Genomic DNA, 55,416 nt, shown 5'->3' with positions numbered 1-55,416 from the left:
CCGCTGTGGCGACTGCAACGTTGGCAGGTCGATGATGAAGGTCTCAAAATCCTCGTGGTCGTGCTCGCCTTCCAGGTCGTGATGCGACGGCCGGCTGACGAGATCCGATTCGGCGGCGGCACCGAGCCCCAGCAGCACGTGCGCGGGCACGCGGCCGTTCTGAACCTCGACCAGCTTGACGACGCGCGGCAGCGTCCTGGCAATCTCGGCCGCCACGCTCCTGCGCTCCGCCTCCGACATGAGGTCGGCCTTGTTGAGCACGACGAGGTCGGCACACAGCAGCTGGTCCTCGAACACCTCCTCCAGCGGATTGTCGTGGTCGAGTGACTCGTCCTCCGCGCGCTGACGGGCGACTGCCTCCGGATCGTCGGCGAATCGCCCGGCCGCGACGGCTGCCCCGTCGACCACAGCAACCACGCCGTCGACCGTCACGCGCGAGGCGATCTCAGGCCAGTTGAAGGCACGCACCAGCGGCTTGGGCAGCGCGAGGCCCGACGTTTCGATCACGATGTGCTCCGGTGGCTGCGGCCGCTCGAGCAGGCCCTTCAGTGCAGGCACGAAGTCATCGGCCACGGTGCAGCACAGGCAGCCGTTCGACAACTCGACGATGGCGTCCTCGGGGCAGCTCTCGATGCTGCATCCCTTCAGGATCTCGCCATCGATGCCGACATCGCCGAACTCGTTGACGATGACGCCGAGGCGGCGGCCGTCGGCATTCTCCAGGATGTGGCGCACCAACGTGGTCTTTCCCGCGCCGAGAAAGCCGGTGACGATGGTGCAGGGAACCTTGGCCAATGTGCTCATGAAGGGAAGCCCTTGAATGCGGGAGGCGGAACCCGGGCGATGACGCCCTTGCGGAACGAGGCGGGCCGTTCGCGCCACGGCAGGATGCCGTTGCCGGACGCGGCGAAGGCGAGCGCCGCCGATACGATCTCTCCGGCGTGGGTCTCGGGATCGAGATCACCAATCAGGTAGGTCCACTTGCCGGCGGCCGAAAGCGCCACGGTGCAAGGCCGCTTGCAGACCGCAAGGCATTCGACCGCCGTCACCGCCACTCCGCCGGGCGCCTGCGCCGCCAGCCCCGCCTCAAGGGCCTCGACGAGTCGTGGTCCCGGCCGATCGGCGGCGGCGTCACCCTCTTCAGTCGGGCGCCGGCACGAGACGCAAACGAAGATCGTGATCCCTTGGTCGTCCATTGACGTGAAAACTCCAGTTGGGATCAGCGCGCGCGCTTGGGCGCGAACCTTGGCCAGAGCAGGCCGACGGCGATAGCAGTACAGGACCAGAGCAGAGCCTGCACACCGAGCGAAAGGGCGGCGAACTGCGCCGCCAGTTCCGCCGGCACCCTGCTTTCGAACTCATGGGGATGTGGTGCCCCTATGACGTGGGGCGCGATCAGCAGGACGATTGCCGCCAGCCGCAGCGCAACGTGCCGGGCGCGCAGCATCAGCCAGAGCGCGGCGCCCGTCGCCACGACGGTGCTAGTCCACCAGATCTGCCGGCCGACCAGATCAGCAGCGGCGCTGCCCGGCAGCTCGGGCGCAAGTCCGGCCGCTGGTGCCAGGCCGGCCGCGACGAAACCCGCCATGCCCCAGGCCAGGGCGCGGCGCTCGTCGATCGGATCGCCGGCGAACAGCATGCCGGCAATCAGCAGGAAGGCGACTCCAATGGCGGCGGCGACGGTCATGATCCCGGTGAAGACGAGGCGCGACGTCTCGCCGTGATCGTGGACGTGCCCGTGAACGTGCTCGCCGAGGCGCGGCGGCGCCCCGGCGGCAACCGGCTGGCCGGCACCGACGGCTTCGTACGTCTCGGCAAGGAGGATCCGGGGCGTGGTCGCGACCTGCTGCACGGCGGCAACCACCAACCCAGCCGCGAGGCCGGCCAGTAGGCCGACCGACAGCAGCCGCGTCAGCATGGATACGGCCTCAGTGACAGGGAAAGCTCAGACTGTGCCTGACGTCGTGGGCAGCGTCGTGGATCAACTCGGGGTGAGCGAATCCAGTCACGAAGACAAGCACGAGGCCCAGCGCCAGGGCGACAGTGGCGACCTTCAGCGTCTCGCTTCGGTCCGCGGTCTTCAGGACGGGTACGGTCGTGGTAACCATGCGATTCTCCCTGCTGCCCCTCCGGCAGCTCGACTCCTCGGCACGACGGCAGGTCTCCTGGCTCGCGGGTTGACGCCCCGACCGCCTTCCCGGCTTGCACCAGTGGCCTCGTGGTCGGGACTGACCGCTTACAGTTGCGGGGGCAGCCGCGGATTTGCACCGCATTCCCTTTTGGGCCCTTGCGGGGCACCGTCGCCTGTTTGATAGGCGGCGGGCGGCTTGCTGACAAGGGCCTTGCCGACCATTGTCCCGACATGACCGCAAACGACACCGACGCCACCCGCCATAAGGCCAAGATGGAGAAGCGCAAGGCGGCACAAGACGCCGAGGTTGCCGGCAAAACCATCGAAAAAGGCCTGCTGATCGTCCACACCGGCAAGGGCAAGGGCAAGTCGACGGCCGCCTTCGGGTTGATGCTGCGGGCTCTGGGACGCGGTTTCCGCTGCGGCGTCGTGCAATTCGGCAAGGGCGCCTGGCAGTCGGGCGAGCGTACCGCCGTCGAGCGCTTCGGCGACCAGGTCGAATGGCACACGCTGGGCGAGGGCTTCACCTGGGAGACCCAGGATCGCGCCCGCGACGTCGCCGCGGCAGAGCGTGCCTGGGCGGCAACCCACAAGCTGATGGCCGACCCTTCGATCCGGATGATCGTGCTCGACGAGCTCAACATCTCACTGCGCTACGAGCATCTCGACATCGCGTCGGTGGTCGCCGCCCTGCAGGCGCGGCGCCGCGACCTCCATGTCGTCGTCACCGGCCGCAATGCCCGGCAGGAAATGCTCGATGCCGCCGACCTCGTGACCGAGATGGTGCCCGTGAAGCATCACTTCGCCGCCGGCGTAAGGGCGCAGGACGGAATCGAGTTCTGATGGTGGCGCGCGCCATCATGATCCAGGGCACCGGCTCGGACGTCGGCAAGTCGCTGATCGTGGCGGGCCTCGCCCGCGTCTTCACGCGCACCGGCCTGCGCGTTCGGCCATTCAAGCCGCAGAACATGTCGAACAACGCCGCAGTCACCGCCGACGGCGGCGAGATCGGCCGCGCCCAGGCGCTGCAGGCGCGCGCAGCGCACGCGCCGACGAGCGTGCATATGAACCCGGTATTGCTGAAGCCCCAGAGCGAGATCGGCACCCAAGTCGTAGTACAGGGCCGCGTCGTCGGCACCGCAACGGCGCGCGACTACCAGGCGATGAAGCCCGGCCTGATGGCCGCCGTACTCGAGAGCTTCGCGCACCTCGCGAGCGAAAGCGACCTCGTGCTGGTCGAAGGCGCGGGATCGGCCTCGGAAGTGAATCTGCGGGCCGCCGACATCGCCAACATGGGCTTCGCCCGCGCCGCCCGAGTGCCGGTCGTCCTGCTCGGCGACATCGATCGCGGAGGCGTCATCGCCAGCCTCGTCGGCACCAAGGCCGTGATCGACCCCGAGGACGCCGCGCTGATCGCGGGCTTCATCGTCAATCGCTTCCGCGGTGATCCCGCCCTTTTCCAGGACGGCATGCGGACAGTCGCCGACCGCACCGGCTGGCGCGCGCTCGGCCTGGTGCCGTTCTTCGAGGCCGCCCGCAAACTGCCGGCGGAAGACGCGCTCGGTCTGCCAACCGAACGGCGCGACGGCAAGATCAGGATCGCCGTGCTGGCCTATCCGCGCATCGCCAATTTCGACGATTTCGATCCACTGCGACTGGAACCCGGCGTCGATCTCGTCTTCGTGCGTCCGGGCGAAGCCATCCCGGGCGACGCCGCGCTGGTGATCCTGCCCGGCTCGAAGGCGACCATCGCCGACCTCGGCACCCTGCGCGCTTCGGGCTGGGACATCGACCTCGCGGCGCACGCCAGGCGGGGCGGGCATGTGCTGGGCATCTGCGGCGGCTACCAGATGCTCGGCCGCACCGTCGCCGATCCCGGGGGAATCGAGGGCCCGCCCGCGTCGGTGGCCGGGCTGGGCCTGCTCGACGTCGATACCATCCTCGAGGGCGCCAAGGTCCTGACGGACGTGGCGGGCGTGACAATGGACGGGAAAGTGCCGTTCAAGGGCTACGAGATGCATGTCGGTCGCACTTCGGGAGTCATGCGGCCGATGCTGCGGCTGGCCGGCGGCGCGAGCGACGGCGCGGTCAGCGAGGATGGACGCGTTTCGGGTTGCTACATCCACGGGCTGCTGGCCGACGACCGACAGCGCCGGCATTGGCTGCAGCGGCTGGGCGCGGGCGCCTCGTCCTTCTGCTACGAGAACGATGTCGAAACGACGCTCGACGCGTTGGCCGATCATCTCGAACGGCACGTCGACTGCGATGCGTTGCTCGCGTTGGCGTGCGTCCCCGAGTTCAGCCCGCCACGATGAGCGCGGCCAGAATCGCCAGCGCTCCGATCTGCAGGCCGCACGCGGTGCGATAGAGCGTCAGGCCGCGGCGAATGTCGGCGACCGTCACCGCGGCGCGGCCATCGCCCATCCACCGGTCGTCGACCTCGACTCCGCCATAGACGCGCGGCCCGGCGAGCCTGATTCCCAGCGCGCCCGCCATCGCCGATTCGGGCCATCCGGCATTGGGCGAGCGATGGTGGCGGGCGTCGCGCGTCACGATCCGAAGGGCGTGGGCGGCCGAGCAATCCCGGTGCAGTGTTGCAGCGAAGATCAGCCACAGCACCGACAGCCGCGAAGCCGGCAGGTTGACCAGGTCGTCGAAGCGAGCCGCTGCCCAGCCGAAGGCCCGATGGCGTTCGGACTTGTGGCCGATCATGCTGTCGGCGGTGTTGACGGCCTTGTAGGCGAGTACCCCCGGGAGCCCTGCCACCGCCATCCAGAAGAGCGGTGCCACGACTCCGTCGGAGAAGTTCTCCGCGAGGCTTTCGATGGCCGCCCGTCCCACGGCGGCTTCGTCGAGCGCTGTCGTGTCGCGACCGACGATCCGCCCAACCGCCTGCCGGCCGGCAGCAAGACCGTCGCTCTCGAGTGCTTCAGCTACGGTTGCGACATGGGCGTACAGGCTGCGTTGCGCGATCAACGTGCCGGCCGCCGCGGCACACAGTACGAACGCCACCGGCGCCGGCAGGAACCAGAACAGGGCGGCCGCGATCGCGCCCCCCGCGACGGTAGCCACGGCGAGAAGCAGCACCAGCAACCATACACCACGCCATCGCCTCGCCGCGAAGGACAGGGCAGGCGAATTCCAAGCATTGTCGCACCATGCTATGAGCCGCCCGATCCAGGTCACGGGATGGCCGATGGCGCGAAAGACGGCGTCCGGGTATCCGGCACCCGCTTCGATCAGCGCAGCCAGAAGGGCGAGCCCGGCGAACATGGTCTGGTGCCTAACACGGAGGGTGGCGTGAAGGAACCGGTCGCGCATGGCGGCGATCTGCGCGACGTGCAGCGCCGCTTTCCGACGGCCCCGCGACCGTGGATCGATCTTTCGACCGGCATCAATCCGATTTCCTATCCGCTGCCGGAACTTGGGCTGGAGAGCTGGACACGACTGCCGTCGCACGACGACGAGGCCGCGCTGCGAGTGGCGGCCGCGCGACGCTACGGCGCGCCGGATCCAGAAGCGATCGTCGCCGCGCCCGGCACGCAAGCCTTGATCCAGCTTCTGCCGCGACTCGTTCCGAGGAGCCGGGTCGCGGTGCTCGGGCCGACCTACGAAGAGCATGAAACCTCTTGGCGACGGCAAGGCCATGACGTGTGCGTCGTGCGCGAGCTTGCAGAGGCGACAGACGCCGATGTCGTCGTGGCCGTCAATCCGAACAATCCGACGGGCCGCCTGCTCGCCACCGACGAGTTGCGCGCCGTGCGCGGCATGTTGGTGCTCGACGAGGCGTTCATCGATCTCCACCCGCAGACAGCCAGCCTCGCCGGCGAACCGCCGGAAAACACGGTGATTCTCCGTTCCTTCGGCAAGACCTACGGACTGGCGGGCGTACGCCTTGGATTTGCGATCGGCGGGCGGGCCATCGTCGAACGGCTGCGGGATGAACTCGGCCCCTGGGCAGTGTCAGGCTCCGCCATCGAGGTCGGCCGCATCGCGCTTGGCGACGATCGCTGGTTGGGAACAACGGCATCGCGATTGACGGAGATCGGGCGGCGACTCGATGGGCTGCTGGTGAATGCGGGCTTCGAACTGCTGGGCGGCACGGCCCTGTTCCGGTTGGCCGCCCACGCACGGGCGGCCCGCGCCGCCGATATCCTGGCAAGCCACGGCGTGCACGTCAGATCGTTCGAGAACGAGCCGGCGTGGCTGCGCTTCGGCATGCCGCTGGAAGGATCGCAGTTGGACCGTCTTGCCGGTGCGCTCGGTCAGTTCAGCATGGCCGGACCTTCCGCCAATGTCGCCGGCCGAGCCTTCTCGGCGTCCAGCCAGACACGATGACAAACCGTGCCCGACGCCGAGTGCGTCGCAGCGGGATCGACGGTGAAACCGATCGCCCGCAGCAGTTCGACTGCCCGCTCCTTCCGCACGTCGACGAAGTTCTCAAGTTGCGCGTACTCGCCGAGCATCTCGGCAAAAACCATGCTCGACAAGTTACGGAAGTCGGTGGGCGCCTCCTCGAATTGCTCGCAGGCCAGCAACCACACGCAGCCCACGTCCGAGTCGTCCGATTTCGGCGTCACTCCCCATAGGGCGCAGGGCATGCCGCCGGGATCGCGGGCCGCCCACACTTGTGTGCTGGCAGCGCAGGTGTTCAGCAGCCGATCAGCATGCTCCTCCTCGCCCTTTCCCCATTCGCTCGACTCGGGCTCTATCGCGAGGGCCATGAACGCCACGTCGACCGAATTCGCGGGCTGGATGCAATAGCGCATGGCATCCTCCGTGTAAGGACCTGCGAGTCAACTTCGCCAAGGCATATTCGTTGCGCAGACAAATTCTGGCCGCGGCGGGAACCCTCGGCGCCCCGACACAGTCGCCGTGGCGAGCGACCGCCCCGACGGCATTTCCGGCAGTCATCCCTTGTCGGGCCGCGGAGCGCGTCTGGGCTTGGTTTTCCCCTTTATGTCGTAGCCAGCCAGCGGCTTGGCATCCGCCGGCGGATGGCCGGGAGGTTCCGGAATCCTGCTCTGTGCGGACCCGCTATAGGACTGCCCGTATTCGTGCCGACCCTCGCGCGCCGACTCGTCGCCGTACAGGCCGTGCTTCACCTTCGTGCGCGTCCGCCTCGGCGGCGTCCGGTTGGAGCCGCCTTTTTTTGCTCTCGTCGCCATCGACCGAGAAACGGAACGGCCCTTACTCGGGTTGCGTTGACCGCCCAAAGGGAGCACGCCATGACAAAGCGGCAAGGTCAGGCACGCCGGACAGCGGCGAAGCATCGCAAGCTCCAGCAGGAGACAGCGCGCCGGGATCGGCAGAACCCGCCACGCACGGCGGACGGCGCCATGCAAGCCGGAACCCGCGACTATCCCGAGCCGCCGTTCCCGGAACAGCATCTTGCCAAGCCGGGTGAAGAACGACGGCTCGATCCGGCTCCGATGTACGATGCGCCCTACTGGCAGGGTTCGGGAAAGCTCGAGGGTAAGGTGGCGCTGATCACCGGCGGCGATTCGGGCATCGGCCGATCCGTCGCCGTGTTCTTCGCGCGCGAGGGTGCCGACATCGCCCTCGTGCATCTCGACGAACCGGCGGACGCCGAGATCACGCGCCAAGCGGTCGCGGCCGAAGGAAGGCGCTGTCTCGTGCTGCCCGGCGACGTCACCGACGGTGCCTTCTGCCGGCATGCCGTCGAGGCGACGGTGCGGGAGTTCGGAGGATTGAACATCCTGGTGAACAACGCTGCTTTCCAGCTCCATGCCGCGAATCTCGAGGATCTCAGCGAGGAACATTTCGACCGCACGCTGAAGACCAATCTGTATGGCTATTTCCACATGACCAAAGCCGCAGTCCCGCATCTGCGGGAGGGTGACGCCATCATCAACAACGGTTCCGTGACCGGACTGCAGGGCAGCAAGGCGTTGCTCGACTATTCGATGACCAAGGGCGGCATTCATGCCTTCACACGATCCCTGGCGGCCCATCTGGTGCCGCGCGGCATCCGGGTCAACGCCGTGGCACCGGGGCCTGTCTGGACGCCGCTCAATCCGGCAGACAAGGATGCGGAGCGGGTGTCCGAATTCGGATCGGATACGCCGATGAAGCGGCCTGCCCAGCCGGAGGAGATTGCGCCGGCCTTCGTCTTCCTCGCCTCGCCGCAATGCTCGAGCTACATCACGGGAGAGATCCTGCCGGTGATCGGCGGTTACTAGGCCTGATCGAGCGGGCATCCGGTGCAGGTGCTATCGGCGCCGCTTCGGATCCATCGACCCGACTAGGTGTCGAGGGGTACCGCGGGTAGAATGGGCGCATGAGCGATGCCGAGCGTTGTCGTCATGAGCGGTGACGGCACGAGACTTCTCGCGCTGGCTGGCGGCGTGGGTGGCGCGAAGCTCGCCCTGGGGTTGGCCAGCATCCTGCCAGCCGAACGGCTCACGGTCGTCGTCAACACCGCCGACGATTTCGAGCATTTGGGCCTCGCGATCTGCCCCGATCTCGACACCGTGATGTATACCCTCGGCGGCGTGGCCAATCCCGACACGGGGTGGGGTCGGCGTGACGAGAGTTGGGCGGTCATGGAGGCAATTGGCGCGCTCGGCGGCGAGACTTGGTTCAGGTTGGGAGACAAGGATCTAGCCGTGCACATCGAGCGCAGCCGGCGGCTGCGGGCGGGGGAACCGCTTTCCATGGTCACACATGATCTCGCTCGACGGCTCGGCGTACGACCAACCTTGCTGCCGATGTCAGACGATCCGGTGCGCACTATGGTCGAGACCAATCGCGGTGAGCTTGCCTTTCAGGATTGGTTCGTGCGGCTGCGCTGCGAGCCCGTCGTCAAGTCCGTTCGTTTCGCCGGCGTCGGGACGGCCGCTCCACATCCGATCCTGAGCGACCTCGCAAATCTGCACGGCGTGGTGATTTGTCCTTCCAATCCCTTTGTCAGTGTGGGGCCGATCCTCGCCCTGCCGGGCGTCCGGGACGCCCTCGCCGGGGCTGGCGTTCCGCGTGTCGCGGTGACTCCCATCGTCGGCGGCCAGGCGGTCAAGGGCCCGGCCGCCAAGATGCTGGCCGAACTCGGCCACGACGTGTCGGCAGTGGGCGTGGCGCGCTATTATACTGGGCTGATCGACGGATTCGTGCTGGATGCGATGGATTCGAATCTTGCGCCGTCTATCGAAACCCTGGGACTGAAAGTACGCGTGACCGATACCATGATGCGAGACGATGCCGACAAACGGCGGCTGGCAGCGGCGACCCTCGATTTCGTGGACGAGCTTGCCGCGTCCGGGCAAAACTGACGCCGGAATGCTCGCAGCCGTCGTTCCGATGAAATCCGCAGATCTCGCGAAGAGTCGCCTCGCCGGTGTGCTCGACGCGGCGGGACGGCGCGCGCTCGCCCGCCAGATGCTCGACCATGTGCTGACGACCTTGCAGGAGGCCGGGATCGACAAGGTACGCGTGGCCAGTGGCGACACCGGCGCCGGCGACCTGAACCGCGACGTTTCCGCCGCCGCGCGACTTGTTCGGGACGAGGGAGCGACCCAACTCCTGTTGTTGATGGCCGATCTCCCCTATGTCGACCGTGCCGACATCGCGGCCCTGATCGAGGCGGGCAGCGACAGCGCCGTCGTCATCGCCGAGGCCAAGGACGGCGGCACCAACGCCCTGTTGTTGCGGCCGCCGACCGTGCTCGACTTCGCCTTCGCGACGCATGCGCCGAGCGCGGCGCGTCACGCCGAACGAGCCCGCGCCATCGGCATCGAGCCGATCGTCGTCCGCCGCCCCGGCCTCGCCCGGGACATCGACACGCCGGCCGATCTGACCGCCCTCGTTTCCGATCACCCCGCGTACCGAGTTTTTCGCCATGTCGCATGACATCGATCGCCTGCTGTCGCTCGATCTCGAGACGCTGATGCGCGAGGCGGCGGGGATCCGCGATACCGCCTTCGGCGATCGCATCACCTTCTCCAAGAAGGTGTTCATCCCCCTGACCCACCTCTGTCGCGACAATTGCGGCTATTGCACCTTCGTGCATCCTCCCAGGCGTGGGGAGGCCGCTTACCTTTCACCAGAACAAGCGCTGGAAATCGCCCGCGCCGGCCGCGATGCCGGCTGCGCCGAAGCGCTATTCACGCTCGGCGACAAGCCCGAGCTGAAGTGGAAGCCGGCGGCCGAAGAATTGTCGGCGATGGGCCATGCGACGACCCTCGACTACCTGGCGGCGATGTCCAAGCTGGTGTTCGACGAGACCGGCCTGCTGCCGCATCTCAATCCCGGCCTGATGACCGCGGCCGATCTCCCGAGGTTGCGCACCGTGTCGGTGTCGATGGGCATCATGCTCGAGACGGCGGCGGAGCGGCTTGGCGAGCGCGGCGGCCCACATTTCGGCGCGCCCGACAAGGTTCCGGCGCTCAGGCTCGCCACGATCGAGGCGGCCGGCAAAGCGAAGGTACCGTTCACGTCGGGCATCCTGATCGGCATCGGCGAGACACGGGCCGAGCGCATCGAGGCGCTGCTGGCGCTCAGGGAGCTGCATCGCTCCCATGGCCACCTGCAGGAAGTCATCATCCAGAATTTCCGCGCCAAGCCCGACACGCGCATGGCCAACGCACCCGAACCGTCGTTCGAGGAGCTGCTATGGACGGTCGCGGTGGCGCGACTGATCTTCGGCGACACGCTGTCGGTGCAGGCGCCGCCCAACCTGCAGGAGCCGGGCTATGGCCGACTGATCGAGGCCGGCATCGACGACTGGGGCGGCGTCTCGCCGGTCACTCCGGATCACGTGAACCCCGAGCGGCCGTGGCCGCAGATCGAAGCTCTGGCCGCCGAGAGCGCCAAGCATGGCAAGGCGCTGACCGAGCGCCTTGCCGTCTATCCGCGCTACGTGCACGAGGCCAGGAATTGGATCGACGCCGCCTTGCGGCCGCGCGTGATCGCCATGAGCGAGGCGAGCGGCCTGCGTCGCGACAACGATTGGCGTCCCGGTCTGGTAATGGCATTGCCCAAGGACGACGTGGCGATACTGACGCGACCATCCGTCCAGCCAAGCGCCAGTCTGACACCGATCCTCGATCGCGCGGCGCGCGGCGATGACCTCTGTGAAGATGACATTGAGCGGTTGTTCGCGGCGCGGGATGGTGACTTTGCCGCAGTGGCGCGCGTTGCCGACGAGCTGCGCCGCGACGTGGTGGGCGACGCGATCTCCTATGCCGTCGTGCGCAACATCAACTACACCAATATCTGCTACTTCCGCTGCGGCTTCTGTGCCTTCTCCAAGGGCAAGCTTGCCGCCAACCTGCGCGGCACGCCCTACGACCTCGGCATCGACGAGATCGCGCGGCGCGCGGCCGAGGCATGGGATCGCGGCGCCACCGAAGTCTGCATGCAGGGCGGCATCCATCCCGACTACACCGGGCAACACTATCTCGATGTCTGCCGCGCCGTGCGCGCGCGCGTGCCGGGCATGCATGTCCATGCCTTCTCGCCGCTCGAAGTCTGGCACGGCGCCACGACGCTCAACCGCTCGATCCCGGATTTCCTGGCGATGCTGCGCGATGCCGGCCTGGGCAGCCTGCCCGGTACCGCCGCGGAGATCCTCGACGACGAGGTGCGCGACGTGCTTTGCCCCGACAAGGTCTCGACCGACCAGTGGCTCGACATCATGCGCGCCGCCCACGGCGTCGGGCTGCGCTCGACGGCGACCATCATGTTCGGCCATGTCGACCGGCCGATTCATTGGGCGCGCCATCTGCTGCGTTTGCGAGAGCTGCAGAAGGAGACCGGTGGCTTCACCGAGCTGGTGCCGCTGCCCTTCGTCGCCGCGGAGGCGCCGATCGCGCTCAAGGGCCAGGCGCGGCTGGGCCCGACCTTCCGCGAAGCCGTGCTGATGCACTCGATCGGCCGGCTGGCGCTGCATCCGCACATCCCCAACATCCAGACCTCGTGGGTGAAGATGGGCGTCGACGGCGCGCGCCAGTGCCTGCAGGCGGGTGCCAACGATCTCGGCGGCACCCTGATGAACGAGTCGATCACCCGCGCCGCCGGCGCCGAGCATGGCGAGGAGCTGCCGCCCGACGCGATGGACAGGTTGATCGCGAGCCTCGGCCGCACTCCGCGCATCCGCACGACGACCTACGGCGATGCCGGCGCCGAACGCGCCGCCGCGGCCCATGCCGCCGAGCCACTGGCACCGATCAAGCTCGAGGTCGCGACGCGCTGGACCGGCCCGATGACCGAGAACGACAAGCGCCGCAACCTGCCGCGACCGCGCTCTACCATCCGGGTCGGGGCGGCCTGAACAACGGCGGCGGGCTACGGAACGGTCCTTGCTACGGCCGGGATCATCTCAACGGCAACATCCAATGGACGGCGGCACGAGGGACATGGAAAAAGGACGTCTGGCGGTCGATATCGGCGGAACCTTCACCGATCTTTGCCTGGAATGGAACGGCAAGCGCGAGAGCGTGAAGGTGCTCACCACGCCGCGCGCGCCCGAGGAGGGCGTGCTGACGGGCATCGGCGATATCCTGAAGCTGTCGAAAGCGAAGCCGGCCGATATCGGCCTGATCATTCACGGCACCACGCTCGCCACCAACGCCATCATCGAGCGCAAGGGGGCGAAGACCGCGCTGATCGTCACCGAAGGCTTCCGCGATTCGATCGAGATGGCCTTCGAGCACCGCTTCGAGCAGTACGACATCTTCATGGTCAAGCCCTCGCCGCTGGTGCCGCGCAACCTGCGCTTCGGCATCCCCGAGCGGCTCGACGGCCGCGGCAACGTGCTGATCCCGCTCGACGAGGCTGCGGTGCGCGTGCTGGCGCCCAAGCTGAAGGCCGAAGGTATCGAGGCCATCGCCATCGGCTACATGCATGCCTATCTCGACGGCAGGCACGAACGGCGCACGCGCGACATCCTGCAGGGGCTGCTGCCCGGCGTGTCGATCACACTCTCCAGCGAAGTCTCGCCCGAGATCCGCGAGTACGAACGCTGGTCGACCGCCGTCGCCAACGCCTACGTGCAGCCGGTGATGGACCGCTATCTCGGTCGCCTCGACGCGGCGCTCAACAAGCAAGGCTTCGACTGCCCGCTGTTCCTCATCACCTCGGGCGGCGGCCTTGCGGCGCTGGAAACGGCGCGGCGATTTCCGATTCGACTCGTCGAGTCGGGACCGGCGGGCGGCGCCATCCTGGCCGCATCGCTCGCCAGGCAATGCGGCATCGACAAGGTGCTGAGCTTCGACATGGGTGGCACCACGGCCAAGATCTGCCTGATCGACGACGGTGAGCCTCAGCATTCGCGCACCTTCGAGGTGGCGCGCCAGTACCGTTTCCTGAAAGGTAGTGGCTTGCCGCTGCGCATCCCGGTGATCGAGATGGTCGAGATCGGCGCGGGCGGCGGCTCGATCGCCCATGTCGATTCGCTCAGCCGCATCAATGTCGGCCCCGAGAGCGCCGGCGCCGAACCCGGTCCCGCGAGCTACGGACGCGGCGGCACCGAGCCGACGGTCACCGACGCCGACGTCGTGCTCGGCCGCATCGATCCCGGCTACTTCGCCGGCGGCTCGATCAAACTCTCCCCCGACAAGGCCGGCGACGCCGTCGACAAGGCGGTCGGCGTGCCGCTCGGTCTGAAGCGCCTCGATGCGGCGTTTGGCGTCAGCGAAATCGTCGAGGAGAACATGGCCAACGCCGCGCGCGTCCATGCCGTCGAGCGCGGCAAGGAGCTGCAGGACCGCACCATGATCGCCTTCGGCGGCGCCGCGCCCATCCATGCCGCGCGGCTCGCCGAGAAGCTCGGCATCCGCCGCATCATGGTGCCCTCGGGCGCCGGCGTCGGCTCGGCCGTCGGCTTCCTGATGGCGCCGGTCGCCTACGAGGTCGTGCGCAGCCGCTACGTGCAGCTCGACGATAAGTTCGATCCCGGCTTCGTCAACAAGCTGTTCGCCGAGATGCGCGCCGAGGCCGAAGCCGTGGTCAAGGCGGGCGCGCCGGAGGCCAAGCTGGTCGAGAAGCGCACCGCCGACATGCGCTATCGCGGCCAGGGCCATGAGATCACGGTCGACCTGCCGGCAGGTGCACTCGACGCGGCGTCGCGCGACCGGCTCGTGAAACTGTTCGAGGACAGTTACGCTGCCACTTTCGGCCGCACCATCCCGGGCCTCGATGTCGAGGTCATGAACTGGACCTTGCGGCTCGCCGCCGAGCAGGCCGCCCTGCCGCTCGCGCCGCCGCAACCCAAGGACGTCCCGGCCAAGCCCAGGGGCAAGCGGCCGATCTACGACCCCGCCGAGCAGGACATGCGCGACTTCACCATCTACCATCGGAGCGACCTCTCGGCCGGCAGCTTCATGCCGGGCCCCGCGGTAATTGCCGAGGACGAGACCACGACCTTCGTGCCGGCGAGCTTCGCCGCCCGCATCACGCCGATCGGCGCCATTCTTCTCGAAAAGGTGGGACAATGAGTTTCAACGATCCCCTCTCGCCGATTCGCCTGCAATTGATGTGGGACCGCCTGATCGCGGTCGTCGAGGAGCAGGCACTCGCGCTCATCCGGACCGGCTTCTCGACCTCGACACGGGAAGCGGGCGATCTCTCCGCGGGCGTGTTCGACCTCCGCGGCGCCATGCTCGCCCAGGCCGTCACCGGCACGCCAGGCCACATCAACTCGATGGCGCGCGCGGTCTATCATTTCCTCGACAAGTTTCCGGCCCACACGATGAAGGAAGGCGACGTCTTCCTGACCAACGACCCGTGGAAGGGCACCGGCCATCTGCACGACTTCACCTTCGTCACGCCGACCTTCCGGCGCGGCAAGATGGTGGCGCTGTTCGCGTCGACCTGCCACGTCGTCGATATCGGCGGCCGCGGCATGGGTGCCGACGCGCGCAATGTGTTCGAGGAGGGTCTCTACATCCCGCTGATGAAGTTCGCCCACGCCGGCAAGGTCGACGCGACCCTGACCGAGATCGTTGCCGCCAACGTGCGCGAACCGGTGCAGGTCGTGGGCGACCTTTACTCCCTCGCAACCTGCAACGAGATCGGTTGTCGTCGCCTGATCGAGATGATGGACGAGTTCGCCATCGACGACCTCGACCGGCTGGGCTCGCACATCCTGGAGAAATCAAAGCAGGCCTCGCTCGAAGCGATCCGAAAGATCAAACCGGGTGAATACAAATTCTCGATGCGCGTCGACGGCTACGACAAGCCGATCGATCTCGTCGCCACCATGAAGATCGGCGAGAGCGGCATCGACGTCGACTTCACCGGCACCTCGGGCGTGTCGGCCTACGGCATCAACGTGCCGATCTGCTACACCGAGGCCTACTCGTCGTTCGGCGTGAAGTGCATCGTCGCGCCCAAGGTGCCCAACAACGAGGGCTCACTGGAAGTGATCCGCGTCACCGCGCCGCCGGGCTGCATCCTCCATGCCGAGAAGCCGGCGCCGGTCGCCGCCCGCCATGTTACCGGCCAGATGCTGCCCGACGTGATGTTCGGTTGCCTGCATCAGGCGCTCGGCGGCGGCGTGCCCGCCGAAGGCACGTCATGCCTGTGGAACCTGACCGTACTCGGCGGTCCCGGCAGCACCGACGGCGATCCGGCCGAGACGGTCGGCGCCATTCCCTTCAACGTCATGAGCTTCCACGCCGGCGGCACCGGCGCGCGGCCCGGACAGGACGGGCTGTCGGCCACCGCCTTCCCGTCAGGCGTGCGCAACGTGCCGGCCGAGATCAACGAGGCGATCTCGCCGATCGTCATCTGGAAGAAGGAGTACCGCCAGGACTCGGGTGGCGCCGGTGAGTTCCGCGGCGGGTTGGGCCAGGTGATGGAGGTGAGCACGCTCGACAGCGCGCCTTTCGCGCTGAGTGCCTACTACGACCGCATCGACCATCCGCCGCGCGGCCGCGAGGGCGGTCATGCGGGTACCGCCGGCGCAGTGACGCTCGCCTCCGGCAGGAAGCTGCGCGGCAAGGGACAGCAGACCGTACCCAGGAACGACCGCGTCATCATCGCCATGCCGGGTGGCGGCGGCCTCGGCAACCCGCGCAAACGCGCCGTCGCGGCGGTGGCCGACGACGTGAAGCAGGGTTTCATCTCGGCCGAAGCGGCACGCCGCGACTACGGCGTCGCCGTCAACGACGACGGCACGGTGGACCCGACCGAGACGGCGAAGCTGCGCCAGATGGCGGCGGAATAGCCGCTCAGGCTGCCTTCGCCGCCCGCACCACACCTTTGGCGATCGCCTCCAGCTCCCCGACCGCCTGCCCGAGCGGCATGCCGGGCGGACGCGGGGTGAAGATCAGGTGGTCGAGGTTCAGCCGGGGCTGCCATTCGGCGATCTTCCCGGCGATGTCTTGCGGCGTGCCGAGGAACCAGCGCTCCTGCATGAACTCTTCGGACATGAAGTAGGGGTTGTCGCTCGTCAGCGGCTTGCGTTCGCCGCTCGCGCGGTCGAAATACGTGAGCCCGACGCGCTCGGGCTTGTACTGCACTCGGTAGACCTGGTCGATGAAGCGCTGGCGGCGGCGGATCGCGTCGGCCGGCGAATCGCCGACGAATATCTCGCGCATGGCGGCGTGCGGCAGGCGGCCGGCGCCCTGGCGCTCGGCTTCCTCGTCGAAGGTCCGTATCTGGCGGGCCATCGGCTCGAGCTCGAGGAGCGGCGCCACCAGGAAGCCGGCACGGCGGCGCACGGCGCGGGCGCGGGCCTTGGGATGCGCGGCGCCGATCCAGAGCGGCAGGCGGCCGGGCGTGACCGGCGGCGGCCGGAGCGTGCCACCCTTCACCCTGTAGATCGTGCCGTCGTAATCGAACGGCTGGTCGCGCCAGGCGAGCTCGAGGATGTCGAGCGCCTCCTCGAAGGCGCGCGTGCGCGTCTTGTAGTTCCAGCCGAACATGTCGAACTCGGCAGGGCGATAGCCCTGCCCCAGGCCGATCTCGATGCGCCCGCCCGAGAGGTTGTCGACCACCGACAGGTCCTCGGCCAAGCGCAATGGATGGCCGTAGAGCGGCGCCAGCGCCACCGCTTGGCCGATGCGGCAGTTGGGCGCCACGGCGGCGATCGCCGCGCAGGCGACGACCGGCGAGGGGCAGTAGCTGTCGGCTTCGCCGTGATGCTCGCTGACCCAGATCGAATCGAAACCCAGCCTCCCCGCTTCGGCCGCGAGCTCCAGGCCTTCGCGATAGGCCTGGTCCGGCGGCTCGTCGAGCCGCTGGAAGCTGAGCGAGATGCCGAGCTTCACTTGAACGCGGCGCGAATGCGCGCCCAGTCGGCAATCGCCGCCTCGTGGCCGGGCACGAGCTGAACCGTGAACTGGCTGTAGCCCGCATCACGCAGAGCGGCGATGCGCTGCTTGATCTCACCCTCGGTCGCCGTGAACGACGTCTCGGCGATCATCTTGGCGGTGACGAACCTCTTCTCCTCGGGCTTCACGAACATCAGATGGCCGCGATGGTTTTCCAAGTAGCGCGAGTCCGCCGGCTGGCCACGCATCAGCTCGATGTAGCCGTCGATCTCGCGCGTGCTCAGCATGGCGACGCCGGGCTTCAATCCGGACAGCGCCTCGTCGGCGGCGCGATGCAGCATCACCGCCGCGCGAGGACCGGCTTGCGCCATGGCGCGCTCGGAGTCGGCCGGCTCGCCCTCCTGCAGCACGCAGCCCAGCGCAAAGGCCGTCGTGTAGAGGTCGCCCTTGGCATGGCCTGCCTTCTGCCATTCCTCCTGCATGGCGCCGAGTTCCTTCACGCCATTCTCGACCTTGCCGACGAAGTCGATCCAGCCCGCCTTGAGCTTGGCCGTCAGCGCCTGCGTGCGCGGGCCGAAGGCGGAGAAATGCAGCGCGATCGGGTCACCCGTGTTGAACAGCGGTAGTTCCGGATTGAGGAAGCGGATCTTCTTTTTCTGGCCCTCCATCTCGAATTCGACGGTCTCGCGCCGCAGCAATCCATAGACCTGCTGCACGTAGGTCTCCATGTCCTTGACCTTGATGGCGCCGAAGCCCATGGCGCGGCGCGCCGTGAAGCCGGTGCCGACGCCGAAATCGATCCGGCCGGGCGCCAGCTGGTTGAGCGTGGCCAGCGCGTTGGCCGTCACCGGTGCGATCCGGTTCGACGGCACGAGGACACCGGTGCCGAGCCGGATGCGGGTCGTGTTGACGGCCGCCGCGCCCATGGCGACGAAGCAGTCGGCGCTCAGCATCTGGGTGTCGTAGAACCAGGCGTGCGTGAAGCCGAGTTCCTCGGCGCGCTTCACGACCCTCCACGAATCCGCTGCCGTCGGCAGGGCGATGCCGAAGTCCATTGTTTCCTCCTTCGCTTCATTGCGTTTGCCGCCGGTGTCATCCGGTCAGGTGTCGGCCAGCACTTCCAGCATGCGGCTGCGCGCGGCAAAATCGCCGTCGTCGTGGACGGGTTGCAGGCAGACATGCGTGGCGCCCGCCTCGAAGTGCGCGCGCAGTCCCCTCCGGATCGTCGCGGCGTCGCCCCACAGGCACATGGCGTCGATGAAGCCGTCGCTGCCGCCGTCGGCAAGATCGGCCTCGGTGAAGCCGATACGCAGCCAGTTGTTGCGGTAGTTGGGCAGCACCATGTAGCGCGCGAGTTCCTTGCGGCCGAGCGCGCGTGCCTTCCGCGCATCGGTCTCGAGCGTGACCTTCTGCTCGACGGCGAGAATCTTGTCCTTGCCGAGGATTCTCGCCGCCTGCGCCGTGTGGCCGGGTGTGACGTTGTAGGGCACCGCGCCCATCGCCTTCCGGCCCGACAGTTCGAGCATCTTGGGTCCGAGCGCCGCCACGACCACCGGTGAATCGGCGGGCACGTCCGCGTAGACGCCGTCGAGATAGGCGCTCATGGCGCCGAGCGGCTTGTCGTACTTGTGGCCGCGTACCCCCTCGACCATCGGGACGTGACTGACCCCCAGCCCGAGGATGTAGCGTCCGCCGTACATGTCGTTGAGCGAGATCATCGCCCGCTTGGCGGTGTAGGCATCGCGTGCGTAGATGTTGGCGATCGAACTGCCGACGACCAGCTTCTCGGTCTTCGACAACAGATAGGCGCCGAGCGACATTGCCTCGTAGCCGCGCGACTCGGGATGCCAGAAGGCGGAGTACCCGTTCCTCTCGACCGCGCGCATCAAGTCGGCAAGCTGCGCACCGTTCAGCTTGTCGGTCGAATACCAGACTCCCAAGCGTCCGAGCTTCATGGCTGTTCCCTCCGTTGGATGTGTGTAGCATAGGCCCATGCAGATCGGAGTCATCGGCCTCGGCCGCATGGGAGCCAACATCGTCCGCCGCCTCGCGCGGGCCGGCCATTCCTGCGTCATCTACGATGCCAACCCCGAGCCGGGCGCGGCGCTTGCGAAGGAAGGCGCGGCGGCCGCTTCATCGGTGAAATCGCTCGTCGAAACGCTCGGCATGCCGCGCACCGTCTGGGTCATGCTGCCCGCGGGCAAGACCACCGAGGACACGATCGGTCAGCTGGGCGCGATGATGAGCGCGGGCGACGTCATCATCGACGGCGGCAACACCAACTTCAAGGACGACGTGCGCCGCGCCCGCGAACTCGAGCCCAAGGGCATTCACTATCTCGACATCGGCACGTCGGGCGGCGTGTGGGGCCTGCAGCGCGGTTACTGCCTGATGATCGGTGGCGATGGCGAGCAGGTAAAGCGGCTCGATCCGATCTTCAGGGCGCTGGCACCGGGGCCGGGCGGCATCGAGCGAACCGCGGGACGGGACAAATCGGATGCCAAACTGGATTCGAGGGCCGAGCAGGGCTACATCCACGCCGGCCCGGTCGGCGCCGGCCATTTCGTGAAGATGATCCACAACGGCATCGAGTACGGCATGATGCAGGCCTTCGCCGAAGGTTTCGACATCATGCGCAATCGCGCTTCGGCCAAGCTCCCCGCCGACGAGCGCTACGACCTCAATCTGGCCGACATCGCCGAAGTCTGGCGCCGCGGCAGCGTGGTGACCTCGTGGCTGCTCGATTTGACGGCCGACGCCTTGGCCAAGGACGCGCATCTCGAGAGCTTCTCCGGCCATGTCGAGGACTCGGGCGAGGGCCGCTGGACCATCGAGGCGGCGATCGAGGAAGCGGTGCCGGCCGACGTGCTGGCGGCCTCGTTATTCGTGCGTTTCCGCTCGCGCCAGAATCACACTTTCGCGGAAAAGGTTCTGTCGGCGATGCGATTGGGCTTCGGCGGTCACGTCGAGGCTCCGAAGAAGTAGGGAGGCATATCAGATGAAGGTCGGCGTCAACTATTTCCCCACGGACTACGGCATCGACGTCGCCGAGCTCGCGCGGGCGCTCGAGGATCGCGGCTTCGATTCGCTGTTCGTGCCGGAGCACACGCATATCCCTGTCAGCCGCAAGACGCCGTGGCCGGGGGGCGGCGAGCTGCCCAAGCGCTACTCCCACAGCCACGATCCGTTCGTCGCCCTCGCCTTCGCCGCGGCCGCGACCAGCAAGCTCACAGTCGGCACCGGCGTCCTGCTGGTGCCCCAGCACGAACCGCTCGCCTGTGCCAAGGCGATCGCCAGCCTCGACCGGCTGTCGGGCGGCCGGTTCGTCTTTGGCATCGGCTCGGGCTGGAACGAGGACGAGATGAACAACCACGGCGTCCAGTTCGCCGATCGCTTCAAGATGATGCGCGAGCACGTGCTGGCGATGAAGGAGCTGTGGGCCAGGGACGAAGCCGCCTACAACGGCAAGTTCGTGAAGTTCGACCCCGTCTGGTCGTGGCCCAAGCCGTTGCAAAAACCCCATCCGCCGATCGTGCTGGGCGGCGAAAGCGACCACACCCTGCGCCGCGTCGTCGAGTTCTGTGACGGCTGGCTGCCGCGTACACGCGGCGGCTTCGACGCCAGGGAGGCGGTCAGCCGGCTGAGCCGAATGGCCGAGCAGAAGGGCCGCGACCCCAAGTCGCTGACCGTCACCGTCTTCGCCGCGCCACCCAAGGAGGACGTGCTGGCGGGCTACCGCGCCGCCGGCATCCACAGCGCCTTGATCGGCCTGCCCGACGACAGTCGCGACGACATCCTGCGCTACCTCGACAAGATCGCGCCGCTGGTGAAGGCCGTCGCATGACCGTCGCGGTCGGCCTCGGCCTGATGGAGTTTCCGTTCACCGGGGCCTCCGACTATTGGCGCTGGGTCGATCTCTGCGAGCACGGCGGCGTCGATTCACTGTGGCAGACCGACCGGCTGGTGAGCCGCCAGCCCATCCTCGAGTGCATGAGCGTCATGGCGGCCCTCGCCGGCCGCACGAAGCGCATGCGCTTCGGCATGAACGTGGTGTCGCTGGCACTACGCGACCCTGTGCTGCTCGCCAAGCAGTGCGCCACCGTCGACGTTCTCTCCGAGGGGCGGCTGCTACCGGCCTTCGGCATCGGCAGTCCGCTCGGACCCGAATGGCAGGCGCTCGACATCGACACCAGAACGCGCGGGCGGCGCACCGACGAGAGCCTCGAGATCATCAGCCGACTGTGGCGCGAGGACAGCGTCGACTTCGAGGGCAAGCACTATCGGCTGCGCGGCGCCTCGATCTCGCCCCGGCCGGTACAGCCCGACCTGCCGATGTGGATCGGCGGCTCGTCCGACGCAGCGATCAAGCGCACCGTCAAGTACGGCACCGGCTGGCAGGGCGGCGGAGAAACCATCGAGGATGCCGTTCGGGTCGTCGCCGCGATCAAGGCCGGGCTGCCGGCCGCCGGACGCACCATCGACGACGACCACTACGGCGCGAGCTTCCCGTTCTATTTCGGCTCGGCGGGCGACGGTGCCGTCGGCAGGGCGATGGAGGCCTACGCCAAGCGCACCGGCCGCGATCCCGCCCGCCAGTTCGCGGTCGGCGATGCCCGGACGATCCTCGACCGCATCGCCGAATACGTGACGGGTGGCGTCCAGAAATTCATCCTGCGGCCGGTCGGCAGCGGCGACGAGGTGCTCGCTCAGACGCGCCTGCTGATCGAGAAGGTGCTGCCGCAGGTCGGCAGCAAGTGGCCGAAGGCGGCGTGATCCGCGGCAGGAGGAAGCAATGAAGCTCGGCGTTGCGATGTTCTTCACCGACTATTCGATGACGCCGCAGGAGCTGGCCATTGCGGCCGAAGAACGCGGGTTCGACTCGCTGTGGTCGCCCGAGCACTCCCACATCCCGCTCAGCCGCAAGTCACCCTTCCCGTCGGGCGGCGAGCTGCCGAAGAAGTACTACGACGCCATGGACCCGTTCGTGGCGCTGATGGCGGCGGCAGCGGTGACCAAGAGCATCAAGGTCGGCACCGGTGTCTGCCTGATCGTGCAGCGCGATCCCATCCAGACCGCCAAGCTCGTCGCCTCGATCGACCAACTCTCGGGCGGGCGCTTCCTGTTCGGCGTCGGCAACGGCTGGAATCGCGACGAGATGGAGAACCACGGGACGGTGTTCGAGACGCGCCACAAGCTGGCGCGCGAGCGCATCGAGGCGATGAAGGCGATCTGGACCAAGTCCAAGCCCGAGTACCACGGCGAGCTGGTCAATTTCGATTCGATGATGACCTGGCCCAAGCCGCTGCAGAAACCCTACCCGCCCATCCTGGTCGGCGGCGCGTTCCCCTACGGCGCGCGCCGCGCCATCCGCTATGGCGACGGCTGGATGCCGCACCGCGCGCGACCGAAATACCCCAATGTGCGCGAGTTCCTGCCCGAGTTCCGCAAGATGGCGCAGGAAGCCGGCCGCGATCCGTCGACCATGCCCGTCACCATCTGGGGCGCCAAGGAAGACGAAGACATGCTGAAGCGCGACTGCGACGAGGGCGTCGTGCGCGTCATCGTCAGCCTCGATTCGGCCAAGTCAGACATCATCCTGCCCGCCCTCGACCGCTGGTCCAAGCTCGCTGCGAAGGTCGCTTGATCATTCTCTTCCCCTTCGCGGAGTCCGCGAAAGGGAAGTGCCCGCGTCCTACGCGGGCGATGGGGCCATGACCCCTCCGTCGGCGTAAGACGCCGAAACCTCCCCCGACGACGGGGGAGGAGAAACATCACCTGAACAGATCCTCGGCCGACGATCGGATCAGCTCGGCGGCGGGCGCGTTCGGCGCTTTCCAGGTGAGACCACGCACGATCACGACCGGCTGCGCCTCGTCGGCCTGGCCCATCACGAGCGACGCCGCGGCGGCGATTTCGTCGGCGAAGGCGGAGATCGTGACCTGAAGGATGCGGCCGAACATGTCGGGCTGGCCTCGCATGTCGATCAGCGACGGCAGTCCCGCCGCGCCGATCGCCACGCCAGTCGTGCCCTTGCGCCAGGGCCGGCCAAAACTGTCGATGATCAGCACTGCCGTCGCGCCGAGCTTCTTCTGCAGCGACGCCGCGCTGCCATCGGGATCCCTGGGCAGGAGCAGCGCGCGCTCGATGCCGTCCTGCGGCGCGACGTTCGATTGATCGATGCCGGCGTTTGCCATGATCAAGCCGAGCTTGTGCTCGACGATCAGTACGTTGGGTCGCGAACGCACGACGCGCACCGATTCCCGGAGGATCAATTCGACGAGGCGCGGGTCCTTCAGCACCTCGGCGCCGAGCTCGACGGCGCGCTGCGTCGGGGTGACGCTGCGCAGCTCGACCATGCGGCCCTCTGCCTTGGAGACGATCTTCTGCGCCAGCACCAGCACGTCGCCAGGGCGAAGCGCCAGCTCGCCCGTCAGTCGCTCGCCGATCAGCCGCGCCAGGTCGTCCCCGGTTCCGACCAACGGCAGGCCGGGAACCGCCAGCAGCTCGACCTTGTTCATCATCGCCCGCCCTCGTCCGCCGACCAATGCCGCCGTTGTGCGCCGCCCTGGTAGATCGTCGAAAAAGCGCGGACTAGGCGGAGCTCAAACAGCACGTGACGCTCGGCCGGCCGGTAGCCCGCCTGGCGCGCAAATACGAAGGCTTCCGAACGTCGCTGCTGTTCGATGACTTCGTTCGCCCGACCCGAAACGCAGAACTCGCCACCGCCGCCGCTGTCGTCCTCGACCCCGCAATGAAGCGTGTAGCGCGGATCACGCCGCAGATCGGCAACCTTGGGCGATGTCGGTTCCATGTACAGAAAGAGACCGCCGGTGCCAATGAACGCGGAAACCGGATGGAGCCGAGGCGAGCCGTCGGCCCGGATCGTGGCGAGATAGGCGACGCGCCGCTCGAGTCGTGCCCGCCCGAACGATTCCAATTCAGGCACTACGCCGCCAAACTCAGCCCAGGCGACGGTCTGGCCGCCTTCTCTCATCAAGCGAACTGCTTGCGCAGCAGCGGCACGACCTGCCCACCGAACAACTCGAGGAATCGCGCCTGGTCGGGGCCCGGCGCATGGAACACCAGATGCTTGAAGCCGAGCTTCACATAGGCACCGACCTTCTCGACCACTTCCTGCGGGTCGTTTGACACGATCCAACGACTCGCAGCCCGCTCGACAGGCAAGGCATCGGCGAGCCGCTGCATCTCGACCGGATCCTCGACCGTCATCTTCTCCTCGGGCGTGAGCGCCAGCGCCGCCCAGTGGCGCGTGTCTTCGAGCGCCCTCCGCTTGTCGCTGTCGAACGAGACCTTGATCTCGATCATGTTGTCGTACGGCTGCTTCTTCGGTTCGGTCGCCTTGCCGATGCCCTCGGCGACGCTCGGCATCAGCGTCTCGGTGTAGAGGTCCCACTTCTTGCCCGAGGTGCAGATGAAGCCGTCGCCCGTGCGGCCGGCATAGCGCGCCACCACCGCGCCGGCGGCGGCGACGTAGATGGGGATTTCCTGATCGGGCCGGTCGTAGATCGTCGCCTTCTCGGTCTTGTAGTACTCGCCCTCGAAGCTGACGCGCTCCTCACGCCACAGCTTGCGAATCAGGGTTACCGCCTCGCGCATGCGGGCGAAGCGCTCCTTGAATTCGGGCCACGGCTGGCCGGTCGACGGCACTTCGTTCAACCCTTCTCCCGTGCCGATGCCCAGGATCACGCGGCCCGGCGCCATCGACCCCAACGTGCCGAAGGCCTGCGCGACGATCGACGGATGGTAGCGGAAGGTGGGCGTGAGCACGCTGGTGCCCATCACCAGCCTGGTGGTCCGGGCCGCGAGGGCGCCCAGCCACACCAGCGAGGATGGCGCGTGGCCGTCGACGTGCTTCCACGGCTGGAAGTGGTCGCTCACGAAGGCGGAGTCGAAGCCGACCGCTTCCGCCTGGCAGGAGAAATCGAGCAGTTTCGACGGCGCGAACTGTTCGGCCGACGCCTTGTATCCGAGCTTCAGCACGGCGATGCTTCCCTCAACGATCCAGAAGGGATTCAGTAGCACATCGCGGGGAGGGTTCCATGCAGCTCGGCGCCTCAATACCGGTCGGCGATATCGGCACCGGACCGGAGGTCATACGCGACTATGCCCAGGCAGCCGAAGGGCTGGGCTACGACTACCTGGTCGCACCCGACCACGTGCTGGGCGCCAACCCCGCCGCCGATCATGGCGGCCGGCGTGTCGGCACGTCGGCCACGGCCTACCACGATCCGTTCGTGCTGTTCGCCTTCCTGGCCGGCATCACGCGCAAGGTCGGCTTCTGCGTCGGCGTGCTGATCCTGGCGCAGCGCCAGGCGGCGCTGGTGGCCAAGCAGGCGGCCTGTCTCGACGAGCTCTCCGACGGGCGTTTCCGGCTCGGTGTCGGCGTCGGCTGGAACGAGATCGAATTCCAGGGACTCGGCATGGACTTCCACAGCCGCGGCAAGCGCTCGGCGGAACAAGTGCGCTTCATGCAGGCGCTGTGGTCGCAACCCAGCGTCACCTTCAAGGGCGACTTCCACCAACTCGACGACGGCGGCATCAATCCGAGGCCAAGATCGGGCCGCGTGCCGATCTGGTTCGGCGGCCATGCCGAAGCGACCTTCAAGCGCGCCGCCAGATTCGGCGACGGCTTCATGCCGCTCCAATATCCGGCAGGCGACAAGGCGCTCGCCGCTTTCGACAAGCTGCGCGCGCTCGTCCGCGAGGCCGGCCGCGACCCGGCCGATGTCGGACTCGAGGTCTGGATGTCGCCGGGCGTCGGCGACGAGGATGATTGGCGCCGGGAGTTCGCGTTCTGGAAGAAGGCGGGCGTCACGCACGTCGTGGCGCACACGACCTATGTCAGCAACCATCACAAGCGCATCGCCGGCAAGAGCTACGACGACCATCTCGCGGCGATCACGCGCTTCCACAAGGCCGTCACGGAGCTCGCCCGATGAAGTTCGCCCTCCATTTCGGCAACAACACCTTCCCCGATCTCGCCGGCACGATCCGGCTGGCCAGGCTCGCCGAGGCGGCGGGCTTCGATTCGCTGATCGCCGTCGACCACGTCGTCTTCCCCGACACCTACACCTCGACCTATCCCTACTCCGCGACCGGCCGCATCCCGGGCGACCGCACCGTGGCGCTGCCCGATCCGCTGATCTGGATCGCCGCGGCGATGGCGGTGACGACCCGGCTCCGCTTCCTGACGGGTGTGGTCATCCTGCCGCTGCGCAACCCGCTGGTGCTGGCCAAGCAGGCGGCGACGCTCGACTTCATGAGCGGCGGCCGCTTCGAGCTCGGCATCGGCGTGGGCTGGCTCAAGGAGGAGTTCGAGGCGCTTGGCGTGCCGTTCGAGAAACGCGGCAAGCGCTCCGACGAATACATCGGCGCCATGCGCGCCGTGTGGGCCGGGGACGGCGCGAGCTTCGCCGGCGAGTTCGTGAATTTCACCGAGGTGAGCTCCAATCCCAAGCCGGTGAACCTCGAGGTGCCCATCGTCATCGGCGGCCACTCCGAGGCCGCGGCCAAGCGCGCCGGGCGGATCGGAGACGGCTTCTTTCCGTCGATCGGCTCGCCGCTCGACACCTTCCCGCTGTTCGACCTCGTGCGACGCACCGCCGAAGCGGCAGGACGGGATCCGGGCAAGATCGAGATGCTGGCCGGTTGTCCCGATGCGTTGCCGAAATCGGGCAAGGATGCCAAGGCGGCCGTCGAAGAACGCCGCACGCGCGGCGTCGACCGCGTCGTGCTGCCCGTGCATGCCTTCCTGCCCGACCTCGAAACGACCCTGCCCGCCTTCGGCGACACGGTGATCCGGCAGTTCCGTTGATACCCGCTCAGGTCCCCGCGAAGCCGTAGCTGTTCATCAAGGCGGCCATCAGTTCCGCGAGGCCGCCGGTCACGAGCGGCGGCTCGGGCAGCGCCTGCTCGATCGGCCCGGGATCCTTGAGCCCGCTCGCCGTCAGCAGCGCCACGCAACGCTCGTGCGGCTTGATGGTGCCCAGCGTGCGCAGTCGCTCGATGGCGACGAAGGGCGCGACCGACGAGGCCTCGGCCCAGATTCCTTCCTTGGCGGCGAGCCTGACCACCCAGGCCCGCAGTTCGTCATCGCTCACCGTGACCGCCGTGCCCTTGCTCCGGCGCAGCACGTCGAGCGACTGCACCGTCGCCTGCACGGCGCCGATCGAGGTCGCGATCGACGGTGCGTTGCGCGCCACCTCGGGCGGCATGGTATCGCCCGATTCGAGCGCACGCGGCAGCGAGCCCGAGACCTCGGCCGCGACGAAGCTCGGCGTGCGGCCGATCCAGCCCAGCGCCTTCAGCTCCTCGAAGCCCTTCCACATGCCATAGAGCGCGTCGCCGTAGCAGACCGGCAGCACGCACCAGTCGGGCGGCTGCCAGTCGAAGGCCTCGGCGATCTCGTAGGCGATGGTCTTGTAGCCTTCCATGCCATAGGGGTTGGAGCCGACCACCGGCCCGAAGAAGGGCGACGTCGGGTACCAGCCGAATTCCCGCACGCCGAGCGTCTGCAGGCGCCAGCGGTCGGCGCGGTCGGCGACCTTGACCACCATCGCACCGTAGGACCGCATCTGCGTCACCATCGGGCCGGCCGATCCGACGAAGGTGAATACCACGCAGGGCAGGCCGGCCTTGGCGGCGTAAGCGGCCGCCGAGGCGCCGGCGTTGCCCGACGAACTCGAGGCGACAACCTTGGCGCCGAAGCGACGGGCCATGGTGAGCGCGCCCGAGCCGAGCCGGTCCTTGAAAGACCAGGTGGGATTGCGCGACTCATCCTTGATCCACACGTCGCCCAGACCGAGCGACGGGGCCGGCAACAGGGGCGTGTTGCCTTCGCCCAGGCTGACGGCCTCCGAGGCCGAGGCGTGGAGGAAATCGTCCCAGCGCCACATCGAGCCCGGGCGGTGCGGTGGCCGTTCCTGGTCGAGGCCCTCGCCGGGACGCTCGTCGTAGGCCACCGTGAGGTTGGCCGGGGCGCCCCTGGCGCGGCAGATCGGGCAATCCTCGGCATAGTGGGTGATCGGGTAGCGGGCGCTGCAACGAACGCAGGCGAGCGCACTGGGAATGGGCATGGCGAAGCGAAAGTGGCTTTCCGGCTGCGGTGCGTCAACGGGTCGGTGCTAGACTGCGGCATGAGCAAGTCATCGACGAGCACCGTGTCCACCTTGCTGATCACGCATCCCGCCTTCCTCGGGCACGACACGGGCCAATACCACCCGGAGCGCGCCGACCGGCTGCGCGCCGTGCTCGCCGCGCTGGAGGACGAGCGCTTCGCCGGTCTCGCCCGGTCCGCTGCGCCCGAAGCGACGCGCGAACAACTGCTGCGCGTCCATCCCGCCGGCTACATCGAAGCGATCCTCGGCGTGCGGCCGACCGAGGGTGAACTCGCCATGATCGACGCCGACACGGTGATGAGCCGGGGCAGTGCCGAGGCGGCCGTACGTGCCGCCGGCGCCGTCGTCGCCGGTGTCGACGCGGTGGCGCGTGGCGAGGCCCGCGCCGCCTTCGCCGCGGTGCGACCGCCCGGCCATCATGCGACGCCGACCGTTCCCGGCGGTTTCTGCCTGTTCAACAACGTCGCCGTCGGTGCGCGCCATGCCCAGGCAACGCACGGCATCGGGCGGGTGGCGATTCTCGACTTCGACGTCCATCACGGCCAGGGCACGCAGGCGGTGGCCGACATCGACGCCAGCCTGTTCTACGGCTCGACCCATCAAGCGCCGCTTTATCCCGGCACCGGATCGGCGCGCGAGCAGGGTCTCGACGGCAACGTGGTGAACGTGCCGCTCGGCCCGGGCAGCGGCAGCGACGAGTTCCGCACGGCCTGGAGCGAGCGCATCCTGCCGCGGCTCGACCGCTTCGGCCCCGACCTGGTGATCGTGTCGGCGGGCTTCGACGGCCATCGGCGCGATCCCCTCGCCCAGCTCGAGCTCGAGACCGAGGACTTCGCCTGGCTGACGCGCGAGCTGGTCGGCATCGCCGATCGTCATGCGCGCGGCCGCATCGTGTCGGCCCTGGAGGGCGGCTACGACCTCGCCGCGCTCGCCGAATCGGTGGCGGCTCACGTCGATGTCCTGATGCGACGGGCGGAACCGGGCTAGGCTCGCACCATGAGCTACGACGCACCGTTCGCCGGCCTCAAGGTCATCGACCTCAGCCAGGGCATCGCCGGACCCTATTGCGCCATGCTGCTCGCCCAGCACGGTGCCACCGTGATCAAGGTCGAGGGCATCGGCGAGGGCGACTGGGCGCGCGTGCTCGGCGTGCGCTACGGCAACCACACGGCCTTTTCCGTCATCGGCAATCTCGGCAAGCGCAGCATCGCGGTCGACCTCAAGAGCGAGGCCGGCAAGCAGGTCGTGTGGCGCCTGCTCGACGGCGCCGACGTCTTTCTCGAGGGCTTCCGCCCCGGCGTGATCAAGCGGCTGGGCTTCGGCTACGAGGCGGTGGCGGCGCGCCATCCGCGCCTCCTCTATTTGTCGATCTCCGGTTTCGGCCAGAGCGGCCCGCTCGCCGAGCGGCCGGCGATGGACCCGGTTCTGCAGGCCTATACCGGGCTGATGGCGGAGAACAAGGGCGAGGACGGCGTCCCCCATCGCGTGCCGGTGATCGTGGTCGACATGTCGACGGCGCTCTACGCCTTCCAGGCCCTGTCGGCGGCGCTGTACGCGCGGCGCGACGAGCCACGCGGACGCCATCTCGACGTCAGCCTGATGCAGTCGGCCGCCGCATTGCAGTCGATCCGCCTCATGGCCTGCACGCTCGAGGGCGGCACGATGACGCCCGGCGGCGTTCCCGGCGGCGTGTTCCGCACGGCCGACGGCTGGATGACCATCCTCGCCATCAACGATCGCGACTGGCGGAGCCTCTGCACGGCGATGGAGATGCCGGCGCTGGCCGACGATCCACGCTTCGTCACGCCGGCGCTGCGGCTGCAGAACGACGTCGCCTGCTACGGCATCGTGCGGCCGGCGATCGCCGCGCGATCGTTCGACGAATGGGCAGCGCGCTTGTCTGCCGCGCGGCTCATGCACGAGCGGCTCAACAGCTACGCCGACTTCCTCGTGCAGCCGCAGGTGCGCGAGACGGGATTGATCCAGTGGCTGGCACAGGCCGGCATCGACCGGCCGGTGCCGGTGCCGCGGCTGCCCGGCATGCCGCCGGCAATCGAAGGCACGTTGCGCGGCACCGCCCCCGTCGCCGGCCAGCACAGCGCCGAGATCCTGGCCGAGCACGGCTACGGCCGCGACGAGATCGACATGCTGCTCAACGACGGAATCGTGGCCACCGGCACGTAGGCGAGACAGGAGAGCGTGATGCGCATTGCGGTGGTGGGAACCGGCGGGGTCGGCGGCGGTTACGGGGCGGCATTGGCGAAGGCGGGTGCGGACGTCACCTTCATCGCGCGCGGCGCCCACCTGGCGGCGATGCAGCGCGACGGGCTCAGGGTCGAGAGCCCGCGCGGCGACAGCCACATCGAGCCGGCGCAGGCGACCGACGATCCGCGCACGGTCGGTCCGGTCGACATCGTGCTGTTCTGCGTCAAGCTGTGGGACGTCGAGAGCGCCGGCGCGGCGATCCGGCCGATGGTCGGGCCGCGGACGGCGGTGATCCCGCTGCAGAACGGGATCGACGCGCCCGAACGCCTGGCCGCCCTGCTCGGCGCACCCGCGGTGATGGGCGGCGTCGCCAACATCAGCGCCACCATCGCCGCGCCCGGCGTGATCCGCCAGACCGGCACCGTGATGCGCATGGTGTTCGGCGAGCTGCCCGGGAACCACAAAGGGAGCGGCACGAGCGAGCGCGCCAACGCCTTCGCCGCGCTCTGCCGGCAGGCCGGCATCGACGGCGTGGCCAGCCCGTCGATCCTGACCGACCTCTGGATGAAGTTCATCCTGCTCGCCTCCAATGCCAGCCTGATGGCGCTCGCCCGCCTGCCGGTCGGCAGGCTGCGCGACGATCCCGACGTCGCGCCCTGGTTCACCATCGCCTACGAGGAGGTGGCCGCGGTCGGCCGCGCCGCCGGCGTGGCGCTGCCGGCCGACGCCGTCGAGCGCACCCTCGCCTTCAACCGCAACGCGCCGGCCGAGCTGATGCCGTCGATGGCCGTCGACCTGCTGCGCGGCAACCGGCTGGAGCTGCCGTGGCTCTCCGGCAAGGTCGTCGAGCTCGGCCGCCGGCATGGCGTGCCGACGCCGGCCCACGCCTTGATGTATGCTGCGCTCAAGCCCTACACGATGGGGCCGCCGGCCTGACGCCGGAACGGAGGTCGTCCTGCGCTTCCTGCTCCTCCTGTGCGCCGCCCTCCTCGCCGGCCCCCTCGCCGGTCCCGCCGCGGCAGCCGACCTTCGCCTGCTCACCGTTCCGGCCTACCGCTTCGTCGCCCAGGACGTGGCGGCGATGTACCAGCGCGACACCGGCCACAAGGTGACGATCGCGGTCGATTCGGCCAACCGGCTGGTGCACCGCATCGACAAGACCGGCGAGGCTTTCGACGTCGTCGTGCTGCCGCAGCGGGCGATCGAGCGGCTGATCGGCACGCGCAAGATCTACGACGATTCGCTCACCGACCTCGCCCAGTCCGGCTTCGGCGTCGCGGTCGGGCTGAGCGCGCCCCGCCCCGACGTCTCCAACCCCGAGAACCTCCGCCGCGTGCTGCTGGCGGCGCGCGCGGTCTCCTACGTCGATCCCTACGCCGGCGGCGCCGCCGACCTCTATCTCGAGCAGCTCTTCCAGAACATGGGCATCCTGTTCGAGATGCGCGCCAAGACCGTGCCGGCGATCGGCGGCTATGCCGCCCAGGTGGTGGCGAGCGGCCAGGCCGACATCGCCATCCAGCAGGCGAGCGAGCTGATGGTCGTGCCGGGCGTGCAGTTCGTCGGCCTGCTACCCGCCAGCATCCAGCGCTACACGGTCTATACCGGCGCCGTCAGCCTCGGCACCCGCGACGTCGACGCCGCCGCGCTGCTGCTCGAGGCGCTGGCGCGGGCCGACGAGGCGGGCGTGCTGCGCCGCCGCGGCATGGAGCCGATCAGCTTCTGAGCAGGGCGATCGATTCCTTCCACGCCCCGACGGTGTGGTCGATATCGGCCTGGGTATGGGCCAGGCTGACATAGTACTTGCTCTCGCCCTTCATGATGCCGCGCTCGCGCAGGAGCTGGTTGAAGCGTCCGGCGATCGCCTTGTCGCCCTTGAGCGTGTCGCGATAGTCCTTGAGCGGCTGGCCGGTGAACACGACGTCGAACAGCGGCGGCTCGCCCACCACCTGCGCCGGGATGCCGGCCGTCTCCAGCAGGCCCGACAACGCCGCCATCAGGGTGCGGCCCGTGGCGAACACCTTGTCGTAGCTGCCCGGCTGCTTCAGCACCTGCAAGGTGGCCAGGCCCGCGACCGAAGCGACCGGGTTGCCCGACAAGGTGCCGACCTGGAACAGGAAATCCTCGTCGGCGACGGCGAGCTTGTCGAAATGCTTCATGATGTCGGCGCGCCCGCACACCGCGGCGAGGGCGAAGCCGCCGCCCACGATCTTGCCCAGGGTGCAGAGATCGGGCGTCACGCCGTAATATTCCTGCGCCCCGCCATAGGCGAAGCGGAAGCCGGTCACGACCTCGTCGAAGATCAGCGGGATGCCGTGCTCCGCCGTGATGCGGCGCAGCGCCTGCAGGAAGCCGGGCTGCGGCGGCAGCAGCCGCTGGAACGGCTCGACGATGACGCCCGCCAGCTCGTCGGCGTGCTCTCGAATCAGGCTCTCGACCATGTCGATGTCGTTGAACGCCGCCACCAGCATCTCGTCGGCGACGCTCCTGGGAATGCCGGCCGAGTCGGGAATCGCACGCGGGAAGTTGCCCGGGTTCTTCGGCGCCATCGACATCAGCGCATAGTCGCTCATGCCGTGATAGCCGCCCTCGAACTTCAGGATCTTGTCGCGCCGGCGGAAGGCGCGCGCCGCCCGCATGGCGTAGAGATCGGCCTCGGTGCCGGAACAGACGAAGCGCACCTGCTCTGCGCAGGGCACGGCCTCGACGATCGCCTCGGCGAGCGCGATGCCGTGGCGGTTGTTGCCGAAATAGGTCGTGCCGAGCGGCACCTGCGCCTGGATCGCTTCAGTCACCTCGGGATGGGCGTGGCCGATGAACATCGGCCCCGAGCCCAGCAGGAAATCGACGTATTCCCGGCCGTTCTCGTCCCAGATCCGCCCACCCCTTCCATCGCGCAGGATGACCTCGGCCGGCATGTTGCCGAAGCTGCCGCCCGGCAGCACCCGCCTGGCCTGGGCGGCGAGTTCGTCGATCGGTTGGGTGAGTGTCTGGACGGACATGACCTTCTCCTACGCTCGGGGAACGGCAACCCGCCGCCATCCCTGCAACGGCGGGAGAGCGGCCAGGAGTCGCCGTCCCACATGTTGAGCCGGCCGAATTGAAAAGCGGCCATCAATTCGTCCCGACCCCAGATTTTGCGGAGCCGGCGGCGAGCCCGGGCGCCCCGCAAGCGTTCCACTGTGTCCCACTGTCTCACGCGAATGGGACACGTTCGATGCCGATGGCACAAGGCTTCGAGGCCCGTGTGTCCCACCCGGCGCCACCCCCGTCGCATGGACATTCCGTGGGACACACGGTGAGACACTTCGTGGGACACCGACGTGGACACTTTCCGGCGCGAGGATCGTTCGTACACGCTCATGTTTCCGTGGCGGAAAGGCCGGAAAGTCCGGGAAGTCCCGGCAGCCCGTCCGCAGGACCGAGCGGGAGCCGGCACGCGACACGACAATGCCGACGCAGGACTGGCAAAAACTCCCTCGCCGCTCCTTCGACCGGACGCTCATGCCGTCATTCTACGTCGATTCGCCGGCGAAGGCCTAATCCGGTCGATGGAATCGAAGCGACCCCGATGGCGCCGGCATCGGACGGCCGTTCGACGACCGTCGGCCCCGGTTGTGCCGCCGTACCCGAAACGGTGGCCTCTCCGTCGGCACAAGACGCCGACACTCCTTCGCGGACGAGGAAGGAGCTGAGGGACGAGAAAGGGCGTCCCTGTCGCGGAGAAGCGATGGGCCACTGAATCCGCGGCAACGAACGAACCCCCGTCTCGTTTTCCGCTTTCGCGATGTTTCCCGAAAACGGTGGAAAACGGCAGTAACTCCCGCCTTACGTAAGCCTTCACCCATCCCTAGCAGGAAGAGTATCAATGGATCGCCCTGCGCACTGAAGTGGACCCCGTAGTTAGGACTGGTTTGGACGGTTTCGTCGTTGGAAGTGAACTTGCCGCCAACCTTGGACCACGTGGGCTGGAAAATTCCCGCTTCCCCGGACGTACGGCCGGCCGGCAATGCCGCCATCCGATGAAGCTCGATCAGCCCGCCTACTCGATCGGCACGAAGATCGAGTGGCGCATCTTGCCGGCGACCGCCCTGGAGAAGTGACCCTTGCCGTGCGTGTCCTCGACGAGGAACACCTCGCCCGGGCCGATGACGCGCTTCTCGCCGTCGCTCGCGGTGATCTCGACGGCGCCGTCGAGGTTGATGATGTATTGCCGGCGCGGCGCGGGATGCCAGGCATAGTCGTAGGTGCCCGGCGTCTGGCGGAAGATGATGCCGGTCGCCTTGAAGGTTTCCGACGTTTTGCCGCCCGGGCCCTCGTGCTTCCATTCGACCTCGATGTCGCGGAAGTGGGTCTCGCCCTGGGCGTCGACATAGAGATTGTGGATGCGCATGAGATTTCTCCGGCTTGTCGTTTGCGGCGCACAGACTAGAACGAAACCATGTTCGAGAAACCCGTCGAGGCCGTCCTTTTCGACATGGACGGGCTGCTGCTCGACACCGAGGCGCTCTACGCCCGCTCCATGCAGGCGGCGGCCGGGGCGCTGGGCCGCGACATGCCGCTCGCCTTCTGCCATTCCATGATCGGCGTGCCGGCGCAGGAATGCTACGCCATGATCCGGGAGTTCTACGGTCCGGAGCTCGATCTCGACGCCTTCCGGGCACAGTTCTCGGTGCATTTCCGCCGGCTGCGCGAGGATCGCATCCCGGTCAAGCCGGGCGCGGTCGAGCTGCTCGACTACCTGCGGGAGCGCGGCGTGCCGACGGCGGTGGCGACCTCGGCCCGGCGGCAACCGGCGGAACACCACCTCGCCCATGCCGGCCTGCTCGGGCGCTTCACCGCGATCGCCACGGTCGACGACGTCGAACGCGCCAAGCCCCATCCCGACGTCTACCTGGAGGCGGCGCGGCGGGTCGGCGTGGCGCCGGCGCATTGCGTGGCCCTGGAGGATTCCAACATCGGCCTCACCGCCGCCCACGCCGCCGGCACGATGGCGATCATGGTGCCCGACATGGTGCCGCCGACGCCCGAGGTGCGCGCCAAGTGCCTGCACGTCGCCGACGACCTGCATGCGGTGCTGAAGCTGCTGCGAGGAGTCCTGGCAGAACCTCTGTCATCCTGAGCGCAGCGAAGGATCTCTCGCCGGCAGCAAAATCGCTGCTCGTTCCACCAGGTCCTTCGCTCCGCTCAGGACGACACGCGTGTCGGGCATCAAGTCGCGGAACATCGGGTTAATGGTCCGAACCAACCCGTTCTTGCGTTCCCGTCGCCAGCCCTTCAGCTGTTTCTCACGGGCGATTGCGTCGGTCGGATTGTCGTACTCCTCTGCATAGACCAGGCGCGTAACACGGTACTTCTTCGCGAACTCGCTTCCGGTTCCAGAGCGATGTTCCCAGATTCGGTTTTCAAGGTTGTTCGTGACGCCGATATACATGGCGTTCCCGGAGCTGCTCGTGAGGATGTAGACCCAAAACTGTCGGTTGTTCATCTTCATAAAATACACGCATATGGCTTTTCTGTCATCCTGAGCGAAGCGAAGGATCTCTCGCCGGCAGCAAAATCGCCGGTCGTTCCACCAGGTCCTTCGCTCCGCTCAGGACGACAGACTCCTAAAACTTCTCCACCCAGGGGCGGACCTCGATCTCCCAGCTCCAGGCGCTGCGGTGCTGCATCAAGGTCGCCCAATAGGTTTCGGCGATGGCGTCGGGGTCGAGCAGGGTGTCGGACGAGTCGGGGCGCGCAGCGCTCCGGATGCCGCCGTCGATGACGAAATGCGCGACATGGATGCCCTGCGGCGCGAACTCGCGCGCCATCGATTGCGCGAGGCCGCGCAGCGCGAACTTGCCCATGGCGAAGGTGGCCGACTGCGCGAAGCCCTTCACGCCCGCCGTCGCGCCGGTCAGGAAGATCGCGCCGTGCTTGTTGGGCAGCATGCGGCGCGCCGCCTCCTGCGACACCAGGAAGGCGCCGAAGGCGGAGATTTCCAGCGCCCGGCGCGCGTCCTCGGGCGCGACATCGATCAGCGGCGCGCGCACGCGCGAGCTTGCGTTGTAGACCACCACGTCGGGCGCCCGGCCTTTCGCCTCGACGGCCTTGAACAGCGCGGCAACTTCCTTCGGATCGGCGGCGTTGCAGGCGTGAACCGACGCGCCCGTCTCCTTCGCCAGCGCGGCGAGCTTGTCGGTCTGGCGCGCGGCCACGGCGACGGCGAGTCCGTTGCGGGCGAACAGCCGGGCGAGCGAGGCGCTGAGGCCGGGGCCGGTGCCGACGATCAGGGCGGAGCGGTAGGCGGGCTTTTCCATCGGGGTCTCCTCGTTGCCCGCGATTCGACGCGGGTATAGGCTGAACCGCAATAGGGAAGGAAACAGCCATGGACGCAACCCAAACCATCGGCCGCCCACCCACCGGCCGCATCGACGTCATCTCCGATGCGATCTGTCCCTGGTGCTACATCGGCAAGCGCCAGCTCGAGCGCGCGCTCGACATCCTCGCCAGGGACAAGCTGCACTTCATCGTCGCCTGGCACCCCTTCCAGCTCAATCCCGAGATGCCGGCCGAGGGCGTCGAGCGCGAGAAGTACCGCATCGCCAAGTTCGGCAGCCTCGAGCGCTCGCGCCAGCTCGACCAGCGTGTCAGCGAGGCCGCCGCCGCGGTCGGGCTGGAGTTCCATCTCGAGCGCCTGACCCGCACGCCCAACACCGTGAACGCGCATCGCGTCATCCGGCTGGCCGGCCAGAAGGGCGTGCAGGACGGCGTCGTCGAGTCCCTCTTCCAGGGCTATTTCTGCGAGGGCGCCGACATCGGCGACGACACGGTGCTGGCCGAGCTCGGCCAGCGCGGCGGGCTGGAGCGCGAGGCGGTCGCGGCGCTGCTCGCCTCGGAGGACGCAAAGCGCGAGGTGCTGGCGGGCGACCAGATGGCGCGCAACGCCGGCATCCAGGGCGTGCCGAGCTTCGCCCTGCAGGGCCACGTGCTGTTCTCCGGCGCGGTGCCCGCCGAGGAGATGGCCCAGGCCTTCCATCGCGCCTGGGACGTGCTCAAGACCAAAGCGGCGTAGCCGGCCGCGAGGACCGGGAACGCCTACCGCCGCAGCCGCTGAATCGTCTCGTCGAGCGTCGACAGGAACCGCGAACGATCGCGCTGCGTCATGGGCTTGGGTCCACCCGTCACTTCCCCCATGGCGCGCAGGTTCGACAGCAGCTCGCGGTTGGCCATCGCCATGCCGATCGAGGAAGTCGTGAAAGGCAGGCCGGTGTTGCCGATGACGGTGGCTCCCGCTTTCAGGCTGCGGTCGGCGAGCGGAATATCGGCGGTAATGACGATGTCGCCCGACCCGACGCGGTCGGCGATCCAGTTGTCGGCCGCGTCGAAGCTGTCGCTCACGACCACCAGTTCGATGCGCAGATCCTGCGGCACGCCGAGATAGGAGTTGCTGACGACGTAGACCTTGACCCGGTAACGTTCGGCAACGCGATAGATCTCGTTCTTCACCGGGCAGGCGTCGGCGTCGACATAGATGTTCACGTCAGGATCGCCATCCTCTTCCGCTCGATCAGCTTGAAGTCGATCGCCGCGCCGAGGCCCGGACCGTTGGGCACGTGCACCATGCCGTCGCGGCCGACGACGATGTCCTGCTCGAGGCCGTATTTCTGCGCGCCGTCGGGCAGCAGGACCTCGAAGAACTCGGTGTTCCGGATCGAGGCGATGACGTGCAGGTTGGCGACGTTGTTCAGCGAGTTGCCGCCATGATGGACCTCGTAGTTCATGCGGAAGGCCTCGGCGAGGTGCGCGGTCTTGACCAGGGTGGTGATGCCGCCCTTCACCGCGACGTCGCCGCGCAGGTAGTCGGTGGCCTGCAGCATGAGCCAGGGCTGGTAGCTCTCCAGGCCGGTGATGGGATACTCGGTGGCGAGGATCGGGATCGAGAGCGCCTGCTTGAGCTTGACGTAGTTGTAGATGTCCTGGTCGTGCAGCGGATCCTCGTACCAGTAGAAGCCCATCTCCTCGACGGCGCGGCCGACCCGGAGCGCGGCGGGGAAATCGTAGGCCCAGGTCGAGTCGAGCATGATGGTGTAGTCGCCGACCGCCTTGCGCACCGCCTCGCAGACCTTGATGTCGTCGCGCCAGCGCGTCGGCGGATGAATCTTGTAGGCCGCCCAGCCGTACTCCTTGAACTCGACCGCCTGCTCGGCATAGGCCTCCGCCGAGGAGAGCACGGCGGAGCTGGCATAGGCCGGCACCGATTCGCGATAGGTGCCGAGCAGACGATGGATCGGCTGGCCCATCGCCTTGCCGACGAGGTCCCACAGCGCGACGTCGACCGCGCCGATGGCGCGCACGCCCGCATTGCGCTGGCGGCGCCACAGGTCGGCCACGACCGCCTCGCGCTGCAGCGGATCGCGGCCCATCACCATCGGCTTCAGGTGCGTGATCAGCCCCTGCCCGTCGGTCGTCGCGGCGTTGGACGCCGAGCCGAGGAAGGCGTGGCCCTCGACGCCGTCGTCGGTGCGCAGGGTGAGCAGGCCGAGCGCGCTCGAGCCGGCGAACTTGCTGTGGCTGCCGTACTGCGTCGGCGGGATGTCGTCCCAGGCGAACAGGGTGAGCGTGACGTCGACGATCTTCATGGCTTGTCCTCCCAGACCCGCCGCTCGGCGCCGAACGGATCGGCCTCGACGCGGCTCGCGGTGTCAAAAATCATGGTCGGCCGTTCGGCCGTCGAATAGCGCGGCCAGCCGGGATCGCCGGTCCGCGCGAAGGCGATCCAGGCGCGCGGCATGCGCTCGCCGAGCGCCAGCCGCGCCGGATCGTCGCCGGTCAGCGCCGCCGTATCGAGGTTGGCGAAGACGAACGGGATCTCGAGCGTGTGGCAGGAGCGCAGCCGTCCACCCAGCACCGGCGTCTGCCAGGCGAAGAGATAGACGAACACGTCCGCCGCCCTCTGCGCCAGCTTGCGCTCGGCGATCTGCAGCGACGGCAGGCGGATGCCGAGGTCGCCGACCACGGCGATGGCGATCTCGTCGGCGCGCATCGCCGGCTGCGCGGCGCGATAGGCGGCGATCACCCGCGCCGTGCGCTCGCCGAGATAGGGCGCGAGGCCTTCGGGAAGGTTGTCGAACGAGGCGCCGGCGATCCACGGCAGGTGGCCGAGGAACAGGGTCATCTCGTCCTTGTTGGAGCCGATCATCAGCGGCACGTGCGCCGAGACGTCGGGAGCGGCGGGCGCGAACGGCCCGCCGGGGAAGAAGTCGCCGTCGATCACCGGGTTGAAGCCGAGCCGCCGCCGCTCGGCGAAGGAGGCGCGGCCGACATCGGCCTGCACCGCATTCTGCGCCTCCAGCAGCTTCGCCGCCGGCACCTCGCGCAGCCGCGCGGCGTCGGCCGGCGCAAGGCCGAGCCGGTCGAGCACCTGGCGCGCCGTCTTCGTGCCGTCGTCGCGATCGGCCATCTGCACCGCCGGGCCGCTCTGGATGACGGCCTTGTGGAAGAGCCCGCGGGCCGAGGGCAGCGCCATCAGCACGCTCACCTTCGCGCCGCCGCCCGATTCGCCGAAGATCGTGACGTTGCCGGGATCGCCGCCGAAGGCCGCGATGTTGTCGCGCACCCATCCGAGCGCCGCCACGATGTCGCGCACGCCCGCCGTGCCGGCGCCGGCGAAGCCTCCGTCCGCGATGTCCTCGAGATGCAGATAGCCGAGCGCGCCCAGGCGATGGTTGAAGGAAACCACGACCACGTCGTCGAGGCGGCAGAGATTGGCGCCGTCGCTCCACGGCGAGGAGCCCGAGCCGGTGATGAAGGCGCCACCGTGGCACCAGAACAGCACCGGCCGCTTCGCGCCGCCGGGGCCCGAGGTCCAGACGTTGAGATAGAGGCAATCCTCGTCGGTCTTCTCGCGGCCGCCCAGGGTGAAGAGCCTCAAGAGGTCGTCGGGCAGGCCGAACACGTTGTCGGCCTGGATCGACCTCGCGCCGTAGGCGAGCGCGTCGCGCACGCCGCTCCACGGCTCGACCGCGTGCGGCGGCCGGAAGCGACGCGGTCCGACCGGCGGCGCGGCATAGGGGATGCCCTTGAAGACGCCGACGCCGCGCTCGCGCCGCCCGCGCACGCGGCCGTGCGTCGTGTCGACGATCACCTCGTCCGTCATGTCCGCTTCTTCTCCCGTCGCGAATGAGTATAGACTGGCGCCATGAACGACAAAGTGAAAGCCGAGCTGGCGCCGACCGGCGTTCTGCGTGCCGGCATCAACCTCTCCAACTTCCTGCTGGTGACCGGACGCAGCGCCTCGGGCGATCCCGAGGGCGTGGCGCCCGACATGGCGCGCGCCATCGCCGACGCGCTCGGCGTGCCGGTGAAGTACGTCACCTTCAAGACGCCGGGCGAGCTCGCCGACCAGTCGGGCAAGAACGTGTGGGACATCGGCCTGATCGGCGCCGAGCCGCAGCGCGCGGCGACCATCGCCTTCACGGCGGCCTATGTCGAGATCGAGGCGACCTACATGGTGCCGCCGGGCTCGCCGATCAAAGCGATCGCCGACGTCGACAGGAAAGGCGTGCGCATCGCGGTGTCGGCGCGCTCGGCCTACGGGCTGTGGCTGGAGAACAACATCCGCCATGCAGAGCTGATCCAGGTAGCCGGCCTCGAGGGCGCGTTCCGCAGGTTCTACGACGACAAGCTCGACGTGCTGGCCGGCTTGCGGCCGGGTCTCCTCAAGGACGTCGAGAAGCATCCCGAGCTCAGGATCCTCGACGGCAAGTTCACCGCCGTGCAGCAGGCGGTCGGCACGGCCAGGGCCAATGCGGAGGGCGCCAAGTTCCTCGCGGGCTTCGTCGAGCAGGCCAAGAAATCCGGCCTGGTGAGCGGCTTCATCGAGCGCCACAAGGTGAAGGGCCTGTCGGTCGCACCCCCGGCCTGAGGCCGCTTTTCTCACACTTTTTACACGCAACCTTTCGCCTGCAGCGGCGTTTTCAGCCCTGATGCGGGGAACTGCGTGCGCCGGCGCGACCGCTCCCCGAGGGGGAGTTCGCCATGGCTTCTGAGACCGCCTCTTCCGCGACCCACGGCGCGGCGGCGGCCGCGCGCCCACCGCTCCGTCGCAACGGCGCCCAGGGCCACGATCTCCACGAACTCCTGCACGCCCTGGAGGCCGTCCGGACCGGCGACTTCTCCGCCCGCCTGCGGACCGACCACGACGGCCCGCTCGGGCGCATCTCCGTGCTGTTCAACGAGATCGTCGCGGCCAACGAGCACATGGCCCAGCAGCTCGAGCACATCGGCAAGGCGTTGGGCCAGCAGGGCCGCGCCCGCCAGCGCGTGAAGTTCGCCCTCTCGACCGGCTCGTGGGGCGAGATGGAAGGCTCGGTCAACGGCCTGATCGACGACCTGCTGTGGCCGACCACCGAGGTGACGCGGGTGATCTCGGCGGTGGCGCAGGGCGACCTCCTGCAGACGGTGCGACTCGACGTCGACGGCCGGCCGCTGCGGGGCGAATTCCTGCGCTCGGCCACCATCGTCAACACCATGATCAAGCAGCTCTCCGTGTTCACCTCCGAGGTGACGCGCGTGGCGCGCGAGGTCGGCACCGAGGGCAAGCTCGGCGGCCAGGCCAAGGTGAGCGAGGTGACCGGCGTGTGGCGCGAGCTGACCGAGTCGGTCAACTCGATGGCCAACAACCTGACGGCCCAGGTGCGCAACATCTCGGACGTGACGATCGCCGTGGCCAACGGCGATCTCAGCCGCAAGATCACCGTCGACGTGCGCGGCGAGATCCTCCAGCTCAAAGAGGCGATCAACACGATGGTCGACCAGCTGCGCTCCTTCGCGTCGGAAGTGACGCGCGTGGCGCGCGAGGTCGGCACCGAGGGCAAGCTGGGCGGCCAGGCGATCGTGCCCGGCGTCGCCGGCACCTGGAAGGACCTCACCGACTCGGTCAACGCCATGTGCGGCAACCTGACCGACCAGGTGCGCAACATCGCCGAGGTGACGACCGCCGTGGCGCGCGGCGACCTCTCCAAGAAAATCACGGTCAACGTCTCGGGAGAGATCCTGCAGCTCAAGGAGACCATCAACACGATGGTCGACCAGCTCAACGGCTTCGCCGGCGAGGTCACCCGCGTGGCCCGCGAGGTCGGCACCGAGGGCAATCTCGGCGGCCAGGCCAGGGTGCCCGGCGTCGCCGGCATCTGGAAGGACCTCACCGACAACGTCAATTCGATGGCCACCAACCTGACCGGCCAGGTGCGCAACATCGCCGAGGTGACCACGGCGGTGGCGCGCGGCGATCTTTCCAAGAAGATCACGGTCGACGTGCGCGGCGAGATCCTGCAGCTCAAGGAGACCATCAACACGATGGTCGACCAGCTCAACGGTTTCGCCGGCGAGGTCACCCGCGTCGCCCGCGAGGTCGGCACCGAGGGCAATCTCGGCGGCCAGGCCCAGGTGCCGGGCGTCGCCGGCATCTGGAAGGACCTCACCGACAACGTCAACCTGCTCGCCGCCAACCTGACCACCCAGGTGCGCAACATCGCCGAGGTGACGACGGCGGTGGCGCGCGGCGATCTTTCCAAGAAGATCACGGTCAATGTCTCGGGCGAGATCCTGCTGCTCAAGGAGACCATCAACACGATGGTCGACCAGCTCAACGGCTTCGCCGGCGAGGTGACGCGCGTGGCGCGCGAGGTCGGCACCGACGGCAATCTCGGCGGCCAGGCCCAGGTGCCGGGCGTCGCCGGCATCTGGAAGGACCTCACCGACAACGTCAACATGCTGGCCGCCAACCTGACCACTCAGGTGCGCAACATCGCCGACGTGACCACGGCGGTGGCGGGCGGCGACCTCTCCAAGAAGATCACGGTCGACGTGTCGGGCGAGATCCTTCTGCTCAAGGAGACCATCAACACGATGGTCGACCAGCTCAACGGCTTCGCCAGCGAGGTGACGCGCGTGGCGCGCGAGGTCGGCACCGAGGGCAAGCTGGGCGGCCAGGCCCAGGTGCCGGGCGTCGCCGGCATCTGGAAGGACCTCACCGACAACGTCAACATGCTGGCCACCAACCTGACGACCCAGGTGCGCGCCATCGCCGAGGTCGCGACCGCGGTGACCAAGGGCGACCTGACGCGCTCGATCCAGGTCGATGCGCTCGGCGAGGTCGCCGAGCTCAAGGACAAGCTCAACACCATGATCGACAACCTCCGTCTGACGACGGAGCGCAACACCGAGCAGGACTGGCTGAAGACCAACCTCGCCAAGTTCACCAGCATGCTTCAGGGCCAGCGCGACCTCGGCACGGTGGGCCGGCTCATGCTGTCGGAGCTGACGTCGCTGGTCGGCGCGCATCAGGCCGCGATCTACCAGATGCAGAACCACGACGAGGACGAGCCGAGCCTGCGCCTGCTCTCGGTCTACGCCGACGGCGGCGGCCATCCCGAGGTGATCCGCATCGGCCAGGGGCTGATCGGCCAGTGCGCCGCCGACCGGCGCCAGATCCTGATCTCCGACATGCCGGCGTCGGCGCGGCCGATCTCGTCGGGCCTCTATCGGATCATGCCCAAGAGCGTCATCGTCCTGCCGGCGCTGTTCGAGGGCCAGGTCAAGGCGGTCATCGAGCTGGCGTCGCTGACCCATTTCACCGAGCTGCAGATCGCCTTCCTCGAGCAGCTCACCGCCTCGATCGGCATCGTGCTGAACTCGATCGAGGCGACGATGCAGACCGAGAGCCTGCTGCAGCAGAGCCAGAAGCTCGCCTCCGAGTTGCAGACCCAGCAGGGCGAGCTGCAGCAGACCAACGAGCAGCTCGAGCAGAAGGCGGCCCAGCTCGCCGAGCGCAACGTCGAGGTCGAGCGCAAGAACCAGGAGATCGAGCAGGCGCGACGGGCGGTCGAGGAGAAGGCGACGGAGCTGGCGCTCACATCGCGCTACAAGTCGGAGTTCCTCGCCAACATGAGCCACGAGCTGCGCACGCCGCTCAACTCGATCCTGATCCTCGGCCAGCAGCTGGCCGACAATCCCGACGGCAACCTGCGGCCCAAGCAGGTCGAGTTCGCCCGCACCATCCATGGCGCCGGCACCGACCTGCTGAACCTGATCAGCGACATCCTCGACCTGTCGAAGATCGAATCCGGCACGGTCACGGTCGACGCCGAGGAGATCGTCTTCAGCAACGTGCTGGAGACGGTGGCGCGGCCGTTCCGCCATCAGGCCGAAACGCAGGGCCTGGGCTTCGAGGTCCAGATCGACCCCGATCTCGGCCGCTCGATCGTCACCGATTCCAAGCGCCTGCAGCAGATCCTGAAGAACCTGCTCAGCAACGCGCTCAAGTTCACTGCCCAGGGCAGCGTGCGGCTGCGTGCCGTGCCGGCGCAGGGCGGCTGGCGATCCGACAACGCCAACCTCAACCAGGCGAGCTCGGTCGTCGCCTTCGAGGTCACCGACACCGGCGTCGGCATTCCGGTGGAGAAGCAGAAGATCGTGTTCGAGGCCTTCCAGCAGGCCGATGCGTCGACCAGCCGCAAGTACGGCGGCACCGGCCTCGGCCTCGCCATCAGCCGCGAGCTCGCCATGCTGCTGGGCGGCGAGCTGACCCTGCGCAGCACGCCGGGCATCGGCAGCACCTTCACGCTGTTCCTGCCGACCATGTTCACCGGCCCGCGTACCGCGGTGCGCGGGCCGGCGCCGGGCGGCACGGTGATGCCGATGGTCACTCTGCCCGAGCGGATCGTCGACCAGTTCCCCGACGACCGCCACGACCTGCGGCCCGGCGACCGCACGCTGCTGATCGTCGAGGATGATCCCAACTACGCCGGCATCCTGCTCGACGCCGCGCACGCCGCCGGTCTCAAGGCGATCGTCACGGCGCGCGGCGCGGAGGCGCTCGACCTCGCCCGGGAATACAAGCCCGTCGCCATGTCGCTCGACATCTTCCTGCCCGACATGCTCGGCTGGAACGTGCTCAGCCAGTTCAAGCGCACGCTGGAGACGCGCCACATTCCCGTGCAGATCCTGAGCATGGACGAGGATCGGCAGCAGGGCCTGGCGCGCGGCGCCTTCTCCTACCTCAGCAAGCCGACCAGCGCCGAGGGGCTGGGCGCGGCGCTGTCACGACTCGACGAGTACGTCCGGCCGCGCCGCAAGAAGCTGCTGATCGCCGAGGACAACGAGGCCGAACGCCTGGGAATCAGCGAGCTTCTCGCCCATCCCGCGGTCGAGATCGTCGTGACCGGCACCGGCCGCGACGCCCTCGACAGCCTGCGCGCCGACCGCTTCGACTGCATGGTGCTCGACCTGCGCCTGCCCGACATGTCCGGCTTCGACGTGCTGCAGGAGATGCGCCGCGACGAGGCGCTGGCCGACCTGCCCGTGGTGGTCTTCACCGGCCGCGAGCTCACGCCGGAGGAGGACGCCCAGCTCCACACCATGGCACGCTCGATCGTCGTCAAGGGCGCCTCCTCGCCGGAGCGCCTGTTCGACGAGACGGCGCTGTTTCTGCACCAGGTGGCCGCCGACCTGCCGGCCGACAAGCAGCGCATGCTCGAGCGGCTGCACGCATCGGATGAGATGCTGGCCGGCCGCACCGTGCTGGTGGTCGACGACGACACCCGCAACATCTTCGCGCTGTCGAGCGCGCTCGAGCGTCGCGGCATGAACGTGCTGACCGCGACGACCGGGCAGGAGGCGATCGGGCTGCTGCGCGGCTCGTCCGAGATCTCGATCGTGCTGATGGACATCATGATGCCGGAGATGGACGGCTACGAGACGATGGCGCAGATCCGCGCCGACCCCGACCTGCGCCGCCTGCCGATCATCGCGCTCACCGCCAAGGCGATGAAGGGCGACCGCGAGAAATGCCTGGAGGCCGGCGCCTCGGACTACCTCGCCAAGCCGGTCAACACGGAGCAGCTGTTCAGCGCGCTCCGCCTGTGGCTGCATCGCTGATGTCGGCCGCCGAGACGGCGCCGGCCGACCGCGCCGACCGGGTCAACATCCTGCTGGTCGACGACCAGCCGGCCAAGCTGCTGAGCTACGAGGTCATCCTCGACGAGCTGGGCGAGAACCTCATCAAGGCGGAGTCGCCGCACGAGGCGCTCGGCATCCTGCTCAAGACCGACGTCGCCGTGGTGCTGATCGATGTCGTCATGCCGGGCCTCGACGGCTTCCAGCTCGCCGCGATGATTCGCGACCATCCGCGTTTCCGCAAGCTCGCCATCATCTTCGTCTCGGCGGTGCAGATCGCCGAGACCGACCACCTGCGCGGCTATCAGATCGGCGCCGTCGACTACGTCGCCGTCCCGGTGGTGCCCGAGATGCTGCGCGCCAAGGTCAAGGTCTTCGCCGAGCTCTACCGCAAGACGCGGCAGCTCGAGCAGCTCAACGCCGAACTGGAGCAGCGCGTGGCCGCCCGCACCGCCGAGCTGGAAGCGCAGACCGAGCGCCTGCGCCGCAGCGAGGAGCGCCGCTCGCTGGCGCTGTCGGCCGGCGACATGGGGTCGTGGGAGCTCGACGTCGCGCGCAACCGCCTCGAGTGGGACGAGGGCCAGTACCGCATCTACGGCGTCGACCCGGCGGCGTTCGCCCCGACCTGCGACCGCGTGCTCGCCATGGTCCATCCCGACGACCGCGAGCGCAGCCCGCTCGTCGCCGCCCTGCAGGCCGAGGGGCCGCGCTACCTGGCGGAGTTCCGCATCGTGCGGCCCGATGCCGAGGTGCGCTGGTGCTTCGGCGCGGTCGCGATCATGCGGGACGCCGACGGCAGGCCGGTCCGGCTGAACGCGGTCAGCGTCGACATCACCGAACGAAAGCGCGCCGAGGAACGCCAGGTCCTGCTGGCGCGCGAGGTCGACCATCGTGCCAAGAACACGCTGGCGGTCGTGCTCTCGGTGCTGCGCCTGACCAAGGCGGCGACGACGGCCGAGTTCATCCGCGCGGTCGAAGGCCGCATCCACGCCATCGCCGCCACCCACAGCCTGCTCTCCGCGACGCGCTGGGAAGGCGCCGACCTGCGCAAGATCGTCGACGAGGAGCTGGCGGCCTATCGCACCGAGACCGTCGGGCGAATCGACGTCGACGGACCCGATGCGCTGCTCCTGCCGGCGGCGGCGCAGGCGGTCGCCATCGCCCTGCACGAGCTCGCGACCAACGCCGCAAAGTACGGCGCGCTGTCGACGCCGGGCGGACGGCTCAGCGTGCGCTGGTCGATCGGCAACGATGCCGCCGAGCTCGAGTGGACGGAGACCGGCGGGCCGGCCACGTCGCCGCCGTCTTCCTTCGGGTTCGGCCTCACCATCGTGCGGTCGAGCATCGAGGCGCAGTTCCGCGGAAGCGTGGACTACGAATGGCGGCCGCAGGGCCTGCGCTGCCGCCTCGCCATCCCGCGCGCCCAGTTGATGCTCACCGAACCGCCGCCGGCGCCACGGACGCCCCCTCTCAAGGAAGCGAACAGCAATCGGCCGGGCAGCCTCGCGGGCAAGCGCCTGCTGATGGTCGAGGACGAGTTCCTGGTCGGCATGATGGTGAAGAAGACCCTCGAAGCCATCGGGGCCACCGTGATCGGGCCGTTCGGGCGGCTCGCCGACGGCATCGCCGCCGCCAAGGCCGGCGGCTTCGACGGCGCCCTGCTCGACTTCAACCTCGGCGGCAGCCTCGCCGATCCGCTGGCCGACCTGCTGATCGCGCGCGGCATCCCGTTCGTCTTCATCACCGGCTACCAGCGCGACGGCATCGACCGGCGCTATGCCAACATCCCGATCCTGCAGAAGCCGATCGAACCCGACGCGCTCGAGCGGGTGCTGGTGTCCCTGCTAGACGTCCCGCAACCGCGCCGCGCGGCCGAACAGTAGCCGAAGCCGCGAAAAGGGTCCGCAACCCGGGCGGAAAGCGGGGCGTTTCCTCACTGTGTTGGCCGCACCGGCCATGCAGCAACGAGGAGGAGAGACCGATGAGCGCTCCCGACAACCGCAATCCCTCGCAGCCGCGCGAGAACCAGCAGCAGCCCCAGCCGCAGCGCGAGCAGCAGCAGCGTCAGCGCCAGGATCCGGCGAACCCGAACGGCGATCCCAAGCGCCAGCCGCAGAACATCGAACAGCCCGAACAGGACGACGCGCAGAAGCGTCAGCCGTAGAGGCGTCAACGGCAGACAGAGCGGGAATGCCCGTCCGCGGACGGGCATTCCCACCTCGATCGGAAGAGAGAAAGGCATGCCGTCGAACCCCAATCCCAGTCCCGAGGTTCCGCCGCCCGAGCCGACCGAGCCCGGGCGCGTCAAGCCGATCCCGCCCGAGATGCCGCCGCCCGGCGCGCCGGAGCCGGAGATCAAGCCGCCGCCGGTACCGCATCCACCCGGCCCGCCATCGCCGGTCGCTCGCTGAATCTTCGACCGCGCCGGCGCCGGGCTGTGCTACATCGCTGGCACGGTCCGGAGGAAACAGGCATGGCATTGAAGCGCGTGGCGCTGGAGATCGGCATGGGCACCGACATTCGCGGCGCCGACTACACCAAGGCCGCGGTGCGCGCGCTCAAGGACGCGCTGTGGCACAATTCGCTCACCGTCGCCGGCGCCGTCGGCAAGTCGAGCGACGACATGCAGGTCGAGATCCTGATCGGCGTGCCCCGGCCCGACCGCGTCGACACGGCCGAGGTGCTCGCCGTCCTGCCGCACGGCAGCGGCACGGTGAAGGTGGTCGAAGGCGGGCTGGAAGTCGCCAACGAGGCCGGCACCGACAAGACCGTGATCGCCCAGGCGGCGGCCATCGTGAGGCTCGACCTCTGATGCCCGCGAAGCGCGTCATCCTCGAGCTCGGCACCGGCAACGACCTGCACGGCGGCGACTACACCAAGGCGGCCCTGCGCGCGGTCCAGGACGCCCTGCACCATTCCTCGCTCACCATGCTGCGCGCGCTCAAGGTCGATCCGAAGACCTCGATGTTCGTCGACGTCACGATCGGCGTACAGCGGCCCGACAAGGTCGATCTCGACAAGGTCAAGGCCTCGCTGCCGCACGGCATCGTCACGGTGAAGGCGGTCAAGGGCGGGCTCGACGTGCCCGACTCCGAGAACAACGACCCCGCCGTGATCGCCAGTGCGGCAATCGCGGTGCGTCTCGACCTGCCCTGAGCGAGCGCCGGCGCGCTCAGGCGCGCTGGCGGCTCATGAAGACGAGGCCGAAGCCCACCACGACGGCGACGATTCCGGCGATGGTGGGAATCGGCACGGTCCGCTGCTGGTCGGCGGTGATTCTGAGCGGGCCGGCGTCGACCACCGTCTTGCGCTCGGTGAAGGAGATGTTGTCGACAGCGAGGCCGGCGACACCCAGCACGATCAGCAGGATGCCGACGATGGCGAGAGGTTTCATGGGCAGCCCAACGCCGGGGCCGCCCCGAGGTTGCTTCAGTCCCCGAGCAACAGGCCGCGGCCCTGCTCCAGGGTCGCCCGCGCCCGATCGGCCAGCTCGGCGTCGGTGGCGCTGCTCACCGGGTGGTCGATGATCGCGAACCGGTAGCCCGGCAGGCCGAGAACGCGGCCCATCATCTCGGCGGCGCTGACGAAGCGCGTGGTCATCACCGCGACGGCGGGGACTCCGAGGCGCTCTGCGGTGACGGCGTCGTGCAGACTGCACGATGAGCAGGAGCCTCAATCCCCGAGGCCGGTGACGACCGCGTCCCAGTTCCTGATCTCGTCGACGATGTGCTGGTCGGCCGGCGCGCTGTAGTTCGACTTTACGCGCAACACCACGTCTTTGACTCCGAAGTCGCGGCGCAGCCGCTCGTCAAGATGGCGAAAGAAGCCCTTGGTGCCTTCCTTGCCGTTGGAGATGAAGCCCACCGTCTTGCCTTCGAGCGTGTCGAGGCGCGGGGCCGGCCGACCGGCCGGCGCCGCCTTCTCCATCGTCGGGTCGAGTACGCGGAACACCATGCTGGCCTCTTCTACTTCTTCGGCGGTTCGCAGTCGATGCAGGCGCCGACCGGCAGCGTGACGGCGTGGCTCTTGTCGCCGAGCCACGGCGGGATGACGGCGCCGAAGCCGCCAGCCGGCCCGCCGGCTGCCACGACCAGGAGCTGGTCGGGCGATTCCATCGCCGTGTAGACGCTGTCGCCGCGGTCGCGCACGACCGCGCCCTTGCCGACCTCGGCCCATTCGCGGCGATGAATGCGCGCGCGCCGGTGGATGAACTCGGCGATGTCCGTCTTGCTCCACTGCGCCGCCTGCAGGTGCTCGCGCAGCTGCCTGGGAATGACCAGTGCATAGTTGCCGGGATGGATCGAATAGTGGCGCATGTTGGCACGCATTTCGGCGGCGAACGTCTCCAGGATCTCTTCCGGCTTCGTCGTCCACTCGTTCATGATCTGGCGTGGTGCGCCGGCCGCCATCACGGTTACCGCTGATGCCTCACGCTCGACCCCGCGCACGGCATGCAGCGGCAGCCAGGTCGTGTCCTCCTCGTCCTCGGCGATGCAGTAACTGAACTTGCCGGGGTGCCCCAGGGTCGAGCGGTCGATCACGCCCGGCCGCACGTCCATCAGGTTGATCAGGCACAGCCGCACGGCGCGCCCGATGGCGGCCGTCGCGCGATCGCTGTTGCCCAAGGCATTGAATCCGCCGCTGGCGCCGATCTCGAGCCGAATGGGCCCGTTCAAGATCACCAGCACGGCGCAGCCGCCGGTGCTGGCGGTGGCGCCGTGCATCAGGAACGGCTCCTGCATCATGGCGGTCCAGGCCGTCACCACGACGGGAAAGTGCATGGGCAGGCAGCCGGCCATCACCGAGTTGACGGCGATCTTCTCGGCGGTGATGGCGACGCCCCGCACCGGCTCGACGCCGATCAGCTGGTCAGGCGGCATCATCGCCCAAGCCAGGCACTCCTCCACCGCCTCGGGCGTCGGCGGCACGATCGGCAGCCCGTCGGTCCAGCCGTTGGAGTGATAGAGCTCCTGAACGGCGGCAATGCTCTCGGCTTCGTAGCTTCTCGACGTCAGACGCACGGTAGTGCTCCTCAAGCCGCCGGCATGCGCTCGCGGTTGCGCTCGCGCAGGATCGGCATCACCCATTTGCCGAAACGCTCGGCTTCCTCGTCGTGAAGATAGCCCGAGAGGCAGAAGGAGTGACAGCCGAGGTCGATGAAATCCTGCAAGGTCCGGGCGCATTGCTCGGGGTCGCCGACGATGGCGATGCCGGCGCCCGGCCGGACCTGGGTGATGCCGGTCCACAGGTTGCGCTCGATGACCTCGCCCGTCGCCGCCAGCTCGCGCACCCGGCGATTGGCCTCGGAGGTGGCGAAGTGCTGCTTCACGAAGGCCTTCTGCGCCTCGCTGGCATGCGCCACCAGCTCGTGCGCGAAGTCCCACGCCTCCTTCTCGGTCGGCCGGCAGACGATCTGCAGGCGCATGCCGAAGCCGATGTCGTTCTCGCGGCCGTGCCTCGCCGCCATGCCGCGGATCTCGGCCATGTTGGCGCGAATGCGCTCGTAGGTGTCGCCCCAGAAGAGATGCACGTCGGAATGCCTGGCCGAGATCTCCCAGGCCTGCCGGCTGCCGCCGCCGAGGTAGAACTTCGGATGCGGCTTCTGCAGCGGCTGGGGCCGGATCTGCGCGCCCTTGAGCTGGTAGAACTTGCCATCGTAGTGGAGCGGCCCCCGCGTGGTCCACAGCGCCTTCAGGATCGAGACCTCCTCGTCCATGATCTCGTAGCGCTCTTCCTTGCCCCACTTCACGCCTTCCTGCGCGTTCTCGGCCTCGCTTTGGCCCGCGATCAGGTTGATGCAGATGCGCCCGCCCGAGAGCTGGTCGAAGGTCGCGATCATCTTCGCCATCAGCACGGGGTTGATGTAGGAGGGCCGCGCCGCGACCAGCATGCGCATCGTCTTCGAGCGCGCCACCATCATGGCGCTCGAGATCCAGGCCTCCCAGCAGGCGGTCTGCACCGGCACCAGCATGTATTCGAAGCCGGCCTTCTCGGCGGCGGCGACGATCCGGTCGAACAGCGGCAGCGACGGCGCGACCAGTGCCGAGGCGAGCCCGTAGGCCGTGGTGTCGCCCGCCGTCGGCAGGAACCAGCCGAACTCCAGCCTGCGCATTCCGTCGTTCCTCCCTTTCAGAGCTGCCGCAAGGATACGTCGGCGATGGCGTGGTCCGCACCCTTGCGCAGCACGACATGGGCGCGCTCGCGGGTCGGCAGGATGTTCTCGCGCAGGTTCACCTCGTTGATCTCCGACCAGATGCGCCGTCCGACCTCACGCGCCTCGTCGGGCCCGAGGTCCTTGTAGTGGTGGAAGTACGAGGCGGGCTTCTGGAAGGCCGTGCGGTGCAGCAGCAGGAAGCGGTCGAGATACCAGGCGGCGATGTCGCCGCTGTCGGCGTCGAGATAGATCGAGAAGTCGAAGAAATCCGACAGGATCACCGAGGCCGGCCGGCCCGGCGAGCCGGGGGCGACGCCCGGCTGCAGGACGTTCAAGCCCTCGAAGATCAGCACGTCGGGACGGCGCACCGCCTGCCAGCGGTCGGGCACGATGTCGTAGGCCTCGTGCGAGTAGATCGGCGCCCGTGCCTCGGCCGCGCCCGCCTTGATGTCGGACAGGAACTGCACCATGCGCTTGAGGTCGTAGCTCTCGGGGAAGCCCTTGCGGCGCATCAACTGGCGCTGCTCGAGCTCGCGCAGCGGATAGAGGAAGCCGTCGGTCGTCACCAGGTCGACCTCGGGATGGTCCGGCCAGCGCGCCATCAGCGCCTGCAGGATGCGGGCGAAGGTGCTCTTGCCGACCGCCACGCTGCCGGCGACGGCGATGACGTAGGTGTGGCCGACGATCGGCCGGCCGAGGAAGGTGTCGGAGACGCTGTTGAGGTTGCGCGCCGCGCGCACATGCAGGTTGAGCAGGCGCGACAGCGGCAGGTAGACGTCGGCGATCTCGTCCAGCGAGACCTTGTCGTTCAGGCCGCGCAGCGAGACCAGATCGTCCTGCGACAGCGTCAACGGCGTGTTGGCGCGCAGCTGCGCCCATTCGGCCCGCGTGAAGGTTCGATATGCGTCGGCGCGCATCCCACTCCTCCGAAATTCGCGCTGGCCGCCCCAGTCGCGAGCGGGCACGATCCGCCCTGCGCTGGGGGTAGCGATCATGTTGCAGCATGGCAAGCGTCCGACCGTCACATCGCGGCACGGAATGGTGGCGGCGGCGCATCCGCTGGCGGCGGCGGCCGGTGCGCGCATCCTCGGCAACGGCGGCAACGCCTTCGATGCCGCGGCGGCGACGGCGGCGGCGCTCAACGTCGTCGAGCCCTACATGTCCGGCCTCGCCGGCCAGGGCACCTCGACCTGCTACATCGCCCGCGAGAGGCGCGTGCGGTCGCTCAACTTCATGGGCCGCATCCCGCGCGCCTTCCCGCTCGATCGCCTGAACAACCGCGCCCAGCTGCTGCGCGGGCCGATCGCCGTGGGCTCGCCCGGCAACCTCGCGGGCTGGTGCGAGATGGTGTCGGCCTACGGCACGCGAAAGCTTCCCGAGCTGTTCGCGCCGGCGATCAGGCTGGCGCGCGACGGCTTCCCGCTGATCGAGTTCAACGTCGAGGAGATCGCCGGCGTCACCGGCGAATTGCGCGGCCACGGCGCGCTGCACCCCGAATGGAGCCGCGTCTATCTCGGGGGCATCGGCGGCGGCACGCCGAGGCTCGGCGCCGTTCTCAGACAGCCCGAGCTCGCCGGCACGCTCGAGGCGCTGGCGGCGGAAGGGCCGGGCCTGCTCTATGGCGGCGCGCTCGGCGCCAGGATCGTCGACCGCCTGCGCGAACTGGGCGGCACGCTCACGCTCGACGACCTGAAGGACATGCGCGCGGAGTGGCAGGATCCGGTCTCGGCCGACTATCGCGGGCTCACCGTGCACGTGCCGGCGCCGCCCTGCGAGGCGTTCCAGTACCTCCTGACGCTGCGCATCCTCGAAGGCTTCGACTTCTCCGGCATGCCGCGCAACGGCGTCGAGCATCTCGATACGGTGCTGCGCGCCATCCGCATCGCCGCCGGCGTGCGCATCCGCACCGGCGTGCCGAGCCGGCAGAAACTCGCCGAGCTGCTGTCGGACGGCCCTGTCGCGGCGCTGCGCGTGCGCGTGCGCGACGGCAAGCCGGTCAGCGGCCCGACCGAGCAATGGACGCCTGAGGTCACGGAGGAGGGCCACACCACCTCCTTCTCCATCGCCGACGCCGAGGGCAACATGATCTGCGTGACGCAGAGCCTCGGCAGCGTGTTCGGCTCCGGTGTCGTGGTGCCGGGCACCGGCCTCTGCCTCAACAACTTCCTCTACTGGGCCGACGTCAATCCGCAGAGCCCCAATCGGGTCAAGCGGGGCGACATGATGCCGGTCTGCGTCGCGCCGTCGATCGTGACCAGGGGCGAGGCGCCCGTGCTGGCGCTCGGCACGCCGGGCAGCTACGGCATCCTGCAGACCCAGCCGCAGGCCTTCGTGCAGCACGTCGATTACGGGCTTGCCCTGCAGCAGGCAATCGAGGCGCCGCGCGCCCGGCTGAACGACGGCCGCGCCGTGCTGCTCGAATCGCGCGTCGAGCCGCAGGTGCTGCAGGAGCTGCGCGCCCGCGGCCACGACCTGAGCGGCGGTCCGGACTGGACGATGAGGGTGGGCGGCATGCAGGGCGTCGCGATCGACCCGGCCACCGGCATGCTCACCGGCGGCTGCGACCCGAGGCGCGACGGATACTGCGTGCCCGTCTGAGCTACTTGCGGGGCCGCG

General features: G+C 68.3%; 56 protein-coding genes and 1 riboswitch (2 of these 57 running past the window's edge). Of the genes, 29 read left to right on the top strand and 27 right to left on the bottom strand.

Annotated features, from left to right (window positions below; translation table 11 throughout):
* The 4 genes in view from cobW to KIT25_01295 are tightly spaced (at most 23 nt apart) and all read right to left on the bottom strand, a layout consistent with a single transcriptional unit that may run on beyond the window.
* Positions 1 to 804, bottom strand: partial view of a cobalamin biosynthesis protein CobW gene (cobW, locus tag KIT25_01310; protein UYN95613.1) — the 5' portion only. The gene continues 231 nt to the left of window position 1, outside the view; only the first 804 of its 1,035 coding nucleotides appear in the window; the start codon lies at positions 802 to 804; its stop codon lies off the left edge, out of view.
* Positions 801 to 1,196, bottom strand: a complete 396-nt coding sequence (locus KIT25_01305; GenBank protein ID UYN95612.1) for a DUF1636 domain-containing protein — start codon at positions 1,194 to 1,196, stop codon at positions 801 to 803. The genes cobW and KIT25_01305 overlap by 4 nt, the downstream gene beginning before the upstream one ends.
* Before the next feature lie 23 nt (positions 1,197 to 1,219).
* On the bottom strand, positions 1,220 to 1,918 hold the full coding sequence (locus KIT25_01300) for a CbtA family protein (protein UYN95611.1): 699 nt from the start codon (positions 1,916 to 1,918) through the stop codon (positions 1,220 to 1,222).
* Between the two features lie 10 nt (positions 1,919 to 1,928).
* On the bottom strand, positions 1,929 to 2,108 hold the full coding sequence (locus tag KIT25_01295; GenBank protein ID UYN95610.1) for a CbtB-domain containing protein: 180 nt from the start codon (positions 2,106 to 2,108) through the stop codon (positions 1,929 to 1,931).
* A gap of 29 nt (positions 2,109 to 2,137) precedes the next feature.
* A riboswitch (cobalamin riboswitch) is annotated at positions 2,138 to 2,317 on the bottom strand.
* Between the two features lie 45 nt (positions 2,318 to 2,362).
* Here KIT25_01295 and cobO point away from each other — a divergent pair.
* Together cobO and KIT25_01285 are read left to right on the top strand one after the other, a co-directional pair.
* Positions 2,363 to 2,974 carry a cob(I)yrinic acid a,c-diamide adenosyltransferase gene (gene cobO / locus KIT25_01290; GenBank protein UYN95609.1) on the top strand — a complete coding sequence of 204 codons (612 nt, stop codon included), beginning with the start codon at positions 2,363 to 2,365 and terminating at the stop codon, positions 2,972 to 2,974.
* Positions 2,974 to 4,446 (top strand): cobyric acid synthase, encoded by a 1,473-nt coding sequence (locus KIT25_01285; protein UYN95608.1) that lies wholly within the window; start codon positions 2,974 to 2,976, stop codon positions 4,444 to 4,446. Before cobO ends, KIT25_01285 begins: the two co-directional genes overlap by 1 nt.
* Here KIT25_01285 and cobD read toward each other — a convergent pair.
* Entirely contained in the window at positions 4,430 to 5,452 is a 1,023-nt protein-coding gene (gene cobD / locus KIT25_01280) for a cobalamin biosynthesis protein CobD (GenBank protein UYN95607.1), read from the bottom strand. The two genes, KIT25_01285 and cobD, sit on opposite strands and share 17 nt — an antisense overlap.
* On the opposite strand from cobD, the gene KIT25_01275 reads away from it, so the two are divergent.
* Positions 5,408 to 6,469, top strand: coding sequence for a threonine-phosphate decarboxylase (locus KIT25_01275; GenBank protein ID UYN97789.1), 1,062 nt, complete (start codon positions 5,408 to 5,410; stop codon positions 6,467 to 6,469). The genes cobD and KIT25_01275 overlap by 45 nt on opposite strands.
* On the opposite strand, the gene KIT25_01270 is transcribed toward KIT25_01275, so the two are convergent.
* Positions 6,397 to 6,900 (bottom strand): hypothetical protein, encoded by a 504-nt coding sequence (locus KIT25_01270; protein UYN95606.1) that lies wholly within the window; start codon positions 6,898 to 6,900, stop codon positions 6,397 to 6,399. The genes KIT25_01275 and KIT25_01270 overlap by 73 nt on opposite strands.
* 570 nt (positions 6,901 to 7,470) lie before the next feature.
* Between KIT25_01270 and KIT25_01265 the strand changes: the two genes are divergently transcribed.
* From KIT25_01265 to KIT25_01240, 6 genes are all read left to right on the top strand, one after another.
* Positions 7,471 to 8,334, top strand: coding sequence for an SDR family oxidoreductase (locus tag KIT25_01265; protein UYN97788.1), 864 nt, complete (start codon positions 7,471 to 7,473; stop codon positions 8,332 to 8,334).
* Positions 8,335 to 8,457: 123 nt separating this feature from the next.
* A complete protein-coding gene (locus KIT25_01260) occupies positions 8,458 to 9,420 on the top strand; it encodes a 2-phospho-L-lactate transferase (GenBank protein ID UYN95605.1) in 963 nt (320 codons plus the stop codon).
* A gap of 28 nt (positions 9,421 to 9,448) precedes the next feature.
* Positions 9,449 to 9,997, top strand: coding sequence for a 2-phospho-L-lactate guanylyltransferase (cofC, locus tag KIT25_01255; GenBank protein UYN95604.1), 549 nt, complete (start codon positions 9,449 to 9,451; stop codon positions 9,995 to 9,997).
* Entirely contained in the window at positions 9,987 to 12,419 is a 2,433-nt protein-coding gene (gene cofH, locus KIT25_01250; protein ID UYN95603.1) for a 5-amino-6-(D-ribitylamino)uracil--L-tyrosine 4-hydroxyphenyl transferase CofH, read from the top strand. Before cofC ends, cofH begins: the two co-directional genes overlap by 11 nt.
* Positions 12,420 to 12,504: 85 nt before the next feature.
* Positions 12,505 to 14,583 (top strand): hydantoinase/oxoprolinase family protein, encoded by a 2,079-nt coding sequence (locus KIT25_01245; GenBank protein ID UYN95602.1) that lies wholly within the window; start codon positions 12,505 to 12,507, stop codon positions 14,581 to 14,583.
* The gene (locus KIT25_01240) at positions 14,580 to 16,316 is read left to right on the top strand and encodes a hydantoinase B/oxoprolinase family protein (GenBank protein ID UYN95601.1); all 1,737 of its coding nucleotides are present in this window, start codon (positions 14,580 to 14,582) and stop codon (positions 16,314 to 16,316) included. The genes KIT25_01245 and KIT25_01240 overlap by 4 nt, the downstream gene beginning before the upstream one ends.
* Positions 16,317 to 16,320: 4 nt before the next feature.
* Here the strand turns inward: KIT25_01240 and KIT25_01235 are convergent, their stop codons facing one another.
* From KIT25_01235 to KIT25_01225, 3 genes are read right to left on the bottom strand one after another with little or no spacing between them, the layout of a single operon-like run.
* Positions 16,321 to 17,361, bottom strand: a complete 1,041-nt coding sequence (locus KIT25_01235; protein UYN95600.1) for an LLM class flavin-dependent oxidoreductase — start codon at positions 17,359 to 17,361, stop codon at positions 16,321 to 16,323.
* Positions 17,358 to 18,419: an LLM class flavin-dependent oxidoreductase gene (locus KIT25_01230; protein UYN95599.1), complete on the bottom strand. Its 1,062-nt coding sequence runs from the start codon at positions 18,417 to 18,419 to the stop codon at positions 17,358 to 17,360. The genes KIT25_01235 and KIT25_01230 overlap by 4 nt, the downstream gene beginning before the upstream one ends.
* 45 nt (positions 18,420 to 18,464) lie before the next feature.
* The gene (locus tag KIT25_01225; GenBank protein UYN95598.1) at positions 18,465 to 19,319 is read right to left on the bottom strand and encodes a TIGR03620 family F420-dependent LLM class oxidoreductase; all 855 of its coding nucleotides are present in this window, start codon (positions 19,317 to 19,319) and stop codon (positions 18,465 to 18,467) included.
* Between the two features lie 37 nt (positions 19,320 to 19,356).
* Between KIT25_01225 and gnd the strand changes: the two genes are divergently transcribed.
* The 4 genes from gnd to KIT25_01205 are packed head-to-tail and all read left to right on the top strand — an operon-like array spanning position 19,357 to position 23,008.
* Entirely contained in the window at positions 19,357 to 20,349 is a 993-nt protein-coding gene (gene gnd, locus KIT25_01220; GenBank protein ID UYN95597.1) for a decarboxylating 6-phosphogluconate dehydrogenase, read from the top strand.
* A gap of 13 nt (positions 20,350 to 20,362) precedes the next feature.
* Entirely contained in the window at positions 20,363 to 21,208 is an 846-nt protein-coding gene (locus tag KIT25_01215) for an LLM class F420-dependent oxidoreductase (protein ID UYN95596.1), read from the top strand.
* Positions 21,205 to 22,137 (top strand): LLM class flavin-dependent oxidoreductase, encoded by a 933-nt coding sequence (locus tag KIT25_01210; protein UYN95595.1) that lies wholly within the window; start codon positions 21,205 to 21,207, stop codon positions 22,135 to 22,137. Before KIT25_01215 ends, KIT25_01210 begins: the two co-directional genes overlap by 4 nt.
* 19 nt (positions 22,138 to 22,156) lie before the next feature.
* Complete coding sequence (locus tag KIT25_01205) at positions 22,157 to 23,008, top strand: LLM class F420-dependent oxidoreductase (protein UYN95594.1); 852 nt, start codon at positions 22,157 to 22,159, stop codon at positions 23,006 to 23,008.
* A gap of 127 nt (positions 23,009 to 23,135) precedes the next feature.
* Here the strand turns inward: KIT25_01205 and cofE are convergent, their stop codons facing one another.
* From cofE to fgd, 3 genes are read right to left on the bottom strand one after another with little or no spacing between them, the layout of a single operon-like run.
* Complete coding sequence (gene cofE, locus KIT25_01200) at positions 23,136 to 23,885, bottom strand: coenzyme F420-0:L-glutamate ligase (protein ID UYN95593.1); 750 nt, start codon at positions 23,883 to 23,885, stop codon at positions 23,136 to 23,138.
* The gene (locus KIT25_01195; protein ID UYN95592.1) at positions 23,882 to 24,358 is read right to left on the bottom strand and encodes a pyridoxamine 5'-phosphate oxidase family protein; all 477 of its coding nucleotides are present in this window, start codon (positions 24,356 to 24,358) and stop codon (positions 23,882 to 23,884) included. Before KIT25_01195 ends, cofE begins: the two co-directional genes overlap by 4 nt.
* Positions 24,358 to 25,365: a glucose-6-phosphate dehydrogenase (coenzyme-F420) gene (gene fgd, locus KIT25_01190; protein ID UYN95591.1), complete on the bottom strand. Its 1,008-nt coding sequence runs from the start codon at positions 25,363 to 25,365 to the stop codon at positions 24,358 to 24,360. Before fgd ends, KIT25_01195 begins: the two co-directional genes overlap by 1 nt.
* 59 nt (positions 25,366 to 25,424) lie before the next feature.
* Between fgd and KIT25_01185 the strand changes: the two genes are divergently transcribed.
* Both KIT25_01185 and KIT25_01180 read left to right on the top strand, forming a co-directional pair.
* Positions 25,425 to 26,324: an LLM class F420-dependent oxidoreductase gene (locus KIT25_01185; GenBank protein ID UYN95590.1), complete on the top strand. Its 900-nt coding sequence runs from the start codon at positions 25,425 to 25,427 to the stop codon at positions 26,322 to 26,324.
* On the top strand, positions 26,321 to 27,199 hold the full coding sequence (locus KIT25_01180) for an LLM class F420-dependent oxidoreductase (GenBank protein ID UYN95589.1): 879 nt from the start codon (positions 26,321 to 26,323) through the stop codon (positions 27,197 to 27,199). Before KIT25_01185 ends, KIT25_01180 begins: the two co-directional genes overlap by 4 nt.
* Before the next feature lie 7 nt (positions 27,200 to 27,206).
* On the opposite strand, the gene KIT25_01175 is transcribed toward KIT25_01180, so the two are convergent.
* On the bottom strand, positions 27,207 to 28,460 hold the full coding sequence (locus KIT25_01175) for a pyridoxal-phosphate dependent enzyme (GenBank protein ID UYN95588.1): 1,254 nt from the start codon (positions 28,458 to 28,460) through the stop codon (positions 27,207 to 27,209).
* A gap of 84 nt (positions 28,461 to 28,544) precedes the next feature.
* Here KIT25_01175 and KIT25_01170 point away from each other — a divergent pair, with 84 nt between their 5' ends.
* From KIT25_01170 to KIT25_01155, 4 genes are read left to right on the top strand one after another with little or no spacing between them, the layout of a single operon-like run.
* The gene (locus KIT25_01170) at positions 28,545 to 29,489 is read left to right on the top strand and encodes a histone deacetylase family protein (protein UYN97787.1); all 945 of its coding nucleotides are present in this window, start codon (positions 28,545 to 28,547) and stop codon (positions 29,487 to 29,489) included.
* A gap of 9 nt (positions 29,490 to 29,498) precedes the next feature.
* Entirely contained in the window at positions 29,499 to 30,686 is a 1,188-nt protein-coding gene (locus tag KIT25_01165; protein ID UYN95587.1) for a CoA transferase, read from the top strand.
* An 18-nt stretch (positions 30,687 to 30,704) separates the two neighbouring features.
* Positions 30,705 to 31,643, top strand: a complete 939-nt coding sequence (locus KIT25_01160) for a 2-dehydropantoate 2-reductase (protein UYN95586.1) — start codon at positions 30,705 to 30,707, stop codon at positions 31,641 to 31,643.
* A complete protein-coding gene (locus KIT25_01155) occupies positions 31,603 to 32,430 on the top strand; it encodes a substrate-binding domain-containing protein (protein ID UYN95585.1) in 828 nt (275 codons plus the stop codon). Before KIT25_01160 ends, KIT25_01155 begins: the two co-directional genes overlap by 41 nt.
* On the opposite strand, the gene KIT25_01150 is transcribed toward KIT25_01155, so the two are convergent.
* A complete protein-coding gene (locus KIT25_01150) occupies positions 32,420 to 33,706 on the bottom strand; it encodes an aminotransferase class III-fold pyridoxal phosphate-dependent enzyme (GenBank protein ID UYN95584.1) in 1,287 nt (428 codons plus the stop codon). The two genes, KIT25_01155 and KIT25_01150, sit on opposite strands and share 11 nt — an antisense overlap.
* Positions 33,707 to 34,746: 1,040 nt before the next feature.
* Entirely contained in the window at positions 34,747 to 35,097 is a 351-nt protein-coding gene (locus tag KIT25_01145; GenBank protein UYN95583.1) for a hypothetical protein, read from the bottom strand.
* Between the two features lie 48 nt (positions 35,098 to 35,145).
* Here KIT25_01145 and KIT25_01140 point away from each other — a divergent pair, with 48 nt between their 5' ends.
* Positions 35,146 to 35,826, top strand: coding sequence for an HAD family phosphatase (locus KIT25_01140; protein ID UYN95582.1), 681 nt, complete (start codon positions 35,146 to 35,148; stop codon positions 35,824 to 35,826).
* Here KIT25_01140 and KIT25_01135 read toward each other — a convergent pair.
* Positions 35,818 to 36,192 (bottom strand): GIY-YIG nuclease family protein, encoded by a 375-nt coding sequence (locus KIT25_01135; GenBank protein ID UYN95581.1) that lies wholly within the window; start codon positions 36,190 to 36,192, stop codon positions 35,818 to 35,820. The genes KIT25_01140 and KIT25_01135 overlap by 9 nt on opposite strands.
* A gap of 121 nt (positions 36,193 to 36,313) precedes the next feature.
* Positions 36,314 to 37,006: an SDR family NAD(P)-dependent oxidoreductase gene (locus KIT25_01130; GenBank protein ID UYN95580.1), complete on the bottom strand. Its 693-nt coding sequence runs from the start codon at positions 37,004 to 37,006 to the stop codon at positions 36,314 to 36,316.
* 68 nt (positions 37,007 to 37,074) lie between these two features.
* Between KIT25_01130 and KIT25_01125 the strand changes: the two genes are divergently transcribed.
* A complete protein-coding gene (locus KIT25_01125; protein ID UYN95579.1) occupies positions 37,075 to 37,761 on the top strand; it encodes a DsbA family oxidoreductase in 687 nt (228 codons plus the stop codon).
* Positions 37,762 to 37,784: 23 nt separating this feature from the next.
* Here KIT25_01125 and KIT25_01120 read toward each other — a convergent pair whose 3' ends face one another.
* Genes KIT25_01120 through KIT25_01110 form a run of 3 tightly spaced genes read right to left on the bottom strand, consistent with a single transcriptional unit; the run spans position 37,785 to position 40,845 of the window.
* Positions 37,785 to 38,228: a YaiI/YqxD family protein gene (locus KIT25_01120; GenBank protein UYN95578.1), complete on the bottom strand. Its 444-nt coding sequence runs from the start codon at positions 38,226 to 38,228 to the stop codon at positions 37,785 to 37,787.
* Positions 38,225 to 39,328, bottom strand: a complete 1,104-nt coding sequence (locus KIT25_01115; protein ID UYN95577.1) for a mandelate racemase — start codon at positions 39,326 to 39,328, stop codon at positions 38,225 to 38,227. The genes KIT25_01120 and KIT25_01115 overlap by 4 nt, the downstream gene beginning before the upstream one ends.
* Complete coding sequence (locus KIT25_01110) at positions 39,325 to 40,845, bottom strand: carboxylesterase/lipase family protein (GenBank protein ID UYN95576.1); 1,521 nt, start codon at positions 40,843 to 40,845, stop codon at positions 39,325 to 39,327. Before KIT25_01110 ends, KIT25_01115 begins: the two co-directional genes overlap by 4 nt.
* Before the next feature lie 42 nt (positions 40,846 to 40,887).
* Between KIT25_01110 and KIT25_01105 the strand changes: the two genes are divergently transcribed.
* The 7 genes from KIT25_01105 to KIT25_01075 all read left to right on the top strand — a co-directional run bounded on the left by KIT25_01105 (position 40,888) and on the right by KIT25_01075 (position 49,802).
* Positions 40,888 to 41,613, top strand: a complete 726-nt coding sequence (locus KIT25_01105) for a transporter substrate-binding domain-containing protein (GenBank protein ID UYN95575.1) — start codon at positions 40,888 to 40,890, stop codon at positions 41,611 to 41,613.
* 113 nt (positions 41,614 to 41,726) lie between these two features.
* A complete protein-coding gene (locus tag KIT25_01100; protein ID UYN95574.1) occupies positions 41,727 to 46,628 on the top strand; it encodes a response regulator in 4,902 nt (1,633 codons plus the stop codon).
* A complete protein-coding gene (locus KIT25_01095) occupies positions 46,628 to 48,529 on the top strand; it encodes a response regulator (protein UYN95573.1) in 1,902 nt (633 codons plus the stop codon). The genes KIT25_01100 and KIT25_01095 overlap by 1 nt, the downstream gene beginning before the upstream one ends.
* A 98-nt stretch (positions 48,530 to 48,627) precedes the next feature.
* On the top strand, positions 48,628 to 48,810 hold the full coding sequence (locus tag KIT25_01090; GenBank protein ID UYN95572.1) for a hypothetical protein: 183 nt from the start codon (positions 48,628 to 48,630) through the stop codon (positions 48,808 to 48,810).
* 76 nt (positions 48,811 to 48,886) lie between these two features.
* Positions 48,887 to 49,057 (top strand): hypothetical protein, encoded by a 171-nt coding sequence (locus KIT25_01085; GenBank protein ID UYN95571.1) that lies wholly within the window; start codon positions 48,887 to 48,889, stop codon positions 49,055 to 49,057.
* 62 nt (positions 49,058 to 49,119) lie between these two features.
* Positions 49,120 to 49,458 carry a Lin0512 family protein gene (locus tag KIT25_01080; protein ID UYN95570.1) on the top strand — a complete coding sequence of 113 codons (339 nt, stop codon included), beginning with the start codon at positions 49,120 to 49,122 and terminating at the stop codon, positions 49,456 to 49,458.
* Positions 49,458 to 49,802 (top strand): Lin0512 family protein, encoded by a 345-nt coding sequence (locus KIT25_01075; protein UYN95569.1) that lies wholly within the window; start codon positions 49,458 to 49,460, stop codon positions 49,800 to 49,802. Before KIT25_01080 ends, KIT25_01075 begins: the two co-directional genes overlap by 1 nt.
* A 16-nt stretch (positions 49,803 to 49,818) precedes the next feature.
* On the opposite strand, the gene KIT25_01070 is transcribed toward KIT25_01075, so the two are convergent.
* The 6 genes from KIT25_01070 to coaA all read right to left on the bottom strand — a co-directional run bounded on the left by KIT25_01070 (position 49,819) and on the right by coaA (position 53,717).
* Positions 49,819 to 50,040 carry a hypothetical protein gene (locus KIT25_01070; GenBank protein ID UYN95568.1) on the bottom strand — a complete coding sequence of 74 codons (222 nt, stop codon included), beginning with the start codon at positions 50,038 to 50,040 and terminating at the stop codon, positions 49,819 to 49,821.
* Positions 50,041 to 50,075: 35 nt separating this feature from the next.
* On the bottom strand, positions 50,076 to 50,246 hold the full coding sequence (locus KIT25_01065) for a hypothetical protein (protein UYN95567.1): 171 nt from the start codon (positions 50,244 to 50,246) through the stop codon (positions 50,076 to 50,078).
* 72 nt (positions 50,247 to 50,318) lie between these two features.
* The gene (locus tag KIT25_01060) at positions 50,319 to 50,600 is read right to left on the bottom strand and encodes a hypothetical protein (protein UYN95566.1); all 282 of its coding nucleotides are present in this window, start codon (positions 50,598 to 50,600) and stop codon (positions 50,319 to 50,321) included.
* An 11-nt stretch (positions 50,601 to 50,611) separates the two neighbouring features.
* Complete coding sequence (locus tag KIT25_01055) at positions 50,612 to 51,667, bottom strand: hypothetical protein (protein ID UYN95565.1); 1,056 nt, start codon at positions 51,665 to 51,667, stop codon at positions 50,612 to 50,614.
* An 11-nt stretch (positions 51,668 to 51,678) separates the two neighbouring features.
* Positions 51,679 to 52,758, bottom strand: a complete 1,080-nt coding sequence (locus KIT25_01050) for an LLM class flavin-dependent oxidoreductase (GenBank protein UYN95564.1) — start codon at positions 52,756 to 52,758, stop codon at positions 51,679 to 51,681.
* Between the two features lie 17 nt (positions 52,759 to 52,775).
* Positions 52,776 to 53,717 carry a type I pantothenate kinase gene (gene coaA, locus KIT25_01045; protein ID UYN95563.1) on the bottom strand — a complete coding sequence of 314 codons (942 nt, stop codon included), beginning with the start codon at positions 53,715 to 53,717 and terminating at the stop codon, positions 52,776 to 52,778.
* Between the two features lie 76 nt (positions 53,718 to 53,793).
* Between coaA and KIT25_01040 the strand changes: the two genes are divergently transcribed.
* Positions 53,794 to 55,398 carry a gamma-glutamyltransferase gene (locus tag KIT25_01040; GenBank protein ID UYN95562.1) on the top strand — a complete coding sequence of 535 codons (1,605 nt, stop codon included), beginning with the start codon at positions 53,794 to 53,796 and terminating at the stop codon, positions 55,396 to 55,398.
* Position 55,399: 1 nt separating this feature from the next.
* On the opposite strand, the gene KIT25_01035 is transcribed toward KIT25_01040, so the two are convergent.
* On the bottom strand, positions 55,400 to 55,416 hold the final stretch of the coding sequence (locus KIT25_01035; GenBank protein UYN95561.1) for a CBS domain-containing protein. The gene runs 421 nt beyond the window's last position; only the last 17 of its 438 coding nucleotides appear in the window; the start codon falls outside the window, past its right edge; it ends in the stop codon at positions 55,400 to 55,402.

It is taken from the genome of Enhydrobacter sp. (assembly GCA_025808875.1).
GTDB lineage: Bacteria > Pseudomonadota > Alphaproteobacteria > Reyranellales > Reyranellaceae > Reyranella.
The sequence above is the reverse complement of the archived record's forward strand: the minus strand, read 5'-3'. Positions and strand labels throughout refer to the sequence as shown.

Bases quoted from the DNA above. Each gene is read 5' to 3' on its own strand.
- KIT25_01305 (UYN95612.1), bottom strand. From the start codon at position 1,196: ATGGACGACCAAGGGATCACGATCTTCGTTTGCGTCTCGTGCCGGCGC.
- KIT25_01300 (UYN95611.1), bottom strand. From the start codon at position 1,918: ATGCTGACGCGGCTGCTGTCGGTCGGCCTACTGGCCGGCCTCGCGGCT.
- KIT25_01295 (UYN95610.1), bottom strand. From the start codon at position 2,108: ATGGTTACCACGACCGTACCCGTCCTGAAGACCGCGGACCGAAGCGAG.
- cobO (UYN95609.1), top strand. From the start codon at position 2,363: ATGACCGCAAACGACACCGACGCCACCCGCCATAAGGCCAAGATGGAG.
- KIT25_01285 (UYN95608.1), top strand. From the start codon at position 2,974: ATGGTGGCGCGCGCCATCATGATCCAGGGCACCGGCTCGGACGTCGGC.
- cobD (UYN95607.1), bottom strand. From the start codon at position 5,452: ATGCGCGACCGGTTCCTTCACGCCACCCTCCGTGTTAGGCACCAGACC.
- KIT25_01270 (UYN95606.1), bottom strand. From the start codon at position 6,900: ATGCGCTATTGCATCCAGCCCGCGAATTCGGTCGACGTGGCGTTCATG.
- KIT25_01265 (UYN97788.1), top strand. From the start codon at position 7,471: ATGCAAGCCGGAACCCGCGACTATCCCGAGCCGCCGTTCCCGGAACAG.
- KIT25_01260 (UYN95605.1), top strand. From the start codon at position 8,458: ATGAGCGGTGACGGCACGAGACTTCTCGCGCTGGCTGGCGGCGTGGGT.
- cofC (UYN95604.1), top strand. From the start codon at position 9,449: ATGAAATCCGCAGATCTCGCGAAGAGTCGCCTCGCCGGTGTGCTCGAC.
- cofH (UYN95603.1), top strand. From the start codon at position 9,987: ATGTCGCATGACATCGATCGCCTGCTGTCGCTCGATCTCGAGACGCTG.
- KIT25_01245 (UYN95602.1), top strand. From the start codon at position 12,505: ATGGAAAAAGGACGTCTGGCGGTCGATATCGGCGGAACCTTCACCGAT.
- KIT25_01240 (UYN95601.1), top strand. From the start codon at position 14,580: ATGAGTTTCAACGATCCCCTCTCGCCGATTCGCCTGCAATTGATGTGG.
- KIT25_01230 (UYN95599.1), bottom strand. From the start codon at position 18,419: ATGGACTTCGGCATCGCCCTGCCGACGGCAGCGGATTCGTGGAGGGTC.
- KIT25_01225 (UYN95598.1), bottom strand. From the start codon at position 19,319: ATGAAGCTCGGACGCTTGGGAGTCTGGTATTCGACCGACAAGCTGAAC.
- gnd (UYN95597.1), top strand. From the start codon at position 19,357: ATGCAGATCGGAGTCATCGGCCTCGGCCGCATGGGAGCCAACATCGTC.
- KIT25_01215 (UYN95596.1), top strand. From the start codon at position 20,363: ATGAAGGTCGGCGTCAACTATTTCCCCACGGACTACGGCATCGACGTC.
- KIT25_01210 (UYN95595.1), top strand. From the start codon at position 21,205: ATGACCGTCGCGGTCGGCCTCGGCCTGATGGAGTTTCCGTTCACCGGG.
- KIT25_01205 (UYN95594.1), top strand. From the start codon at position 22,157: ATGAAGCTCGGCGTTGCGATGTTCTTCACCGACTATTCGATGACGCCG.
- cofE (UYN95593.1), bottom strand. From the start codon at position 23,885: ATGATGAACAAGGTCGAGCTGCTGGCGGTTCCCGGCCTGCCGTTGGTC.
- KIT25_01195 (UYN95592.1), bottom strand. From the start codon at position 24,358: ATGAGAGAAGGCGGCCAGACCGTCGCCTGGGCTGAGTTTGGCGGCGTA.
- KIT25_01185 (UYN95590.1), top strand. From the start codon at position 25,425: ATGCAGCTCGGCGCCTCAATACCGGTCGGCGATATCGGCACCGGACCG.
- KIT25_01180 (UYN95589.1), top strand. From the start codon at position 26,321: ATGAAGTTCGCCCTCCATTTCGGCAACAACACCTTCCCCGATCTCGCC.
- KIT25_01175 (UYN95588.1), bottom strand. From the start codon at position 28,460: ATGCCCATTCCCAGTGCGCTCGCCTGCGTTCGTTGCAGCGCCCGCTAC.
- KIT25_01165 (UYN95587.1), top strand. From the start codon at position 29,499: ATGAGCTACGACGCACCGTTCGCCGGCCTCAAGGTCATCGACCTCAGC.
- KIT25_01160 (UYN95586.1), top strand. From the start codon at position 30,705: ATGCGCATTGCGGTGGTGGGAACCGGCGGGGTCGGCGGCGGTTACGGG.
- KIT25_01155 (UYN95585.1), top strand. From the start codon at position 31,603: ATGCTGCGCTCAAGCCCTACACGATGGGGCCGCCGGCCTGACGCCGGA.
- KIT25_01150 (UYN95584.1), bottom strand. From the start codon at position 33,706: ATGTCCGTCCAGACACTCACCCAACCGATCGACGAACTCGCCGCCCAG.
- KIT25_01145 (UYN95583.1), bottom strand. From the start codon at position 35,097: ATGCGCATCCACAATCTCTATGTCGACGCCCAGGGCGAGACCCACTTC.
- KIT25_01140 (UYN95582.1), top strand. From the start codon at position 35,146: ATGTTCGAGAAACCCGTCGAGGCCGTCCTTTTCGACATGGACGGGCTG.
- KIT25_01135 (UYN95581.1), bottom strand. From the start codon at position 36,192: ATGAACAACCGACAGTTTTGGGTCTACATCCTCACGAGCAGCTCCGGG.
- KIT25_01130 (UYN95580.1), bottom strand. From the start codon at position 37,006: ATGGAAAAGCCCGCCTACCGCTCCGCCCTGATCGTCGGCACCGGCCCC.
- KIT25_01125 (UYN95579.1), top strand. From the start codon at position 37,075: ATGGACGCAACCCAAACCATCGGCCGCCCACCCACCGGCCGCATCGAC.
- KIT25_01115 (UYN95577.1), bottom strand. From the start codon at position 39,328: ATGAAGATCGTCGACGTCACGCTCACCCTGTTCGCCTGGGACGACATC.
- KIT25_01110 (UYN95576.1), bottom strand. From the start codon at position 40,845: ATGACGGACGAGGTGATCGTCGACACGACGCACGGCCGCGTGCGCGGG.
- KIT25_01105 (UYN95575.1), top strand. From the start codon at position 40,888: ATGAACGACAAAGTGAAAGCCGAGCTGGCGCCGACCGGCGTTCTGCGT.
- KIT25_01100 (UYN95574.1), top strand. From the start codon at position 41,727: ATGGCTTCTGAGACCGCCTCTTCCGCGACCCACGGCGCGGCGGCGGCC.
- KIT25_01095 (UYN95573.1), top strand. From the start codon at position 46,628: ATGTCGGCCGCCGAGACGGCGCCGGCCGACCGCGCCGACCGGGTCAAC.
- KIT25_01090 (UYN95572.1), top strand. From the start codon at position 48,628: ATGAGCGCTCCCGACAACCGCAATCCCTCGCAGCCGCGCGAGAACCAG.
- KIT25_01085 (UYN95571.1), top strand. From the start codon at position 48,887: ATGCCGTCGAACCCCAATCCCAGTCCCGAGGTTCCGCCGCCCGAGCCG.
- KIT25_01080 (UYN95570.1), top strand. From the start codon at position 49,120: ATGGCATTGAAGCGCGTGGCGCTGGAGATCGGCATGGGCACCGACATT.
- KIT25_01075 (UYN95569.1), top strand. From the start codon at position 49,458: ATGCCCGCGAAGCGCGTCATCCTCGAGCTCGGCACCGGCAACGACCTG.
- KIT25_01070 (UYN95568.1), bottom strand. From the start codon at position 50,040: ATGAAACCTCTCGCCATCGTCGGCATCCTGCTGATCGTGCTGGGTGTC.
- KIT25_01065 (UYN95567.1), bottom strand. From the start codon at position 50,246: ATGACCACGCGCTTCGTCAGCGCCGCCGAGATGATGGGCCGCGTTCTC.
- KIT25_01060 (UYN95566.1), bottom strand. From the start codon at position 50,600: ATGGTGTTCCGCGTACTCGACCCGACGATGGAGAAGGCGGCGCCGGCC.
- KIT25_01050 (UYN95564.1), bottom strand. From the start codon at position 52,758: ATGCGCAGGCTGGAGTTCGGCTGGTTCCTGCCGACGGCGGGCGACACC.
- coaA (UYN95563.1), bottom strand. From the start codon at position 53,717: ATGCGCGCCGACGCATATCGAACCTTCACGCGGGCCGAATGGGCGCAG.
- KIT25_01040 (UYN95562.1), top strand. From the start codon at position 53,794: ATGTTGCAGCATGGCAAGCGTCCGACCGTCACATCGCGGCACGGAATG.